General features: G+C 71.3%; 56 protein-coding genes (1 of these 56 only partly in view). 34 read left to right on the top strand and 22 right to left on the bottom strand.

Annotated elements, in window-relative coordinates; translation table 11 throughout:
- The 3 genes from ADL03_RS27780 to ADL03_RS27770 form a co-directional block, all read right to left on the bottom strand.
- Positions 1–436, bottom strand: the 5' portion of a protein-coding gene (locus ADL03_RS27780) for a hypothetical protein (RefSeq protein WP_053736505.1). The gene continues 131 nt to the left of window position 1, outside the view; the window shows 436 of its 567 coding nt (coding positions 1–436); it begins with the start codon at positions 434–436; its stop codon lies off the left edge, out of view.
- A gap of 313 nt (positions 437–749) precedes the next feature.
- Positions 750–2312, bottom strand: coding sequence for a penicillin-binding transpeptidase domain-containing protein (locus tag ADL03_RS27775; protein ID WP_082373528.1), 1563 nt, complete (start codon positions 2310–2312; stop codon positions 750–752).
- A 106-nt stretch (positions 2313–2418) separates the two neighbouring features.
- Positions 2419–3159 carry an SIS domain-containing protein gene (locus ADL03_RS27770; RefSeq protein WP_082373527.1) on the bottom strand — a complete coding sequence of 247 codons (741 nt, stop codon included), beginning with the start codon at positions 3157–3159 and terminating at the stop codon, positions 2419–2421.
- Between the two features lie 99 nt (positions 3160–3258).
- Between ADL03_RS27770 and ADL03_RS27765 the strand changes: the two genes are divergently transcribed.
- Positions 3259–3438 (top strand): hypothetical protein, encoded by a 180-nt coding sequence (locus ADL03_RS27765; protein ID WP_053736504.1) that lies wholly within the window; start codon positions 3259–3261, stop codon positions 3436–3438.
- A 6-nt stretch (positions 3439–3444) separates the two neighbouring features.
- Here ADL03_RS27765 and ADL03_RS27760 read toward each other — a convergent pair whose 3' ends face one another.
- From ADL03_RS27760 to ADL03_RS27730, 8 genes are all read right to left on the bottom strand, one after another.
- Positions 3445–4008: an NTP transferase domain-containing protein gene (locus tag ADL03_RS27760; RefSeq protein ID WP_231642318.1), complete on the bottom strand. Its 564-nt coding sequence runs from the start codon at positions 4006–4008 to the stop codon at positions 3445–3447.
- Positions 4009–4137: 129 nt separating this feature from the next.
- The gene (locus ADL03_RS27755; RefSeq protein WP_053736502.1) at positions 4138–4773 is read right to left on the bottom strand and encodes a helix-turn-helix transcriptional regulator; all 636 of its coding nucleotides are present in this window, start codon (positions 4771–4773) and stop codon (positions 4138–4140) included.
- 62 nt (positions 4774–4835) lie between these two features.
- Positions 4836–6572: an ABC transporter ATP-binding protein gene (locus tag ADL03_RS27750; protein ID WP_053736501.1), complete on the bottom strand. Its 1737-nt coding sequence runs from the start codon at positions 6570–6572 to the stop codon at positions 4836–4838.
- Positions 6569–6979, bottom strand: coding sequence for a lasso peptide biosynthesis B2 protein (locus ADL03_RS27745; RefSeq protein ID WP_053736500.1), 411 nt, complete (start codon positions 6977–6979; stop codon positions 6569–6571). The genes ADL03_RS27750 and ADL03_RS27745 overlap by 4 nt, the downstream gene beginning before the upstream one ends.
- Positions 6976–7227, bottom strand: coding sequence for a lasso peptide biosynthesis PqqD family chaperone (locus tag ADL03_RS27740; protein WP_053736499.1), 252 nt, complete (start codon positions 7225–7227; stop codon positions 6976–6978). Before ADL03_RS27740 ends, ADL03_RS27745 begins: the two co-directional genes overlap by 4 nt.
- Complete coding sequence (locus ADL03_RS27735; RefSeq protein WP_053736498.1) at positions 7211–9040, bottom strand: lasso peptide isopeptide bond-forming cyclase; 1830 nt, start codon at positions 9038–9040, stop codon at positions 7211–7213. Before ADL03_RS27735 ends, ADL03_RS27740 begins: the two co-directional genes overlap by 17 nt.
- A 15-nt stretch (positions 9041–9055) precedes the next feature.
- Positions 9056–9157 carry a keywimysin-related RiPP gene (locus tag ADL03_RS47485; protein ID WP_197288700.1) on the bottom strand — a complete coding sequence of 34 codons (102 nt, stop codon included), beginning with the start codon at positions 9155–9157 and terminating at the stop codon, positions 9056–9058.
- A gap of 127 nt (positions 9158–9284) precedes the next feature.
- On the bottom strand, positions 9285–10109 hold the full coding sequence (locus tag ADL03_RS27730) for an alpha/beta fold hydrolase (protein WP_053736497.1): 825 nt from the start codon (positions 10107–10109) through the stop codon (positions 9285–9287).
- An 18-nt stretch (positions 10110–10127) separates the two neighbouring features.
- Between ADL03_RS27730 and ADL03_RS27725 the strand changes: the two genes are divergently transcribed.
- The 5 genes from ADL03_RS27725 (at position 10128) to shbA (ending at position 14852) form a co-directional block, all read left to right on the top strand.
- Complete coding sequence (locus ADL03_RS27725) at positions 10128–10871, top strand: alpha/beta hydrolase (RefSeq protein ID WP_197288699.1); 744 nt, start codon at positions 10128–10130, stop codon at positions 10869–10871.
- Positions 10864–12102 (top strand): NAD(P)/FAD-dependent oxidoreductase, encoded by a 1239-nt coding sequence (locus tag ADL03_RS27720; protein WP_053736496.1) that lies wholly within the window; start codon positions 10864–10866, stop codon positions 12100–12102. The genes ADL03_RS27725 and ADL03_RS27720 overlap by 8 nt, the downstream gene beginning before the upstream one ends.
- The gene (locus tag ADL03_RS27715; protein ID WP_197288698.1) at positions 12099–12788 is read left to right on the top strand and encodes a DUF1365 domain-containing protein; all 690 of its coding nucleotides are present in this window, start codon (positions 12099–12101) and stop codon (positions 12786–12788) included. Before ADL03_RS27720 ends, ADL03_RS27715 begins: the two co-directional genes overlap by 4 nt.
- Positions 12789–14018: a cyclopropane-fatty-acyl-phospholipid synthase family protein gene (locus ADL03_RS27710; RefSeq protein WP_053736495.1), complete on the top strand. Its 1230-nt coding sequence runs from the start codon at positions 12789–12791 to the stop codon at positions 14016–14018.
- Positions 14019–14165: 147 nt separating this feature from the next.
- Positions 14166–14852, top strand: a complete 687-nt coding sequence (gene shbA, locus ADL03_RS27705; protein ID WP_082373532.1) for an RNA polymerase sigma factor ShbA — start codon at positions 14166–14168, stop codon at positions 14850–14852.
- 26 nt (positions 14853–14878) lie between these two features.
- On the opposite strand, the gene ADL03_RS27700 is transcribed toward shbA, so the two are convergent.
- The gene (locus ADL03_RS27700; RefSeq protein ID WP_053736494.1) at positions 14879–16117 is read right to left on the bottom strand and encodes an MFS transporter; all 1239 of its coding nucleotides are present in this window, start codon (positions 16115–16117) and stop codon (positions 14879–14881) included.
- Positions 16118–16169: 52 nt separating this feature from the next.
- Between ADL03_RS27700 and ADL03_RS27695 the strand changes: the two genes are divergently transcribed.
- The 11 genes from ADL03_RS27695 to ADL03_RS27645 all read left to right on the top strand — a co-directional run bounded on the left by ADL03_RS27695 (position 16170) and on the right by ADL03_RS27645 (position 29340).
- Positions 16170–17198, top strand: coding sequence for a carbohydrate kinase family protein (locus ADL03_RS27695; RefSeq protein ID WP_053736493.1), 1029 nt, complete (start codon positions 16170–16172; stop codon positions 17196–17198).
- Between the two features lie 134 nt (positions 17199–17332).
- Complete coding sequence (locus ADL03_RS27690; protein WP_053736492.1) at positions 17333–19417, top strand: transglycosylase domain-containing protein; 2085 nt, start codon at positions 17333–17335, stop codon at positions 19415–19417.
- A gap of 1449 nt (positions 19418–20866) precedes the next feature.
- Positions 20867–21667: a M23 family metallopeptidase gene (locus tag ADL03_RS27685; RefSeq protein WP_231642316.1), complete on the top strand. Its 801-nt coding sequence runs from the start codon at positions 20867–20869 to the stop codon at positions 21665–21667.
- A 93-nt stretch (positions 21668–21760) separates the two neighbouring features.
- Positions 21761–23197 carry an AMP-binding protein gene (locus tag ADL03_RS27680; protein ID WP_053736491.1) on the top strand — a complete coding sequence of 479 codons (1437 nt, stop codon included), beginning with the start codon at positions 21761–21763 and terminating at the stop codon, positions 23195–23197.
- Positions 23197–23919, top strand: a complete 723-nt coding sequence (locus tag ADL03_RS27675; RefSeq protein ID WP_053736490.1) for an SDR family oxidoreductase — start codon at positions 23197–23199, stop codon at positions 23917–23919. The genes ADL03_RS27680 and ADL03_RS27675 overlap by 1 nt, the downstream gene beginning before the upstream one ends.
- A gap of 185 nt (positions 23920–24104) precedes the next feature.
- On the top strand, positions 24105–25790 hold the full coding sequence (gene hutH, locus ADL03_RS27670; protein ID WP_197288697.1) for a histidine ammonia-lyase: 1686 nt from the start codon (positions 24105–24107) through the stop codon (positions 25788–25790).
- Complete coding sequence (locus tag ADL03_RS27665) at positions 25790–26548, top strand: hypothetical protein (protein ID WP_053736489.1); 759 nt, start codon at positions 25790–25792, stop codon at positions 26546–26548. Before hutH ends, ADL03_RS27665 begins: the two co-directional genes overlap by 1 nt.
- 14 nt (positions 26549–26562) lie before the next feature.
- Complete coding sequence (locus ADL03_RS27660; RefSeq protein WP_053736488.1) at positions 26563–27219, top strand: O-methyltransferase; 657 nt, start codon at positions 26563–26565, stop codon at positions 27217–27219.
- A 51-nt stretch (positions 27220–27270) separates the two neighbouring features.
- Positions 27271–28221 carry an LLM class F420-dependent oxidoreductase gene (locus tag ADL03_RS27655; protein WP_053736487.1) on the top strand — a complete coding sequence of 317 codons (951 nt, stop codon included), beginning with the start codon at positions 27271–27273 and terminating at the stop codon, positions 28219–28221.
- A gap of 2 nt (positions 28222–28223) precedes the next feature.
- Complete coding sequence (locus ADL03_RS27650; protein WP_197288696.1) at positions 28224–28793, top strand: TetR/AcrR family transcriptional regulator; 570 nt, start codon at positions 28224–28226, stop codon at positions 28791–28793.
- Positions 28794–28836: 43 nt separating this feature from the next.
- A complete protein-coding gene (locus ADL03_RS27645) occupies positions 28837–29340 on the top strand; it encodes an MmpS family transport accessory protein (protein ID WP_053736486.1) in 504 nt (167 codons plus the stop codon).
- On the opposite strand, the gene ADL03_RS27640 is transcribed toward ADL03_RS27645, so the two are convergent.
- Positions 29337–29786, bottom strand: coding sequence for a peroxiredoxin (locus ADL03_RS27640; RefSeq protein ID WP_053736485.1), 450 nt, complete (start codon positions 29784–29786; stop codon positions 29337–29339). The genes ADL03_RS27645 and ADL03_RS27640 overlap by 4 nt on opposite strands.
- 32 nt (positions 29787–29818) lie before the next feature.
- On the opposite strand from ADL03_RS27640, the gene ADL03_RS27635 reads away from it, so the two are divergent.
- The 7 genes from ADL03_RS27635 (at position 29819) to treZ (ending at position 39557) form a co-directional block, all read left to right on the top strand.
- Complete coding sequence (locus ADL03_RS27635) at positions 29819–30730, top strand: LacI family DNA-binding transcriptional regulator (protein WP_082373530.1); 912 nt, start codon at positions 29819–29821, stop codon at positions 30728–30730.
- 59 nt (positions 30731–30789) lie between these two features.
- Complete coding sequence (locus ADL03_RS27630) at positions 30790–31215, top strand: RidA family protein (RefSeq protein WP_053736483.1); 426 nt, start codon at positions 30790–30792, stop codon at positions 31213–31215.
- A 94-nt stretch (positions 31216–31309) separates the two neighbouring features.
- Positions 31310–33133, top strand: a complete 1824-nt coding sequence (locus ADL03_RS27625) for a 4-alpha-glucanotransferase (RefSeq protein WP_053736482.1) — start codon at positions 31310–31312, stop codon at positions 33131–33133.
- A gap of 90 nt (positions 33134–33223) precedes the next feature.
- Positions 33224–33526 carry a hypothetical protein gene (locus tag ADL03_RS27620; RefSeq protein ID WP_053736481.1) on the top strand — a complete coding sequence of 101 codons (303 nt, stop codon included), beginning with the start codon at positions 33224–33226 and terminating at the stop codon, positions 33524–33526.
- 162 nt (positions 33527–33688) lie between these two features.
- On the top strand, positions 33689–35794 hold the full coding sequence (gene glgX, locus ADL03_RS27615; protein ID WP_053736480.1) for a glycogen debranching protein GlgX: 2106 nt from the start codon (positions 33689–33691) through the stop codon (positions 35792–35794).
- Positions 35794–37887: a malto-oligosyltrehalose synthase gene (treY, locus tag ADL03_RS27610; RefSeq protein WP_053736479.1), complete on the top strand. Its 2094-nt coding sequence runs from the start codon at positions 35794–35796 to the stop codon at positions 37885–37887. The genes glgX and treY overlap by 1 nt, the downstream gene beginning before the upstream one ends.
- Positions 37881–39557, top strand: a complete 1677-nt coding sequence (treZ, locus tag ADL03_RS27605; RefSeq protein WP_197288704.1) for a malto-oligosyltrehalose trehalohydrolase — start codon at positions 37881–37883, stop codon at positions 39555–39557. Before treY ends, treZ begins: the two co-directional genes overlap by 7 nt.
- Here the strand turns inward: treZ and ADL03_RS27600 are convergent.
- A complete protein-coding gene (locus ADL03_RS27600; RefSeq protein ID WP_053736477.1) occupies positions 39476–39820 on the bottom strand; it encodes an ANTAR domain-containing protein in 345 nt (114 codons plus the stop codon). The two genes, treZ and ADL03_RS27600, sit on opposite strands and share 82 nt — an antisense overlap.
- Positions 39821–40040: 220 nt before the next feature.
- Here ADL03_RS27600 and ADL03_RS27595 point away from each other — a divergent pair, with 220 nt between their 5' ends.
- The 4 genes from ADL03_RS27595 to ADL03_RS27580 all read left to right on the top strand — a co-directional run bounded on the left by ADL03_RS27595 (position 40041) and on the right by ADL03_RS27580 (position 42053).
- Positions 40041–40220, top strand: a complete 180-nt coding sequence (locus tag ADL03_RS27595; RefSeq protein WP_053736476.1) for a CsbD family protein — start codon at positions 40041–40043, stop codon at positions 40218–40220.
- Complete coding sequence (locus ADL03_RS27590) at positions 40198–40827, top strand: UdgX family uracil-DNA binding protein (protein ID WP_082373525.1); 630 nt, start codon at positions 40198–40200, stop codon at positions 40825–40827. Before ADL03_RS27595 ends, ADL03_RS27590 begins: the two co-directional genes overlap by 23 nt.
- A 272-nt stretch (positions 40828–41099) precedes the next feature.
- On the top strand, positions 41100–41354 hold the full coding sequence (locus ADL03_RS27585) for a helix-turn-helix domain-containing protein (RefSeq protein ID WP_053736474.1): 255 nt from the start codon (positions 41100–41102) through the stop codon (positions 41352–41354).
- A 156-nt stretch (positions 41355–41510) separates the two neighbouring features.
- Complete coding sequence (locus ADL03_RS27580; protein ID WP_053736473.1) at positions 41511–42053, top strand: hypothetical protein; 543 nt, start codon at positions 41511–41513, stop codon at positions 42051–42053.
- A gap of 88 nt (positions 42054–42141) precedes the next feature.
- Here ADL03_RS27580 and ADL03_RS27575 read toward each other — a convergent pair whose 3' ends face one another.
- On the bottom strand, positions 42142–43434 hold the full coding sequence (locus tag ADL03_RS27575) for an amino acid permease (RefSeq protein WP_082373524.1): 1293 nt from the start codon (positions 43432–43434) through the stop codon (positions 42142–42144).
- A 142-nt stretch (positions 43435–43576) separates the two neighbouring features.
- Between ADL03_RS27575 and ADL03_RS27570 the strand changes: the two genes are divergently transcribed.
- The gene (locus ADL03_RS27570) at positions 43577–44044 is read left to right on the top strand and encodes a hypothetical protein (RefSeq protein WP_053736471.1); all 468 of its coding nucleotides are present in this window, start codon (positions 43577–43579) and stop codon (positions 44042–44044) included.
- Positions 44045–44062: 18 nt separating this feature from the next.
- Here the strand turns inward: ADL03_RS27570 and ADL03_RS27565 are convergent, their stop codons facing one another.
- The 4 genes from ADL03_RS27565 to gabT form a co-directional block, all read right to left on the bottom strand.
- Positions 44063–45022 carry a zinc-binding dehydrogenase gene (locus ADL03_RS27565; RefSeq protein ID WP_053736519.1) on the bottom strand — a complete coding sequence of 320 codons (960 nt, stop codon included), beginning with the start codon at positions 45020–45022 and terminating at the stop codon, positions 44063–44065.
- A gap of 63 nt (positions 45023–45085) precedes the next feature.
- Positions 45086–45796 (bottom strand): bifunctional 2-polyprenyl-6-hydroxyphenol methylase/3-demethylubiquinol 3-O-methyltransferase UbiG, encoded by a 711-nt coding sequence (locus tag ADL03_RS27560; protein ID WP_082373523.1) that lies wholly within the window; start codon positions 45794–45796, stop codon positions 45086–45088.
- 304 nt (positions 45797–46100) lie between these two features.
- Positions 46101–47411 (bottom strand): aldehyde dehydrogenase family protein, encoded by a 1311-nt coding sequence (locus ADL03_RS27555; RefSeq protein WP_082373522.1) that lies wholly within the window; start codon positions 47409–47411, stop codon positions 46101–46103.
- A complete protein-coding gene (gene gabT / locus ADL03_RS27550) occupies positions 47408–48691 on the bottom strand; it encodes a 4-aminobutyrate--2-oxoglutarate transaminase (RefSeq protein ID WP_157529364.1) in 1284 nt (427 codons plus the stop codon). The genes ADL03_RS27555 and gabT overlap by 4 nt, the downstream gene beginning before the upstream one ends.
- 81 nt (positions 48692–48772) lie before the next feature.
- Between gabT and ADL03_RS27545 the strand changes: the two genes are divergently transcribed.
- Complete coding sequence (locus ADL03_RS27545) at positions 48773–50035, top strand: PucR family transcriptional regulator (protein ID WP_053736468.1); 1263 nt, start codon at positions 48773–48775, stop codon at positions 50033–50035.
- Here ADL03_RS27545 and ADL03_RS27540 read toward each other — a convergent pair.
- Together ADL03_RS27540 and ADL03_RS27535 are read right to left on the bottom strand one after the other, a co-directional pair.
- On the bottom strand, positions 50009–50800 hold the full coding sequence (locus ADL03_RS27540) for an intradiol ring-cleavage dioxygenase (RefSeq protein ID WP_053736467.1): 792 nt from the start codon (positions 50798–50800) through the stop codon (positions 50009–50011). The two genes, ADL03_RS27545 and ADL03_RS27540, sit on opposite strands and share 27 nt — an antisense overlap.
- A 52-nt stretch (positions 50801–50852) precedes the next feature.
- The gene (locus ADL03_RS27535; RefSeq protein ID WP_053736466.1) at positions 50853–52025 is read right to left on the bottom strand and encodes an FAD-dependent monooxygenase; all 1173 of its coding nucleotides are present in this window, start codon (positions 52023–52025) and stop codon (positions 50853–50855) included.
- Positions 52026–52134: 109 nt separating this feature from the next.
- On the opposite strand from ADL03_RS27535, the gene ADL03_RS27530 reads away from it, so the two are divergent.
- Positions 52135–52602 carry a MarR family winged helix-turn-helix transcriptional regulator gene (locus ADL03_RS27530; RefSeq protein ID WP_053736465.1) on the top strand — a complete coding sequence of 156 codons (468 nt, stop codon included), beginning with the start codon at positions 52135–52137 and terminating at the stop codon, positions 52600–52602.
- 510 nt (positions 52603–53112) lie between these two features.
- Here ADL03_RS27530 and ADL03_RS27525 read toward each other — a convergent pair.
- Positions 53113–53427: a helix-turn-helix transcriptional regulator gene (locus ADL03_RS27525; RefSeq protein WP_063798729.1), complete on the bottom strand. Its 315-nt coding sequence runs from the start codon at positions 53425–53427 to the stop codon at positions 53113–53115.
- A gap of 253 nt (positions 53428–53680) precedes the next feature.
- On the opposite strand from ADL03_RS27525, the gene ADL03_RS27520 reads away from it, so the two are divergent.
- The 3 genes from ADL03_RS27520 to ADL03_RS27510 all read left to right on the top strand — a co-directional run.
- Positions 53681–54091, top strand: a complete 411-nt coding sequence (locus ADL03_RS27520; protein ID WP_053736464.1) for a nuclear transport factor 2 family protein — start codon at positions 53681–53683, stop codon at positions 54089–54091.
- Positions 54088–54705 (top strand): ScbR family autoregulator-binding transcription factor, encoded by a 618-nt coding sequence (locus tag ADL03_RS27515; RefSeq protein WP_053736463.1) that lies wholly within the window; start codon positions 54088–54090, stop codon positions 54703–54705. The genes ADL03_RS27520 and ADL03_RS27515 overlap by 4 nt, the downstream gene beginning before the upstream one ends.
- Positions 54706–54965: 260 nt before the next feature.
- A partial coding sequence (locus tag ADL03_RS27510) for a serine/threonine-protein kinase (protein ID WP_053736462.1) occupies positions 54966–55788 on the top strand: 823 nt, incomplete at its 3' end.

Raw genomic sequence — 55788 nt, 5'->3', positions numbered from 1 at the left:
GGCCCGGGTGCTTGGCTGCCACCAGCGGCACCGCGGCCGTGTACACCGCCGTCCCCGTCAACCCCGCCAGCAACGACACGGTGAACGACGGTGTGAGCATGTCCGCAGTCGCCACCACGGCGCGGAACAGCAGGAACGGCGCCGCGCCCGGCACGATCGCCTCCAGCGTCGAGCCCGTTCCCGCGGGGGTCGCCACGACCGAGCCGACCGTGGCGGCGAGGAGCAGTCCTGAGGTGAGGCCGGCGACGAACCGCGCTGAGGCGCCGGGGATGGTGTTCACGCCGAAGCTGATCAGCAGCGTGCTCACGGTCGCCACGCCGGTGCACAGCAGCGGTGACAGCCACCAGGCGGAGCCGGGAATCAGCGGGTCGGCGAGCAGCAGGACGGTGATGCCGAGCAGAACACCGGTGAACGGGACGTTCCACGTACCCCTCATGACGGCGACCGTATCGATCGCCGAAGCGTCGCGCGGCCGAAGAGGCGCGTCTGGCCGCAAGCTGCCGCCCCGTCAGCCATAGGGCGGACATCAGGGTCAGTGGGCGATCGGTTGACGTGGTGGGTGCGCGTCGCAGGACGGTGCACACCGGACCGGCACGGACGCCGGGCGTCCGTCGCACCGGGGGAGCCGGCGGGCGGTCGCGGTCACCGCGGCACTCCGCCCGAGGTGTCTCGCCCGAGGTGTCTCGCCCGAGGTGTTTCACCTGGGGCGTTCCGCCGGGGACGGCGCGTCCCCGGCGGACACCGCGGGATCAGCCCTTGAGGAACGCGGCGGTCGCGTTCAGGGCGCTCTGCGACGAACCGGCGTTCTCCACGAACACCGCGAACGCCACGTTGCCCTGGTAGCCGACGAACCAGCCGTGCGCGGTGCCGCCACCGGCCTCGGCGGTGCCGGTCTTGCCCGCCAGGCCGCGGAACCCGGCGAGCTGCTTCGCCGTGCCGCTGGTCACGACCTCGGTCATCATCTGCCGCAACGCGGGCAGTGCCGCGCGGGGTGGCGCCGCGCCGACGTCGCCGGGTGTGCCGACCCGGCCGCGCAGCAGGGTCGGGGTCGGCGTGCGGCCGGACGCGACGGTCGCGGCGACCAGGGCCATGCCGAACGGGCTGGCCTGGACGTTGCCCTGGCCGAAGCTGTTCTCCACCTGCTGGTCACCGGTCGCGGGCGGCACCTTGCCGGTGTTGGTGGACGCACCGGCCATGTCCCAGTCGGCGCCGAGACCGAAGCGCTTGGCCATGTCCGGCAACGCCGTGGCGGGCAGCTTCAGGCCGAGCTCGCCGAAGGTCGTGTTGCAGGACAGGGCGAACGCGGTGTGGAACGGCAGCGACTCGTGACCGAAACCGGCGTTGTTCACCGTGCGCGTGCCGATGGTGGCGCGGGCGGGGCAGGGCACCGCGGTGCCGGACTGGACCAGTCCGGCCTCCATCGCCGCGGCGGCGGTCACGATCTTCATCGTCGAACCGGGCGCGTAGCGGCCGACGAACGGGTTGGTGCCGGCCAGCGCCTTGTTCTGGGCCACCGCGAGGACCTCGGTCGTGGCCGGGTCGACGGCGACGATCGCGGCACCCTGCGGCAGCGCGTCGACGGCGGCCTGCGCGGCGGCCTGGCGGGCCGGGTCGATCGTGACGGTGAGCTTCTCGCCCATCTCCGGCTTCTTGCCGTCGAGCGCCACGAATGCGGTGCCGTTCGAGAGACCGACCTCCCAGCCGTCGGTGCCCTTCAGGTCACCCGCCGCGCCCGTGATCGTCGTGTAGAGGCCTTCCGGCAGCGAGCCCTGCACCAGCGGCTTGCCGTCCCGGCCGAGCAGGGCGCCGTCCGCGAGGGCCTTGCGGTAGACGAGCGAGCCGCCCTCGGTGAGCTGCGGGTGCACCAGCGCGGGCGTCCAGTGGACCTTCCACGTCGTGCCCGAGAGCTGCAGGCCGATCTTCACGTCGTACTTCAGCGCGGCCGAGTTCGGCATCGTCCACGTCACCGAGGCCGGGATCTCGGTCGTGGTCGCGCCCTCCGCGAGGGTCGGCACGACGAGCAGCCGGGCCTGGTAGGCCGAGGTGCCCATGCCCGACCGCGTCGCGGCGAACGCCTTGGCGGCCGGCTCCGGCGCGTCGGTCAGCGCTGCCGCGGCCGTGGCGTCGGCGCTGAACAGCTTGTTCACGAACGACTGCGCCACCGAGCTCGGCGAGTCCACCACCGGCTCGACCGGCTGCTCGGTGGAGCCGGCCGCGCCGCCGCCCCACACCAGCACGCCCGCCACGCCCACGATGGTGGCCGTGACGAGCGCCCCGCCGATCAGCACGAATCTGCGTGTCTTCCGTTCCACGGGTGAAGCTCCCCCCAGGTAGGTCATTCCCCGGTGGGAGGTTAACCACAAGATGTGGAGGTGCTGTGTACATCTCCAGCAGATCCGGGCAGTCCGGCCCGAAGGACTAGCCCAGCTGCGGGATGCGCGTCTGGTAGTGCCGGAGCATCTCGGCGTTGGCCGCGTCGCCGCCCTCGACGTTCGCGCTGCGCCACAACGGCAGCGGCACGCCCGTCTCGGTCGCCTTGTCGAACAGCCGCACCATCAGCAGGTTCCACAGGAACGTCGTCGCGAGCGTCGAGACGGCCGCGGTCACCGGTGCCTGCACCGGGTAGGTGGCGTCGCCGGGCGGCACGAGGTTGTCCAGCACGACGGTCGCGACCTCGGCCAGCGTGGTGCCGGCCCGGCGCGGTGCCTGCGCGCTCGCGGACACCGACGTGACGGCGACGACCGGGCAGCCCGCTTCGGCCGCCTGGAGGGCGAGCTCCACCGGGTAGTGGTTGACGCCGGAGGTGGAGAACACGAACAGCACGTCGTGCGGGGCGAGACCGGCGTCGCGCAGCACCTCGCCCGCGAGACCGGAGCGGCGTTCGGCGGACGTGCTGCTGATCGCGCCGTGCATCGGCAGCAGCTCGGGGTGGTAGATCGGGCGCACGCAGGCCAGGCCGCCCGCGCGGTAGAAGGTCTCGGCGACGGCCGCCAGCGAGTGGCCCGCGCCCGCGGTGAGGATCATGCCGTCGGCCTGCACCGCGGCGAGCACGAGCTCGGCCACGTCGTCCAGCGCGCTGGCGTTGTGCTGCTCGACGCGGGTCAGGTGCGAGCGCACGAGGTTGCCGTAGTCGGACCCGGTCACGGTGTCGGTCGTCATGCGGCCCAGTAGTACCGGATTGCCGATGGCACCACCAGTAACCCGCACGCCACAAACCCCGATACGCGCGTTGACGGCAGTGGCTGTGGACGGGGGTGGGTGGGCATCAGGCGGTACTTCTACATCTGGGTCGTGCTGACGGTGGTCTTCGCCGCCGCGGCCGCCACCCACATCGCGCTGGCGGTCACCTACTCCGAGCTCTGGCCGGTGTGGGTGGCGCTGGCGCAGCTCGTCGTGGCCGGCGGCTGCGCGCGGGCGGCGGTTTTCGCACGTCCCTAGCGACCGTCAGCCGCTGCGCGGCCGGAGATCGGCCGGCCGGTCCACGTCCGCGCCGTCCGCCACGTCCGAGCACTCGACGTGGCGCACGGTGCCGGCCCTGAGGTACTCCCGCGCGCCCTGGTCGCCGGCCGCCGACGACATCACGCCCGCGAAGTGGTCGCTGCCGATCAGCACCGGGTGCCCGATCTCACCCTCGTACACCGCCCGTGCCAGCGCTTTCGGCTCGGCCAGCGCCATCAACCGGTGCAGCGCGGCGACCGTGACACCGGGGGTGTCCACCGGCAGCACCACGACGGCGTCGGCGGCGCCGACCGCGCGCAGGCCCGTGCGCAGCGACGAGCCCATCCCGGACTCCCAGTCCGGGTTGTCGACCACGGTCACACCGGTCAGCGCGGCCTTCGCCCGCACCTCGTCCGCCGCGGCGCCCAGGACCACGACCACGGGCGCGCACCCGGCGGCCCGCAGCAGCTCGGCCGCGGAGTCGACGAACAGCTTGCCGTCCAACGGGACGAGCGCCTTCGGGGAGCCGAACCGGCGACCGGCCCCCGCGGCGAGCAACAGACCGGCCACGCGCATACCTCGAATCTAGTGGCGCGACGCGGAACGGTGGCGGGTGATCCACGCTCGGGCACCGCCCCCGTACGGTGCCCGTCCGACCGCGAATCGCCACGGCGCCGTCACGCGCCACACCACCGGGCGCTAGTCGGTGACGCGGGCCAGCCGGAAACCGAGGGCCATGCGCGAGCGGGTGCCGAAGCGCTGCTGCAGCTGCGCCACCACCGCGCGGACCGTCCGGCTGCTCATGCCCAGCCGCGCGGCGACCTGGTGGTCGGTGGCGCCGTCCAGCAGCAGCCCGATGACCAGGACCTCGCGGCTGGTCAGGGTGTGGTCGTGCGGAGCGCACTCGGCCGGTGTGCGGGCGTCGGACCACATGAGCTCGAACAGCTGGCCGTACGGGTCCGACAGCGGGCTGCGCAGCAGGACGGCACCGGCGTTCAGGTCGCCGGTGGCGAGTGGCAGCACGGCGCTGCGGTCGTCGAAGACGAGCATCGGCCGGGCGGGCCCGGAGTGCACGCGGACCTCCACGCGGTGGCGGGTGGCCCGGTCGACGGACTCGGTCCGCAGGGCGAGCGCCGCGTCGAGCAGCAGCCGGCCCCGCTCGGCGGCGCCGACCACGAGGTCGAGCAGGTCGCCGTCGACACCGCCGCTGCTCGTCAGCACGCACCGCACCGAGCCGCTGCGGGCCACCAGGTCGACCAGCGTGCGAATGATCGTGGAGCGGTCGTGCAGAAGCTCGACGAATTCGGTGCGGCTTGCCGGAGAAGGTCGCAACACGACTCGCCTTTCTCCCGGATGCGGATGGGAGTAGCCATGTTGGCACCGCCTGGAGGAATGTCCTACCTCCATCCAGGGGATGTTTCGGTATCGAATGGATTTGCATTCTGCATGAACTCTCCCGCGACGAGGCTGCCATAGAAATCATTGATGGCGAGCAACTCGTCATGTGTGCCCCGCGCGACGACCTCGCCCGCCTGCAGCACCACGATCTGGTCGGCCTCGCGAATTGTGGACAACCGGTGCGCGATCACCAGCAATGCGCACTCCCGCGTGGCCCGCCGGATCGCGCGGTGCAGTGCCCGCTCGTTCACCGGGTCGAGGTGCGCGGTCGGTTCGTCGAGGAGCAGCAGGTCGGGGCGGGTGAGCAGGGCACGGGCCAGTGCGACGCGCTGGCGTTCACCGCCGGACAGCGCACGACCGCGTTCGCCGAGCGGTGTGTCGAGACCGTCGGGCAGACGGCGCACGAGATCGCCGAGATTGGCGAGTTCCAGCACTTCGCGCAGATCGCCGTCCGAGGCGCCGGACACCGCGTAACGGAGATTGTCACGCAGGGTGCCGCTGAGAACCGGGCAGTCCTGGTCGACCAGTGCGATTCGGGACCGCCACCGGTCCAGGGCGAATTCCGCGATGTTCGTGCCGTTCGCGAGCACCGCACCCGAGTCCGGCTCGTAGAATCGTTCGACGAGCGCGAACGTGGTCGACTTGCCGGCGCCGGACAGGCCGACCAGTGCGACGTGCGAGCGCGGGTGAACGGTGAAGGACACGCCGCGCAGCACCGGCCGGTCGCGGTACCGGAACCAGACGTCCCGGAATTCGAGTGCGATTTCGCCCTGCCGTGCGGGTGTAGTCCCTGACGGGTTCTCGACCGGCAGCTCCTGCACCTCGGCGACCCGGCCGAGCGCGCCCATGCCCTTCTGCAGCAGCCCGATGCCCTGCAGGACGGAGGTGAACGGGATGATCAGGTAGGTGGCGTAGAGCAGGAACGCCATGAGGTCGCCGACCGACGCCGCGTCCCTGGCCACGCGCGTGCCGCCGACCAGCAGCACGACGAGCAACGACCCGCGCAACGCCAGCTCGACAGCGGGGCTCATCACGGACGTGATCCGGGCGGCCCGCACCCCCGCGGCACACGCCTGCTCGGCGCGCTGCCCGATCAGCGCCTCCTCGCGTTCCTCGGCACGGCACGCGCGCACGGTCCGCAACGCACCGAGCGCGCGCTCCAGCTCCGCGGTCATCTCACCGACCCCGCGCTGCATCTGCTCACCGGCGGTCCGCAACCTGCCGACCAGCGAGTAGACCACCACGGCCGCGACGACGACGGTCGTCATCACCCACGCGAACAGCACCGGGTCGACCAGCAGCATCAGCACCACGGTGCCCGCGCCGGTCAGCGTGCCGGTGACCAGCTGGACCGACGCGGTGGAGACGACCTCGCGCAGCACCGTCGTGTCGACGCTGACCCTGGACATCAGGTCGCCGACCCGGTGCGCGTCGAACTCCGCCATCCGCAGCCGCAGCAGCCGGGCCACGAGCCGGCGGCGCACCCCGAGCACGACCCGTTCACCGGTGCGTTCCAGCAGGAACAGCCCGAGGCCGTCCACGCACGCCTGCACCACGAACAACGCCGCCATCGCCGCGATCACCGGCCACGGCACGGCCGCCGCCGAGTCGACGGCCGTCCGCAGCAGCTGCGGCTGGAGCAGCCCGAGCCCGGACGCGACCAGCGTCGCCGTCGCGGCCAGGGCGAGCCCGCGCCGGTGACCGCTGGTCAGGCGCAGCAGCCCGAGTGCGTTCATATGGTCATCAACGGCCGGAAGTACCGCGGCGGGAGGTTCTCGTCGACCGGTTCACCTTCCGCCTCGACCCACGCGTGCGCGCCGAACGGCGGTAGCACGCGCACGCCCGCACACCACGTCGGCCAGCTGCCCGACATCCGGCAGAGCAGCGCGACGGCCGCGGACCTCGGCAGGCAGCCCTGCGGACCGAGGCAGCGCAGGCTCACCGCCAGCACGGCGTCCCGCGCCGCCTTGGCCTCCGCGTAGCTCGCCGGCCGGGCGCCGCGGCGGGCGAAGCCGAGCACCCGTCGCAGCCTGTGCGGTCTGAGCCGCGCCAGCGGGGTCGCGACGGCGACCGCGCACCGGGCGGCGATCCGCAGCCGCAGGGGTACACCGGTGGGGCGGCTCAGCGAGCCCGGCGTGGTCACGCCGTCACCAGGCCCGCGGTCCGCAGCCCCGCGACCAGCACCGACACGTCCTGACGCGCCTGGTCCTCGGTCACCTCGTAGCTCGACGTGAGCGCGGCGACCGCCGCGTCCTCGTCGGCGCCGTCGAGCAACGCCCGCACCACGACCACTCCGGTCGGGTTGAGCTGCCAGTAGTGGCCGGTCCGCTCGTCCAGCAGCACCTGGCCGTAGTCGGTGTCCGCGACGGAGATGTCAGCGCGCAGTCGCATGGGTCGCTCCCCGGTTGGTGTCCTGGCCGCGCAGCCACACCTCGCAGCCGATGGTCGAGTACAAGATCGCCGAGCGGAGCTCGGGGGTGTCCGGGCGCAGTGCCAGCTCGGTCAGCCTGCGCCGGTCGACGAGACCGAGGTCGGCCAGCCGCGAGGACTCCCACAGCTCGACGAGGTCACCGCGGTGCCGGCGCAGCCCCGCGGAGGCCTCCAAAGCTGCCTGCGCCTTGTTCGTGCGGGCCAGGCAGTCGTCCGGCACGATCCCGCGCATCGCCTCGGTGAGCACGGGTTTGTAGCGCCACGGCGTCACGCGGTCCTCCGGCCGCACCGAGAAGCACGCCTCGATCACGCGGTCGTCGAGGAACGGCGACTGGACGGGCAGTCCCGCGCGCGCACTCATCTGCTCCCACTGCCGGATGATGCGCGCGCAGGACAGGATCGGTTCCAGGTCGGCGTGCTCGCCCCTGGTGGGCCCCAGCGGTTCCGCGTCCGCCGCCAGCAGCGCGTCGCGGGCCAGCGCGTGCGCCTCCGGCGTCACCCAGTCGAACAGCCGCGGCGGCGTGCCCCAGCCCAGCGCGCCCACCACCGTCGGCCCCCGGTCCGCACGCAGCCGATCGGCCTGGCCGGTGAGCCACGCCCGGTACGACCGGGAGTCGGCCAGCGTCCTGACCATCGGCCCCAGCGGCCAGTGGAACAACGCGCGGAACGCGCGCAGCTGCCTGATCGCGAACAGCGGCCGCCGGCGCAGCAGCGAGTGGAAGTGCGCCTCGGAGCACCAGGCGACGTGGTCGCCGCCGATCCCGGTGAGCCGGACCCGGCACCCCTTCTCCGCCAAGCCCTTCAGGTCTTCGAGCAGGCGCTGGCGGTCCATCACGCCGATGGTCGGCTCGTCCATCGGGTCGTCGATGCCGAGCAGGTTCTCGTACACCAGCGGGATGCGGTCGCGCGGCCACACGACGTGCTCGACGGCGGGCAGGTGCCCCGCCGCCCTCCTGGCCCAGGCCACGTCCTCGTCGAGCGGGTCGAGCGACGGCCAGGTGCTGGCGACGACCCGCGCGTCCGACCGGGCGGCCAGGAACGTGATCGACGTGGAGTCCAGACCGCCGGACAGGTCGCACGCCACGGTGCCACCCGCCCGCGTGCGCACGTCGACGGCCGCGGCGAGCGCCTCCCTGACCACGGGCGCGGACTCGGCGAGTCCGCGCACCGGTTCCGGGGCGCGCCACCACCTCCTGAGCCGGGCGCCCGCACCGTCCAGCACCAGCGCGCTGCCGGGCGGTACGCACTCGACGCCGCGCCACATCGTCTTGTCCAGCAACGGGTGCGGCGTGGGGAACAGCAGCCGGACGGCGAGGCTCTGCTCGTCGACCGGTGCGTCACCGGCGAGGACGTCGGCCCGGTCGGACGCGACCACCACACCGTCGATCCGGCGGTGGAACACCAGCCGCAGGCCCGAGGCCGTGCCCTGGACCCGGCACCGGCCGCCCAGCGACGCGACGAGGTGGAAGCTGCCCGGCAGGCCGAGCGCGAGCTCGTCGAGACGGGCGGGGTCGCGCAGGGTGGAGGCGGCGCGCTGCAGCGCCGCGGCGCCGACCGGGCACCAGCCGATCACCGCCAGCCGGACGTCGCCCGCCGTGGCGACGGTGATCTCGCCGTCGGACCACCTCCCGGCGAGCCACGGACGTCCCGACGCGTGCCGCAGCGTGCGGGACCCCGGCGCGCAAGTGCGACGGGCCACGGCGGGCGCGGCCTCGTGGTCCGGGAAGACCACGAAGTGCGACCCGCCGTGACCCCGCGAGCCCTGGTCAGGCATTCGCGCTGGGTCGCGTCAGTTCTTGCTGAGGATCAGCCGGTCGTTGCCGGAGAACCCGAGCAGGCCGGTCTGCTCGTCGAAGGTGCCGAGGTCGATCAGCTGCGGAGTCTCGTACATGGTTCGCACCTCTCTCGTGGGGATCTTCGTTCAGCGCGCGCAGAACTGAACGTAACGAGAGACTTGAGCCGTTGACCAGGCAAAACGGCTTCCGCTTCCGGCAACTGCCGCTAGCGGCAACTAAGGTTTAGCCGAGGTTCTCCAGCAGCAGGGAGCTCGCGGCCTCGGGGACCTCCTCCGGGATCCAGTGGCTGACGTCCTCGACCATCTCGAACCGGTAGGCGCCCGTGCACCACTTCTCCGTCTCGAACGCGGCCACCGAGCCGAACGCCACGTCCTCGGTGCTCCACACGTACATGGTCTTGACCGAGACCTTGTCCGCGGCACCGTCCGCCTTGCCCGCGCGGTACCAGTTGAGCGCGGCCGTCAGCGCGCCCGGCTCCGAGAGCCGCTGGACGTACTCGTCCACGTGCGACGGACGCACGCGGTGCTCGAACATCTGCCGCAGCGCGTGGGCGTTGTTGTCCAGCATCCGCCGCTCGGTGCTGCGCTCGCGCCAGTCCAGCATGTACTGCGACCGCATCCGCTGTTCCTCGTCGGTCTGCAGCGCGGTCCTCAGCGCACCGGGGTGCGGCGTGGAGAACACGGTGAGCGTGCGCAGTCGGTCCGCGTGCTCGATGGCGGTCCACCACGCGACCGCGCCGCCCCAGTCGTGGCCGGCGAGGTCGAACGTGCCCCAGCCGAGCGCGTCCGCGAGCGCGACCACGTCACCGACCAGGTGCGTCATCGTGTACTCCTGGTAGCGCTCCGGCCGCACGCCGGGGGAGTAGCCGCGCTGGTCCGGTGCGACGGCGCGGAAGCCGTTCACGCCGAGGACCGCGACCTGGTGCTCCCACTCGATGGCGGCCTCCGGGAAACCGTGCAGGAGCAGCACCGGGCGGCCGTCCTCCGGACCTGCCGCGATGGCGTCGAAGGTGCCGGCCTCGGTGGGGATGCTCAGGTGCTCGATCACGGCGCCGAATCTACCGGTGTGACCTGGCTCTCACGCTCCGAGCCGAACGGCGGCGTGGTCCGAAGACCCGGTGTGCATCCGCATGTCGACGTGCTGCAACCGCCTGGCCGCACCGATGCCGTCGTGCTCGTCCTGCACGGCGGCCGGGAACACGGCCAAGAACCGGTCCGGCGCCACAACCTCGCCTACCTCAGGATGGTCCCCCTGGCCCGTGCGCTGCGCGCGCCCGGTGTCGAGGTGTGGCTGCTGCGCTACCGCAAGCGCGGCTGGAACCCGCCGGACCTCGACCCGGTCAAGGACGCCGAGTGGGCGCTCGACCGGATCACCGAGCGGCACCCCGGCCGGCCGGTCGTGCTCGTCGGTCACTCCATGGGTGCCAGGGCCGCGATCAGGGTCGCCGGGCACCCCGCGGTGCTGGCGGTGTGCGCGCTGGCGCCGTGGATCGAGCCGGGCGACCCGTTCGAGCAGCTCAGGGGCCGATCGCTGCTGATCGCGCACGGCGACCGGGAGCGGATGACGGACCCGCGCAGGTCGCTGTGGTTCGCGCGGAGGGTCAAGACCGTCACCGCCGACGTGGCGCGGTTCAGCGTCGTGGGCGACGGGCACGCGATGCTGCGGCGGGCCAGGGACTGGACGCGGCTGGTCGTCGACTTCGTGCGCGGCACGCTCGGGCTCGAACCGATGGCGCCGGACATCGCGAACGCCCTGCGCGAAGCCTCGCCGGGTGGGCTCGACGTCCCCTTGGGAGGGTCACGTGGCTGAGGTCGCCGTCATCGGAGCCGGAGTCGCCGGGCTCACGGCCGCGTACGTGTTGCAGCGCAAGCACAGTGTCACGTTGTTCGAGGCCGACGACCGGCTCGGCGGGCACGCGCACACCCACGACCTGGACGGCGTCCGCGTCGACAGCGGGTTCATCGTCCACAACGAGCGGACGTACCCGAACCTGATCCGGCTCTTCCGCGAGCTCGGCGTGTCCACCCAGGACTCCGAGATGTCGATGAGCGTGCGCTGCGACGGCTGCGGCCTGGAGTACGCCGGGGCGAAGAAGCTGCCGGGGCTGTTCGCGCGGCGGGCCAACGCCGGCAACCGCCGGTACGTGCGGATGCTGGCCGAGATCACCCGGTTCTACCGGCACGCGCGGCGCGTCCTGGACCACGAGGAGGCGCACGACGTCACGCTCGGCGCGTTCCTCGTGATCGGCGGCTACTCCCGCTACTTCGTCGACCACTTCATCATCCCGCTGGTGAGCGCGGTGTGGTCGGCGGGCGCGGCGCTGAGCATGAGGTACCCGGCCTGGTACCTGTTCGAGTTCCTCGCCAACCACGGCATGCTGTCGGTCGGGGGCACTCCGCGGTGGAAGACCGTGACCGGTGGCTCCCGCACCTATGTGGACCGTGCCGTGCGGGGCTTGAGCGCCGTCCACGTGAACACCCCCGTCCGCGCGGTCACCAGGACCGGCGGCGACGTGGAGATCCGCGACGAGCGCGACGTCGCGCACACCGCGGACCACGTCGTCATCGCCACCCACCCGGACCAGGCGCTCGGCCTGCTCGCCGACCCGACGCGCGAGGAGAAGGAGGTACTCGGAGCCTTCCGGTACGCGCGCAACGAGACGTGGCTGCACACCGACGCGTCGATCCTGCCGCGCACGAACGGCGCGAAGGCGTCGTGGAACCTCTACAAGCGCGCGTGCCGCGAGGACGGCGACCAGGTGCTCGTCAGCTACCACCTGAACCGGCTGATGCGGCTGCGGGAACCACGCGACTACGTGGTCACGCTCAACCCGCACGACGTGGACGAGCGGCAGGTGCTCGCGCGGATGACCTACGAGCACCCGGTCTACACGCCGGAGTCCGTTGCCGCGCAACGACGTCTGCCCGAGCTGAACACCGGCACCACCGCCTACGCCGGCGCCTACCACGGCTGGGGCTTCCACGAGGACGGCTGCGCGGCCGGGGTGCGCGCGGCCCGGCACCTCGGGGTGGACTGGTGATCTACGACGTCGTCATCGCGCACCAGCGCCGTGACCGCGTCGACCGGGCGTTCCGCCACCGCGCGTACCTGTGGCTCGTCGACCTCGACGACCTGCCGCGCCTGCCGTGGTGGGCGCGGCCGTTCGCCCGCTTCGAATCGCGCGACCACTCGTTCGGCGCCGGTGACGCGCCGGACCGGTCCATCCGGCAGAACCTCGACGGGTGGCTGGCCGGTCAGGGCGTCGAGCTGGGCGGCGGACAGGTCCTGATGCTCGCGGGCGCCCGTGTGCTCGGGTACGTCTTCAACCCGCTGTCCGTGTACTGGTGCCACAACGCCGCCGGGGAGCTCGCGTGCGTGGTCGCGGAGGTCCACAACACGTACGGCGGACGGCACAGCTACCTGTTGCGCACCGACGACCGGGGCAGGGCGTCGGTGGACAAGGAGTTCTACGTCTCCCCGTTCCTGGAGGTCGGCGGTCACTACGTGATGCGGCTGCCGACGCCGGAGGAGCAGCTGTCCGTGACCATCGCGTTGCGGCAGAACGGGAAGACCACCTTCAGCGCCACCATGCGCGGGACCCGCAGCTCCGGGCTGCGGATGCTCCTGCGCCGGCCGCTGATGCCCCAGCGCGTCTCCGCGCTGATCCGCCGCCACGGCATCGCCCTGTACCTGCGGCGCCTGCCGATCGTTCCCAGGAGTGAGTAGATGAGCACGCTGTCACTGCCCCGTCCGAACCAGGGCATCTGGCCGGGCCTGTTCACCGCGCCGCGCTCGCCCCTGCGCGCGCGGATCGCCGAGTCGCTGTTCCGCAACGCGGTGAGCGCGCTGCCCGTGACCGTGCGGCTGCCCGACGGCCGGACGTGGGGCGCGGGCGGTCCGGTCATGCGGCTCGTGCGGCCCGCCGAGTTCTTCCACCGGCTCGGCGCCGACGCCAAGATCGGCTTCGGCGAGGCGTACATGGTCGGCGACTGGGACTGCGACGAGCTCGCCGACGTGCTGTCGGCGTTCGCCGCGCGGCTGTCCACGCTGGTGCCGCCCGGCCTGCAGCGGATGCGCCGGTGGGCGGAGCGGCGGCAGACCGAGGTCAACGACATCGCGGGCTCGCGGCAGAACATCCACCGCCACTACGACCTGTCGAACGACCTGTTCGAGCGGTTCCTGGACGAGACGATGACGTACTCGTCGGCGTTGTTCGACGGCGACCGCGGCGTCGACCTGCACACGGCGCAGCTGCGCAAGATCGACGGCGTGCTCGACTACGCGGGCGTGCGCGCCGGTGCACGGGTGCTGGAGATCGGCACGGGCTGGGGTGCGCTGGCGATCAGGGCCGCCCGCAGGGGTGCCACCGTCACCTCGCTGACCATCTCCGCCGAACAGCGCACGCTCGCGCTGGACCGGGTGAGGGACGCGGGCCTGCAGGATCGAGTGGCGGTGCACCTGCGTGACTACCGGGAGGAGCACGGCAGCTACGACGCCGTCGTGAGCGTGGAGATGATCGAGGCCGTCGGTGCCGAGTTCTGGCCCGACTACTTCTCGGTGCTCGACCGGGTGCTCGCGCCGGGAGGCCGGGTGGGGCTACAGGCGATCACCATGCCGCACGACCGGATGATCGCCAGCAGGGCCAGCTACACCTGGATCCACAAGTACATCTTCCCCGGCGGGCTCATCCCGTCCGTGCGGTCGATCGAGGAGTCGGTGCGCGACCACACCCGCCTGCGGATCACCCAGACCCGTTCGTTCGGCGACGACTACGCCGAGACGCTGCGGCGGTGGCGCGAGACGTTCCTGGGGCGCTGGGACGAGATCGCGCGGCTCGGGTTCGACGACACGTTCCGCCGGATGTGGGAGTTCTACCTGGCCTACTCGGAGGCCGGCTTCCGGGTCGGCTACCTCGGCGTGCAGCAGTTCGCCATGGCCGAACGACTGGGCCATTAGGACCACGTTCTACCCCAAAGGGGTGCTGCTTGCCCCACCTGAGCGGACTTCGTGGTCCTCTTGGACGCAGGCGGTATCAAACGGCTCGCTGCGTTCTCTTCTTCAGTGAAGCCCCCAAGTGTCGCTGTAGTGGAGGAGGTCGCCGGGATGGTCCAGCCCACAGCCGTGCGGTCCGGTGGCGGAGTCGGCGTCCTCTCCGAGGAAGAGGTCTGGAACCCGCCGGTGGTGCCCGTGCGCCGCAGGGCGCGCCAGGAACCGGTCTCCAACCAGTGGCTCGCCGAAGCCGAGTTCACGGACCTCGTCGACGCCGCGCTGGAGGGCGACAGACGGGCGGTCGAGCACCTGCTCGGCCGCATCCAGCCGCTGGTCCTGCGCTACTGCCGGGCCCGCGTCGGCGGCCGCGAACGCACCCTCGTCTCGGCGGAGGACATCGCGCAGGAGGTCTGCGTGGCCGTCCTCGGTGCCCTCTCGAAGTACCGGTACGAGCCGGGGTCGTTCCTCGCGTTCGTCTACGGCATCGCCGCCCACAAGGTCGCGGACGCCCGCCGCCGCGCCGTGCGCAACCGCGCGGAGGTCGTGCCGGAGCTGCCCGACTGCGCGTCCGACGAGGCCGGACCCGAACAGCACGCCGTCAACGGCGAGCTGATGGCCCAGGTGGCCCGGCTGCTGCACAGGCTGCCGCCGCGCCAGCGCGAGATCCTCGTGCTGCGGGTGGCCGTCGGCCTGTCCGCCGAGGAGGTCGCGCTGGCGGTCGAGTCGACGCCGGGCGCGGTCCGGGTGGCCCAGCACCGCGCGCTCACCCGGATGCGGGAGATGATCGCCGAGGAGCAGTAACGGCCACGACCGCCGGGTGCCCGGCCTCAGCCGGCCGGGTGCCGGTCGTCCTGCTGCGCGGCGTTGTCCCGTTCAGCGGAGGCCGGTTCCGTGCGCAGGTCGGCCAGCCCCGCCACCACGGCGGTGACCAGCAGCAACGACCCGAACACCAGCAGCGCCACCGCGCCGCCCACGGCATCGGCCGCGAACGCGCCGAGCACCGGCGCGACCGGCGTGAACACCCGTGCGGCCGTCGTCGTCACGGCGTCCATGCGGCCCATCAGGTGCTCCGGCACCAACGCGGTGATGAGCGCGCCGACCGACACGTTGATCAACGGCGTGCCGAGTGCGAAGACCGTCAACGGCACGACGGGCCACCACGCGCCGAAGGGGAGCGTCATGGCCAGGTCCGACAGGCCGAACAACGCGGTCACCGCGACGAGCAGCCGGCCGGGCGTGACGGTGACCCTCGGCGCGACCAGCGAGCCGAGCACGCCGCCGATGCCCATGCCCGCGAGCACCAGGCCGACCAGCGCGTCACTGCCGCCGCGTTCCTTGACCAGCGCCACGGTCGGCAGCATCGCGCCGCCGCCGAGCAGGTTGAGCACGAGGAAGACCCCGACGACGTTGCGCAGACCGCGCTGGTGCCACAGCCACAGCCACGCCTCCTTCATGTCCTCGTGCATCCGCTGACGGGGGCTTTGCCCGGTGCGTGCCGGGATTCGGGCGAACGCGGCGCACACCGCGGCGACGAGGTAGGTCACCGCGTCCGCGACGAACGGGACCGAGCGGCCCAGGCCGTAGAGCAGCGCGCCCAGCGGCGGACCGGCCAGCCGTGCGGCGTGACCGCGGGCCTCCTCCTGCGCGAACGCGACCGGCAGCTGCCCCGCGGGGACGACGGCCTTGATCGCGGTGGTCCTGGCCGGACCGGCGAACGCCGTGCCCGCGCCCTCGACGGCGGCCATCGCGACGAACACCGCGACGTCGTTGTGGCCGGAGACCACGTTGACCGCCATCACCGCGAGCGCGACCGCCTGCGCGGCCTGGCTGAACAACAGGACGCGGCCGCGGTCCCAGCGGTCCACCCACACCCCGGCGGGCAGCTGCGCGAGCAGCAGCGCGGCCGCGCGCGCACCGGTGACCACGCCGGCCCAGAAGTACGACCCGGTGACCGCGAAGATCAGCAACGGGAACGCGTACGTGGTGAGCTGCGTGCCCAGCTGCGAGACGGCGCCGCCGACCCACAGCAGCTGGAACTGGACGTTTTTCCTCAGCGGAACCCCCATGGGGGACGTTCCTAGCGCAAAACTGTCGGTGCCGGGTGGCAGAGTTGCCCGCATGGCGGAACCCGACTTCGACGTGCTCCTCACCGGGACGGTCTTCCTCGACATCATCTTCACCGGCCTGCCCCGCCCGCCGGCGGCGGGCACCGAGGTGTGGGCCGACGGGCTCGGCTCGTGCCCCGGCGGGATCGCGAACCTGGCCGTCGCGTTGCGCAGGCTGGAGCTGAGGACGGCGCTCGCCGCGGCGTTCGGCGAGGACGCGTACGGCGACTTCTGCTGGGACGTGCTGGCGGACCAGGAGGGCGTCGACCTCTCCTACTGCCGCCGGTTCTACGGGTGGCACTCGCCCGTGACGGTGTCGATGGCGATGGAGCACGACCGGTCGATGGTGACGCACGGGCACAAAGCGCCCGTCGGTGCGGACGACCTGTTTTCGCCGCCACCGTCGGCAAAAGCGTGTTTTGTGCACATACAGGCGGAAGACGAGCAATGGGTGCGCACGGCGAAGGAGAACGGCGCGAAGCTGTTCGCCGACATCGGCTGGGACCGCACCGGGGCGTGGTCGCCGGAGCTGTTGCGCCGCCTTGACGGATATGACGTGTTCCTGCCGAATCACGTGGAGGCGCAGGGGTACACGCGCACCGACACGCCGGAGGCCGCGGCACGCCGGTTGGCCGAACACGTGCCCGTGGTTGTCGTCACACGCGGGGGCGGTGGCGCGGTCGCCGTGGACAGCGCGACCGGCGAGGTCGTGGACGTGCCGGGGCTCAACGTGGCACCGCTGGACGCGACCGGTGCCGGAGACGTGTTTGGGGCGGGGTTCGTGATGGGCACACTCGCGGGGTGGCCGCTGGAGCACCGCGTCCGGTTCGCGAACCTGTGTGCCGCGTTGTCGGTGCAGCACTTCGGCGGCTCGCTGTCGTCACCGGGCTGGGGAGACATCGCGGTCTGGTGGCGGACGGTGAGCCGGCGGCCGGACGAAGAGCTCTCGCGCTACGGGTTCCTCGACGACCTGCTGCCCGACCACTCGGGCGTGGAGGTCCGGCGTGCCAGCCCGACGATCGGTCTGCGGTTGCTCCGGTAGGTTGAAATCAGTCGATCAGCGGACGCAACCTCACCGGTCTCCCGCGCGACTTACAAGGTAGAGATCTCTGGGGTTCGGGTTCGGAAGGAGTTGCGGGTTTGTTCGCCGCACGCGCGTCAGGCTTGGGTAAGTTGATGGGGTTGTGCCTGACGGCGGGCGTGCTCCTGGCAGCGATGGTGTTCCCGTTCGTGGGAGGGCTGGGGCTCGCGTCGAACCGCGCCGCCGACCAGGTCGACCAGACGTCGGGTGACCTCGCCAAGGGGGAGCTGCCGCTCGTCACGACGATCACCGACATGAACGGCGAGCCGATCGCCTACCTGTACGACCAGTACCGGGTGCCGCTGGAGTCGGGTCAGATCGCCGACACCATGAAGGCCGCGATCCTCGCGATCGAGGACAAGCGGTTCTACGACCACCGCGGCGTCGACTGGCAGGGCATCGCCCGCGCCGCCGCCAAGGCCGGTGTGGACGGTGGTGCGACGCAGGGCGCGTCGACGCTCACGCAGCAGTACGTCAAGAACTACATGGCGTTCGTGCTCGGCGCCGACAACGAGCAGCAGGCCTGGGAGAAGGCCACCGAGGCCACCGTCGGCCGCAAGCTGCGCGAGGCCCGCGTGGCGTTGCAGCTCGAACAGCAGATGACGAAGGACGAGATCCTCGCCGGCTACCTGAACATCGTGCCGCTGGGCAACCAGACCTACGGCGTCGGCGCGGCCGCCAAGGCGTACTTCAAGACGACCGCCGACAAGCTGACCGTCCCGCAGGCGGCGCTGCTCGCCGCGATCGCGAACCGCCCGTCGTCGCTGAACCCCGGTGCGAACCCGGAGAAGGCGCTCGAACGCCGCAACACCGTCATCGACAAGATGCGGGAGAACGGCGCGTTCGGCAGCGACGAGACCGAGGCGAAGAAGAAGGCCGACGAGTACAAGGCCGAGCCGCTGGGCGTGACCGACGACCTGCAGATCCTGCCGAAGGGCTGCGTCGGCGCCGGTGACGGCCCGATCTACGGCTTCTTCTGCTCCTACCTGCTCGACTACCTGCAGGACGCGGGCATCACGAAGGCGCAGCTGCAGCGCGGCGGCCTCACCATCAAGACCACGATGGACCCGAAGGCCACGAAGGCGGCCAAGCAGTCCGCCGAGCAGCAGGTGCCGAAGATGCAGAACGGCATCGCGAACGTCATGTCCGTCGTCGAGCCCGGCAAGGACAAGCACCGCGTCCGCGCCCTGGTCGCCTCCCGCGACTACGGCAACAGCGCCGACCTGGGCCAGGTCGCCCGCCCCGTGCCCGCCGAGGTGCTCCCGTTCGGCCCCGGCTCGGTGAACAAGGTCTTCACCGCCGCCGCCGCCCTGGAGAAGGGCGTCACCGGCATCGACCGCGAGATCCCGGTCCCCAAGGTCCACTACTCGCGCGTCTACCCCAACGGCGGTTCGCCGTGGAAGGTCGAGAACGCGGGCTCCGGCTACGCGGAGAAGATGTCGCTGACCCAGGCGCTGGCGACCTCCCCGAACACCGGCTTCGTGATCCTGGAGGAGAAGACCGGCCTGAACGAGGTCGTCGACATGGGCTACCGCCTCGGCATGCGCGAAACCCTCGCGACCCACAACCGCGGCGCCGAGCCCCTGAACTCCGACGGCTCGAACGGCCCCTCCCAGGGCGACTGGACCAAGCAGAACAACGCGGGCTCCTACACCCTCGGCCCCGGCGCGACGAGCGTCCTGGAACTGGCCAACGTGGCGGCCACGATCGTCTCGAACGGCACCTGGTGCCCCCCGAGCCCGGTGGAACAGGTCCTCGACCGCCACGGCCAGCCGATGCCGTTGAAGGAAAAGCCCTGCGAGCAGGCCGTGGCCCCGGACCTCGCCAACTCCCTGGCCCAGGGCCTCTCCCACGACACCGTCGGCTCCGGCACCGCAGCCGACGCGGCCCGCGCCACCGGCTGGACCCGCCCCACGATCGGCAAGACCGGCACCACCGAAGAGCACAAGTCCGTCGCCTTCATGGCCGCCACCCCGCAGTACGCGGGCGCCGTCATGACCTACGCCGACGGCAACCGCCCCGAGGTGATCTGCGCCAACCCGATCCGCTTCTGCCCAGGCTCCTCCCAGGGCGTCTACGGCGGCCAGGTAGCCGCCCCGACGTGGTTCAACGCCATGAAGGTGATCCACGAGGGCCTGCCCACCGTCCCCCTCCCACCCGCAGCGCCGCGCTACAGGTAACCGTTCCGCTTCGCCGCTAGCTCCGGGCCGCCAGACGCTCACGCGTCCGGCGGCCCTTTGCTTTTCCCGCTGACGCACCGCCCATCCCGCGCTTCGCGGGGCCCACGCCGCGCCGTGCGGCGCCCACGCCGTGCCTTGCGGCGCTCATCCCGCGCTTCGCGGCGTCCACGCCGTGCCTTGCGGCGCTCGTCACGGGCCGCGCACCCGCCGGGGCGGCGGTTGGTGGGCGCTGTGGCGGGTGGACGGGGGCCGCCGGGTTGGCGATGGGTCCGTGCACACCGCTGGGGTGGCGGTGAGGTGCGCGGTGGCGGGTGCACGGCTGTCGGCTGGAGGTGGTGGCGGGGGTTGGGGCGCGCTTCGCCGGGGTCATCGGTGGGCGGGCCCGGTGGTGGGCGGAGGAAGTCGAACGGGCCGGTGGCGCGTGGGTGCGGACTGCGCGCCCGCCAGGGCGGCGGTCGGCGAGCGTCGTACCGGGGCGCGGGCAAGCTGCTGGCCTCGGAGAGGCGGGCGTCGCCGGGACGCGCACCCGTCCCGGCGACGGTAGTCAGGCCTCGTGGCGGGTGCGTTGGAGTCGGCCGCGCCTTGCGGCGGGCTCGGCGTGGCGACGCCGGATGCCGGACGGCGTGGGGCTCGGCTGCATGAGGCTCGGCGCAGTTGGGCCGGGCGCGGCCCAGCTGGGCGAGGTCGGGCTCGGCGGAGCCGGACCGCGAGCAGTCCTCGGGGACTGGCGCGGGCGAGCGCAACCCGTCGGATCTGACGCGAAGCCGAAGGCGAGCCCGCAAGGCCCCAACGCCAGGCAGGCAAGCCCTAATCGAGCGAAGCGAGACGTCCCCACCTCAATCGACGGGTAGCGGTGACAACCCCCTTGACCTGCGATTGGGGCTTGACTTTGAGGGCGGGGCGATACCCTGGCAGGGATCGGCCGGGCTCCTTATGCCCGGCCTTTTAAGGCCGACTCATCGCCCCGCAAGAGGCTCGAAGTCAAGCCCCAATCGCGATCGTCGCGAAGCGGCGATGAACCCCGAACGTCGTCCCTGCCTGATCAACCACGCACCCAAGGCGACAGACGAACGGACGGCCCCAGCCCCGGCACCAAGCCGAGCAGCCGCGCACCCCGCCTCAAAGCCGACCAAACCCACCGGTCGACCTTTCTCGATAAAGCGACTGACCAGTACAAACACTGAAAACGGGCATTGGTCTAAAGGCCGTTACCAGCCCACACCACCACTCAACTACCCAAAGTAACCGCCAGTGGGCTCCATCACCCAAACACCCACATCGCTTGCCCCAGCCGGTGACGCGAGGTTACGTTTCCGGCCGCATGTCACGGTTCGATAACCGCCAGGACACGGATCTCCCCCCGAAACGGTCCAGTCCGCCCACGTCAAGGCCCCCGAAGCCGGACGTGACCAACGCGGCTCGAACTCCCCCGAGTGCATGGAGGCAGGTTTGGCACGGCATCGAGCGAAGGGCCCGCTGGTCGACGTGATCGGCAGAGTGGACCTGGACCGCAAGAAGGCCGTCGCGGCGGTGGTCGCCGCAGGTGCTTTGGCCGGTGCGGGTTTCGCCCAGGCGATGACCACGGTCACGCCCGTCGACCGGATCGTTCCCGTTGCGGCGACGTCCGAGCTCGCCGCGGCGATGACGCACCAGCAGCGGCCCGCGGAGCTCAAGACCGTTCACGCGGTCGACACCGGTGTGGAGACGCGGAACCTGTTGCAGGCCGAGCAGATCCAGGTGCAGCACCACGTTCGTGAGGCGCTGAGGACCGCGGAAGGCGCGTACGCGCAGCGGCAGGAGGCGGCCAAGGTCGAGGCGGCCCGCGAGGCGGCCCGCAAGGCGGCTGAGGAAGAGGCGAAGCGGCCCAAGGCCGTCAAGCCGGCGGAGGGGACGTTCACCTCTGGTTTCGGTGCCCGGTGGGGTACCAGCCACAACGGTGTCGACATCGCCAACGCCATCGGCACGCCGATCGTGTCCGTCATGGACGGCACGGTGGTCGAGGCCGGGCCCGCCAGCGGGTTCGGGTTGTGGGTGCGGGTGCAGCACGACGACGGCACCATCACCGTCTACGGGCACGTCAACACGATCGACGTCGCCCAGGGCGCGAAGGTCAGGGCCGGGCAGCAGATCGCGACCATCGGCAACCGCGGTCAGTCGACCGGGCCGCACCTGCACTTCGAGGTGTGGGTCGGCGGGTCCGAGAAGATCAACCCGGTGGGCTGGCTGGCGGCACGCGGCATCTCGCTCTGAGCGGGTGCCGACTGGCCCCCGAGCGGTGCTGAACAACCGATAGCCTCCGCTGCACGCCCCCTGGTCCCCGGTGGCGTGGAGCCTGGAGCCGAAGTGATCTACCGCAGCCCCCTGCCTGCCGTGGACTTCCCCGCCGCAACGGTGCACGAGCACGTTCTCGCCGGTGCCCGCCGGCACGGTGAGCGCGTCGCGCTGGTGGACGCCGTCAGCGCGGAGCGGCTGACGTACGCCGAGCTGGCCGGCGCCGTCGAGCGAACGGCCAAAGGGCTCGTCGCCGACGGTGTCCGGCCCGGTGACGTCGTCGCCATCAGCAGCATGAACCGGCCGCACTACGCCGTCGCACTGCACGCCGTCATGGCGGCCGGTGCGACGGCGGCGTTGCTCAACCCGGTGCTCACGGACGGGGAAGCGCGCCGGCTCCACGCGCTCGCGCACGTCACCAGGACGCTCGACCTCGACGACCTCCCCGTGAGCGATGACGGCGAGCTGCCGGTCACATCGCCGGACGATTCCGCCGTCATCCTCTTCTCCAGCGGCACCACCGGTGTCACCAAGGCGGTCCGGCACCGCCACCGGGCGCTCGTGGCCAACCTGGAGCAGCAGCGGCAAGGCTGGCGCATCGGCCACACCGACGTGCTCGCCGCGAACCTGCCGTTCTTCCACGTCTACGGCTTCGCGATCATCCTCGAGTCCGGTCTGCTCGGCGGCGCCACGATCGTCACGTCACCGCGCTGCGACGCCGCGACCTACCTGCGCAGGCTCCGTGAGCACCGGGTCACCCGCGCGTTCCTCGTCCCGCCGCTCGCCGCCGCCATCGCGGCCGAGACCGGCGCGCCGGAGCAGCCGTCGCTCAGGCTCGTGCTGTGCGGGGCCGCTCCGCTCGACGAGAACGTCCGCCGGGCCGCCGAACGCGTCCTGCACGCGCCCATCCGCCAGGGTTACGGGCTGACCGAGGCGGGCGGCACGCACCAGACGTTCGACGACGACCTCGACGCCGACCCCGCGAGCGTCGGCGTGCTCAGTCCCGGCACCGAGGCCAGGATCGTCCGTCCTGGCACCACCGAGGACGTCGCCGAGGGCGAAGCGGGGGAGATGCTCGTCCGCGGCCCCCAGGTCATGGACGGCTACGTGGACGACGAGGAGGCCACGCGCGCCGCCTTCGCCGACGGCTGGCTGCGCACCGGTGACCTCGTGCGCGTCGTGAACGGCCGGTTCCACGTGGTCGACCGGATCAAGGAGATGATCAAGTACCGCGGCTACCAGGTCGCGCCGGCCGAGCTGGAGGCCGTGCTGCGCGGCCATCCGCGGGTCAGCGACGCCGCGGTGGTCGGTACGCCCGATCGGATCAACGGCGAGGTGCCGAAGGCGTTCGTCGTCACGCAAGGCGACGTCACGGCGGAGGAGCTGCTGGCGTTCGTGGCGGCGGAGGTGGCGCCGTACAAGAAGGTGCGCCAGGTTGTGTTCGTGAACGAGATTCCCAGGTCCGTGTCCGGCAAGATCCTCCGCCGCCTGCTGGGGGACCACCCCTGATGCGCGTGCTCATCACCGGCGGGGCGAAGGAGCTCGGCCGGGCGTTCAGCGAAGCCGTTGGCGCACAGGGCCACCGGCTCGTCATCACCGGCCGCGACGAACGGGCGCTCGCCTGCGCCGGGCGGGAGCTCACGGCGCGGGGCATCGACGTCGAGACGCACGTCGCCGACCTCGGCGACCCGCACGCGACACCGAAGCTGATCGAGAGCCTCGGGCCGGTCGACGTGCTGGTCAACAACGGTGCGCTCGGCGGTCCGGTCGGCCCGACGTGGGAGGTCGACGAGAACGAGTGGTGGCGGACGTTCGAGGTCAACCTCCGCGGCCTCGCCTTCGCCACCAACGCGGCGATCCGCACGATGACCAGCGGCCGGATCGTCAACGTCGTCAGCAACGCGGGCGTGCACCGGTGGCCGTTGCTGTCGGCGTACTCGGTGTCCAAGGCCGCGGTGCTCAAGCTGGGGGAGAACCTCGCGGTCGAGCTCAAGCACCGGCCGATCGCCGTGCTGAGCTACGACCCCGGCATGGTCGACGTCGGCCTGATGGGCCGCGGCTGCCGGACCACGCCGGCCGACGACCACGGCCAGCGCGTTGCCCGGTGGGCGAAGTCTCAGCGGGAGCAAGGCAGGTTCACCCCGGTGGAGCAGTCGGCGCGGGTGCTGGCCCGCATCGTCGACGGAGAGTTCGACGACCGGTCCGGCGGGCTCGTCACGGCGGACGACTGACCGCGACCGGGGACTGAGGACGCTTTCAGCCGGGAGTGCCGACAAACGGTCTGATCATTTGGTACGGAAGGCCCTTCCTCACCGGCCGGTCAACCGGGATCGTCGCGGGTGTTGCTGAAGTCGTTGGCGCGGCCAGGAAAACCGTGTCGCGCCGAACGAGCTGCGCCGAATCCCCTGGAGGCGTCGTGCCCGTCGGAACATCCTCCGCTGCCCTGAGCCTGGCGGCGGCACTGTCACCCGCGCATCTGGAGCAGGCGAGAGGGCCGTTGGCCGTCGAGCTGCCCGGCGACGTGCGGGCGCGGATCGCCCGCTGCCGCGAGTTCGTGCTGGAGATCAGCGGCTCCGGCCGTGCGATCTACGGTGTGACAACGGGTTTCGGGCCGCTCGTCGCCTTCGAGGGGCGCGCGGACGGCGCCGGGCAGAGTGACAACACGATCCTGCACCACATCGTCGGGCACGGCGAGCTGCTGCCGCCCGAGGTCGTCAGGGCCGCGGTGCTGGCGCGGTTGTTCTCGTTGGCGCACGGGCGTTCCGGCGTCTCGGAACACGTCGTCGACGCGCTGGTCGCGATGCTGGCGACCGACTTCGCCCCCGCGGTGCCGCGGCTCGGGTCGGTCGGCGCGAGCGGTGACCTCCAGCCGCTGGCGTACGTGGCGCATGCGTTGCGCGGCAACGGGAACGCGTTCCTGAGCGGGCGGCTGCTGCCGGCCGCCGACGCGCTGGGGCAGGCGGGGCTGCGCGTGCTGGAGCTCGACGGGCGCGACGCCCTCGCCGTGGTGAACGGCACCTCGGTCACCTCGGCCGCACTCGGTCTCGCGGTCGCGCAGGCCACGAGGTCGTGCCGCGTCGCGGAACTGCTGTCGGCGCTGATGACCGACGTCCTCGGCTGTGGCACGGAGTTCGCGTCGCCCGCGCTGCTGGCCGCGTTCGGCCATCCGGACGTCGCGGACGCCGGTGCCGGGCTGCGGACCTGGTTGCGGGGCAGCACGCCCTCCGGCGAACGCCCGCTGCAGGAGGCGTACAGCATCCGGTGCGTGCCGCAGCTGCTGGGCGCGGCCCGCACCAGCGTGCGGCACGCGGACGAGGTGGTGCGCCGCGACCTCAACGGCGTGAGCGACAACCCGTTGTTCTTCCCGGAGACCGGGGAGGTCGTGCACGGCGGCAACTTCTTCGGCCAGCCCGGCGCGTTCGCCGCCGACGCGCTCAACGTCGCGCTGGTGCAGGTCGGCAACCTGGCCGAACGGCAGCTCGACCTGCTCGTGGACCCGCACCGCACCGGCGGCCTGCCGCCGATGCTCAGCCCGGCGCCGGGACAGCAGCACGCCGTGCAGGGCATCCAGATCTCCGCCACCGCCACCGTGGCCGCGATGCGCAGGGCCGCGGCGCCCGCCTCGGCGCAGAGCCTGCCGACCAACCTGCACAACCAGGACGTCGTCCCGTTCGGCACGCAGGCCGCGCTGACCGCGCTCGACCAGGCGAAGCTGCTGCGCTACCTGCACGGCGGGCTCGCCGTCGCGCTGCGCCAGGCCGTGCACGTCGGTGCGCGCCGCCCGCTGGCCCCGAGGCTCGCGGCGGTCTTCGACCGGATCGCCGCCGAGGTGCCCGCGATCGTCCAGGACCGGCCGCTGGACGTGGCGATCGGCCGGGTCGCCGACCTGCTCGACCGGATCGTCACCGAGGAAGCCGAGAGAGCCGGGAACGCCGAGCACGCCGGCGCCGAGGGGGTCACCGCCCACGGGTTCGACGCCCGGAAGTTCAAGGTCCGGGAGTTCGGCGCCGAAGAGTCCAGAGTCGAAGAGTCCAAAGCCGGAGAGTTCAACGCCCGAGAGCGCGTCGCCGCTGACAACGCGGCGGAAATGGACGGTTTGTGATGAGTGCGCCCGTTTGCAGTCCCCTGTGGGGTCACGCGGTCGTCGACCTGCCGGTGCTGCGGCTGCCGATGCCGGGTGCGGAACTGATCCCGTGCGCGGACGACTGCTACCAGCTCCCGATCGTGATCAGGACCCCCGGTGACGAGGCCGGGCTGGCCGTCCACCGCTGGTTCCTCGGCCACCACGCCGCGTTCCTGGTCTGGAGGTTTCTTTCGGCTTCACTCGATCGGCTGATACGCGAGCCTGATTCGCAACTAGTCCGCCTCACTGCGCTTGGATACGACGCGTACTCGGCGCTGCTGGCGTATTCGGGCAGCTGTTCCCGTGAGGTGTACGAGGACGTCATCCGGCCGTTGATGACGTCGTTCGACCCGGCGTTCAGCGGGCGCTGGGCCCGTGACTACGAGCCCGTGCCCGGTCTGCTGCGCAGGGCCCGCGCCGCACTGGGGTCCGCGGCGGCAGCGCCGCTGGCCGCTGCGAGCAAGGCGAACCTGTTGGCACACATGGAGGTCATGCGCAAACTCGTGCCCGACGGCAACTCGTTGCTGCGCGAGTCGGGGCGTGCGCGCCTGTCCACCACCGACGCCGAACGAGACAGGTTCGACGAGTTCTTCCTGGTCAGCCGCGAAAACGTCTGCACCAGCCGCTACCGTGCACACCGCGCCGCCGTCTTCGCCGCCATCGGCCGTGACCTCGCGAAACACCCGGTGCGACCCGAGTACCGCGACACCCTCAGGACGTTCATCACCCGACTATGAGAGAAGGGCCGCGCGTGAACGACTTCAAGACCGTGGTCATGACCCCGCAGATCTACCACTACGTGCGCGAGCAGGCGGGCCGGCCCAGCGCCGTGCAGGAGAAGCTGATCGCGCGGACGCTGGAGCTCGGCGACTCGGCGGAGATGCAGATCCCGCACGAGCAGGCGGCCCTGCTGTCCCTGCTGGTGAAGATCACCGGCGCGCAGACCGTGGTCGAGGTCGGCACCTACACCGGGTACTCCACGCTCGCGTTCGCGCAGGCGCTTCCACCCTCCGGAAAGGTCATCACCTGCGACGTCTCGGCGGAGTGGACGCGGATCGCCGAGGAGGCCTGGCAGGCGGCCGGTGTGCGCGACCGCATCGAGCTGCGCCTGGGCCCCGCCGGGCAGACGATCGCCGAGCTGCCGGAGGAGCCGACGATCGACCTGGTGTTCATCGACGCGGACAAGGTCGGGTACGCGCACTACTGGGACCTGCTGGTGCCACGGGTGCGGCAGGGCGGTCTGCTGCTCGCGGACAACACGCTCTACTACGGCGAGGCCGCCGGCGAGCGGCCCGAGGGCAACGCGGCGGCGATCGACGCGTTCAACCGGTTCGTGCTGGCCGACCCGCGGGTGGAGTCGGTGCTCGTGCCCATCGCCGACGGCCTGACCTTCGCGCGGAAGTTGTAGGCATACCGACCGGTCGGTAGGGTGTTGCCCAAGTGGACTTGGGAGGCGCTCATGGCTCGTTGGGGAATCACGCTGCCGCTGATCGGCGTGCCGGTGCTCGACCACCGCGCGCTGGTCAGCGAGCTGGCCGACCTCGGCTACACCGACGTGTGGTCGGCCGAGACGACCGGGACGGACGCCTTCACGCCGCTGGCGCTGGCCGCCCAGTGGTCGTCGGAGCTGCGCTTCGGCCCCGCGATCGCGCCCGTCTACACGCGTGGTCCCGCGACGCTCGCGATGACGGCGGCGACGCTCGCCGAGGTGACCGGCGGCCGGTTCGTGCTCGGCATCGGCTCGTCGTCGCCCGCGATCGTGCAGCGCTGGAACGCCATCCCGTTCGAGGAGCCGTTCAAGCGCACCCGCGACACGCTGCGGTTCCTCAAGGCCGCGCTGGCGGGGGAGAAGGTCACCGCCCAGTACGACACGTTCGCCGTCTCCGGGTTCAAGCTGGAGCGCCCGCCCGCCGCGAAGGTGCCGATCATGCTCGCCGCGCTGCGCCCGAACATGCTGCGGCTGGCCGGTCGCGAGGCCGACGGCGCGATCACGAACTGGCTCGCCGCGCAGGACGTGCCGCAGGTGCGGGCGGAGCTGGGCGAGGCGGAGCTGGCCGCGCGGATCTTCGTGTGCCCGACCGAGGACGCCGACGCGGCACGGGCGCTGGGCCGGATGCTGATCAGCACCTACCTGACCGTGCCCGCCTACGCGGCCTTCCACGACTGGCTGGGCCGCGGTGAGGTGCTGCGCCCGATGCACGAGGCGTGGGCCGCCGGCGACCGCAAGGCCGCCTCGAAGGCGATCCCCGACGAGGTCGTCGACGCGCTGGTCGTGCACGGGTCGGTGGACCGGTGCCGTGAGCGGGTCGCCGAGTACCAGGCCGCCGGTGTGGACACGCCGATCATCGCCCTGCTCCCGACCGGTGGCGACCAGGTCGAGCAGGTACGCGCGCTGGCCCCAGGGCGATAGCCGTGCCGGGCACCACCGAGCAGCGGATCATGGACGCGGCCGTCCGCCTGTTCGCGTCGAAGGGCTACGACGCGACGTCGGTGCAGGAGGTCGTGGCGGCCGCCGAGGTGACCAAAGGCGCGCTGTACCACTACTTCCGCTCCAAGGACGACCTGCTCTTCGAGATCTACCGGCTGCTCATCACGGCGCAGTCCGCCGACATGGACCGGATCATCGGCCTCGGCCTGCCCGCGGCCGAGACGGTGCGCGAGATCCTGTCCTCGCTCGTCGTCTCGACCGCCGAACGGGTCGACGAGACCGCGGTGTTCGTCCGCGAGATGCCGCGGCTGGGCGAGGACCGGATGGCCGACTTCCGCGCCGAACGCCGCCGCTACCACGAGACGTTCCTCGCGGTGGTCGAGAAGGGGCAGGCGGACGGCGACTTCAGCTCCGCCGTGCCCGCGGACACGGTCGTGCGGATCGCGCTGGGCGTCGTGAACCAGCTGCCCATGTGGTACCGGCCGGACGGTCCGAAGTCACCGGCCGTGCTGGCCGGTGAGATCGCCGACTTCGTGCTGGCCGGACTGCGGTAACGGCGGGCCGGGGGAGATCGACTTCCTCAGCGAGGGGGTCACCATGTCTGCGCAGCCACCGGAGTACGGCGTCGCGCCGCCCATGCACGAGGTCCCGCGGTCACCGAGGTGGCCGTGGGTGCTGCTGCTCGTGTTCGCCCTGCTGCTCACCGGCGGGGCGCTGTACGGCGGCCGGCTCGTCAACGCGGTGAAGGAAGCGGTCCAGGAGGCGACCGCGGAGACCACCACCGCCGCCGTGGCACCACCGGCGCCCGAGACCACCGGCCCCGCGAAGCGCGTGGTGGTGTTCGAGGTGACCGGCACCGGCACGGCGTTCAACATCACCGCGACCGTCGGCGCGTCCATCCAGAACGAGGGCAGCGTGCCGCTGCCGTGGACGCGCACCATCGAGGTGCCCGACGGCGCCGCGTCCGCCACCGTGATGCTCGTGGTGGTCGCGGGCCCGGACGGCGGCGAGGTGCACGGCAGGTACACGATCGACGGCAGGACCGTCCGCGAGGGCAAGGCGTCCGGGCCCTACGGCGTCCTGACCATCACCGACAGCTAACCCTTCCGCAGGGCCGCCAGCGCCTTGTCGGCGTGCGCGGTCATCGAGAACTCGCTCTTGACCACCTCGACCACCCGGCGGTCGGTGCCGATGACGAACGTGTGCCGCTTGACCGGGATCGGCCCGAACCGGCGCCGCACGCCGAACCGCTCGGCGACCTCACCCTCGACATCGGACAGCAGCGGGTAGTCGAAGCCGTTGCGCTCCGCGAACTCCTTCTGCCTGGCCACCTCGTCGCGCGAGATCCCCACCCGCTGCGCACCCGCCTGCGCGAACTCCGCGGCGAGGTCGCGGAAGTGGCAGCTCTGCGCGGTGCAGCCGGACGTCATCGCGGCCGGGTAGAAGAACAGCACGACCGGGCCGTTCCCGAGCAGTTCGGAGAGGCTGCGGTCGGTGCCGTCCTGGTCGGGCAGCGTGAAGTCGGGGGCGAGGTCGCCGGGCTTCATGGATCTCCAATACGCTCGGGGCCGTGACCAGCATGTCCGACGTGGCCAAGGCCGCAGGGGTGTCCGCTGCGACCGTATCGCGCGCGCTGCGCGGCGAACCCGGCGTGTCGGAGGCGACGCGACAGCACGTCAGCGAGGTCGCCCGGCGCATGAGGTACGCCATCGCGCGCGACGCGTCCTCGCTGGCCGGTGGCCGCCGGTACGCGATCGCGGTGGTGACGGCCGAGGTGAACCCGGTGCTCGCGGGCGCCGAAGGCGCGCTGCGGGCGGCCGGCTACGACGTGCTGCTGTACGTGCTGGGCACCGAGGACGCGCGCGCCAAGTTCTTCGGCGAGATGCCGCTGGGCCGCCGCGTCGACGGAGTGCTGCTGCTGTCGATGACCCTGGACGACGCGGAACGGGCCGCGCTCACGGCGCTGGAGATCCCGTACCTGACCGTCGACGACACCGACCTGCGGCACGCGCTGCAGACCGCCGTCGAGCACCTGCTGCTGCTCGGCCACGAGGACGTCGCGCTGGTGCTGGCCGACGGCGTGGACGAGTCCTACGACGAGATCCTGGTCGCGGCCGGGCTGACCGTGCGTCCTGAGTGGACGGTGTGGTGCTCGCCCACGGTCGACGGCGGCGAGCAGGTCGTGGACGTGCTGCTGGACGGCGAACGCCTGCCCACGGCGGTGATCAGCTCCAACGGCGCCGCCGCGGTCGGGATCTACCTGCGCATGCAGCGCGACGGGCGCGCGGTGCCCGACGAGCTGTCGATCGTGTCACTGGACGGCCAGGAGCTCACCCGCGTGGTCGGCCTGACCGCGGTCGAGGGAGCGGCGAAACAGCAGGGCGAACGCGCGGTCGCGGACCTGTTCACGCTGATCAGGGGCGAGCGGGTCGAGCCGGCGGAGCACGCGGTCACGCTCGTCGTGCGCAACTCCAGCGGCCCGGTCGGCTGACCCGGAGGCCGGTCCGGCGAGCGGCACCGCGCCCGCACCCCGGTCAGTACTGTGACGGCATGCCCGCCGAAGAGCGCCTGACCCGGTTGCCCGCGCTGCCGGACACCCCCGGCTACGCCCACGCCGTGACGGTCAGCGGGAGGCTGCTGTTCGTCTCCGGTCAGGTGGCCGTGGACGAGACCGGCTGCGTGGTCGGCGTGGACGACCTGGCGGCGCAGACCCGTCAGGCGCTGAGCAATCTTCATCACGTCATGTCGAGGTTTGGCGCTGACTGGTCGGATGTCGTGAAGTTCACCTGGTACGTGGTCGACGTGTCCGACGTGCAGACGTTGCGGGCCGTGCGCGACGAGGTCCTGCGGCCCGCGTTGGGAGAGCTGCACAACCCGGCCAGCACGCTGGTTCAGGTCGCGGCGTTGTTCGGTCCGGAATTTCTGGTCGAGGTGGAGGCCGTGGTCGCCGTTCCCGATCAGCGGTCCGATGTTTGATCAAGAAGGCCGTCCCGACCGGCGTGCACCCTTCGGGTGACCGGGGTCCATTTGCTCTGGTAATGGAAGCGAACCTGTGACATAGCTTGTAGCTGTGGAGGAGTTGGCACGGTTGGCGGACGCCTGGGGCGTCGCCACGAGGTACGAGAACTCCGATCAGCAAGAGGTCACCGTCGAGACGGATGTCGTCGTCAAGGTCCTCGCCCAGTTCGGTGTCGACGCGTCCACTCCGGACTCCGTCGCACGGGAGCTGGCACTGGTCGAACGCAGGCGCGCGGAACAGGCGCTGCCGCAGACGATCGTGCTCCGCGAACAGGAGACGTACGACCTGCGCGGCCCGGCGACCGTCGAGCTGGAGGACGGCGGGACGGTCGAGGTGCGTCGGCACCTGCCGGACACGCTGCCGCTCGGCTGGCACCGCATCCGCACCGCCACCCAGACCGTCACCCTGGCCGTCGCGCCGCGGACGCTCCCGGACGTGCCGAGCACGTGGGGCTGGATGCTGCAGCTCTACGCCGCGCGCTCGAAGGACTCGTGGGGGATGGGCGACTTCGCCGACCTCGCGACCGTGGCCAGGCGCAGCAGCCAGGAGCTCGACGCGGGCGTGGTGCTGGTCAACCCGGTGCAGGCGCCGAGCCTGACCCACCCGGTCGAGCGCTCGCCCTACTCGCCGACCAGCCGCCGGTTCGCGAACCCGCTGTACCTGCGCGTCACCGACACCGCCGAGTTCCTGCAGGCCTGCCCGCGCACCCGGCAGCTCATCCGCGACCTCCGGCCCGCCGACGAGGACCTGATCGACTACGACGCGATCTGGTCGGCGAAGAAGCAGGCGCTGGAGCTGCTGTTCCCCGGCGGCGAGATCGAGATGGACGCCGACCTGGAGAGCTTCGCGACGTACTGCGCGCTCGCCGAGATCCACGGCAGCGACTGGCGCACGTGGCCCGCCGACCGCGCGGAGCCGCCGGCCGACCGGGTCGCGTTCCACGCGTGGGTGCAGCACCTGTGCACCCGCCAGCTGCAGGACGTGCGGCTGGCCGCGCACGAGGCCGGCATGACCATCGGCGTCATCCACGACCTGCCGGTGGGCGTGCACCCCGGCGGCGCGGACACCTTCAGCGACCCGGACTCGTTCGCCATCGACGTCACGGTCGGCGCGCCGCCGGACGCGTTCAGCGCCGACGGTCAGGGCTGGGGCCTGCCGCCGTGGCGGCCGGACAAGCTGGTCGAGAGCGGCTACCGGCCGTTCCGCCAGGTGCTGCGCAGCGTCCTCAAGCACGCCGACGGCATCCGCATCGACCACGTCGCCGGCCTGTGGCGGCTGTGGTGGATCCCGCCGGGCGAGCCGCCGTCACGCGGCACCTACGTCTACTACGACGCCGACGCGATGCTCGGCGTGCTGGCGCTGGAGGCGTACCGCGCGGGCGCCGTTGTCGTCGGCGAGGACCTCGGCACGGTCGAGCCGGTCGTCACGAAGACGCTGCAGGAGAACGGCATGCTGACCAGCGCCGTGCTCTACTTCCAGCGCGACTACTACGCCGACGGGCACCCGCTCATCCCGCCGTCGCGGTGGAACCCGAAGGCGATGGCCAGCATCTCCACCCACGACCTGCCGACGGCCGCCACGTTCTTCGCGGGCGAGGACGGCCCCGACTTCGACGAGCTGATGCGCGCCGAGGGCATCGACCCGCGCGACCGCGTGGCCGGCGCCCACGAGCTGCTCGCCCAGGCGCCGTGCGCGCTGGTCCTGACCTCACCCCAGGACGCTCTGCGGGAGACCCGGCAGCCCAACGTGCCGGGCACGATCGACGAGCACCCGAACTGGCGGATCCCCCTGCCCGTGCCGCTGGAGGAGTTCTTCCCGCTGGTGCGCGACATCACCCGCCCCCTGCGTCAGCGCAAACCCGAAACAACCGCTTAACGGCAGGTCATCGACCTGCGGAGTACCCTTGGGCCGTCACCAGACGGCGGACGACGAATCCCCCCGGACTTCTTGGAGGTGGCGTATCAGATGAGCTCAGCCGTGAGCACGCGGACACCGACCGACGTGCTGGAACTGGCCGTGGAGCAGGTCCTCGCCTCGGTGCGGCCGACCGCCCTCGGCGACCCGGTGGCCGGGGCACGGCACGCGGAGGAATCACTGCGTGACGCGCTGCGGGACGCGGGTCCCGTGCAGGACAACGAGGCCCTCGCGCACGCGCTGGCGTGTGCGGAGGCGGCCGTGGAGCACCTGAAGTACTGCGAGATCCAGGAGGCCCGCACGTTGCTGACGGCGGCCCGTGGACAGCTGGTGCTGGCGCACGACAGGGTGTGACCGCTCGACGTCGCCGGGGTTGGTGCGCTCGCTGTTCGCCGCACGCCGGACCCCGGCACGAGCATGCACGTGCGACACCGGAGTACAACGGTTTGTGCATAATGCCGCAACGCGGTTAGACGGATAGGGTCGTGTGGGTATCGCTACCGCGTGAGGAGCATCGTGCGACCCTGGCCCGGCAGGCCGTATCCGCTTGGCGCTGGTTACGACGGCGTAGGAACGAATTTCGCCCTGTTCTCCGAAGTTGCTGAATATGTGGAGCTCTGTCTTTTCGACGACGATGGCACCGAGACACGCGTTCGGTTGCCGGAGGTGGACGGCTTCGTCCACCACGGTTACCTGCTCGGCGTCGGCCCCGGCCAGCGGTACGGGTACCGCGTGCACGGGCCGTACGACCCGGAGCGGGGCCTGCGCTGCAACCCCAACAAGCTGCTGATCGACCCGTACGCGAAGGCCATCTCCGACGGCCTGGTGTGGGACGAGGCGCTGTACGGCTACAAGTTCGGCAGCCCGGACGAGCGCAACGACGCGGACTCGGCGCAGTTCGTGCCGAAGTCGGTCGTGGTCAACCCGTTCTTCGACTGGACGAGCGACCGCGCACCCAGGACGCCGTACAACGAGACCGTCATCTACGAGGCGCACGTCCGCGGCCTGACGATCGACCACCCGGAGATCCCGCCGAAGCTGCGCGGCACGTACGCCGGCCTGGCCCACCCGGTGATGATCGACCACCTCCTCAAGCTGGGTGTCACGGCGGTCGAGCTGATGCCCGTGCACCAGTTCGTGAGCGACCACACGCTGCAGGAGCGCCGGCTCAGCAACTACTGGGGCTACAACACCATCGGGTTCTTCGCTCCGCACGACGGCTACGCGGCGCTGCCGCTGAACCAGGTGCAGGAGTTCAAGGGCATGGTGCGGGCGCTGCACCAGGCGGGCATCGAGGTCATCCTCGACGTCGTCTACAACCACACCGCGGAGGGCAACCACCTCGGGCCGACGCTGTCGATGAAGGGCATCGACAACCTGGCCTACTACCGGGTGATGGACGACGAGCCCAAGTTCTACATGGACTACACGGGCACCGGTAACTCGCTGAACGTGCGGACGCCGCACACCCTGCAGCTGATCATGGACTCGCTGCGGTACTGGGTGACCGAGATGCACGTCGACGGCTTCCGGTTCGACCTCGCGGCCACGCTGGCGCGCGAGTTCTACGACGTCGACCGGCTGGCGACGTTCTTCGAGGTCGTGCAGCAGGACCCGGTGGTCTCGCAGGTCAAGCTGATCGCGGAGCCGTGGGACGTCGGTCCCGGTGGCTACCAGGTCGGCAACTTCCCTCCGCTGTGGACGGAGTGGAACGGCAAGTTCCGCGACACCGTGCGCGACTTCTGGCGCGGTGAGCCGGCGACGCTGGGCGAGTTCGCCTCGCGCATCACCGGTTCGTCGGACCTCTACCAGGACGACGGCCGCCGGCCGTACGCGTCGATCAACTTCGTCACCGCCCACGACGGCTTCACGATGAACGACCTGGTGTCGTACAACGACAAGCACAACGAGGCCAACGGCGAGGACAACAACGACGGCGAGAGCCACAACCGCTCGTGGAACTGCGGCGTCGAGGGCGCGACCGACGACGAGCAGGTCCTGGAGCTGCGGGCCCGCCAGCGGCGCAACCTGATGGCCACCCTGGTGCTGTCGCAGGGCGTGCCGATGATCCTGCACGGCGACGAGTTCGCGCGCACGCAGAACGGCAACAACAACGCGTACTGCCAGGACAACGAGGTCTCGTGGGTCGACTGGTCGTTGCTGGAGCCGCACTCCGAGCTGGTCGAGTTCACCGCGGCGCTGACCAGGTTCCGCAAGCAGCACCCGGTGTTCCGGCGCAAGCGGTTCTTCGCGGGCCGGCCGATCCGCAAGGGCGACGAGCTGCGCGACATCGCGTGGTTCACCCCGGCCGGCGAAGAGATGACCGAGCAGAACTGGGAGGACGACTTCGGCAAGTGCATCGTCGTCTTCCTCAACGGTGAGGGCATGCCGGACCTCGACTCGCGTGGCCAGCGGGTGGTCGACGACTCGTTCCTGATGGCGTTCAACGCACACCACGAGGACATCCAGGTGACGCTGCCGGACAGCTCCTACGGTCCTGAGTGGACGGTCGTGGTCGACACGGCGACCGGCCAGGTCGGCGACGCGCAGAAACCGATCGTCGCCGGCGGCAGCCTCGCGCTGACCGCGCGGTCGCTGGTCGTGCTGCAGAGGACCGGCTGATGGGGGCGCCGTACTCCACCTACCGCCTCCAGTTCACCCCGGACTTCACCTTCGCCGACGCCGAGGCCATCGCGGACTACCTCGCACGCCTGGGCGTGCACGGGCTCTACGCCTCGCCGCTGCTCGAAGCGAGCGAGGGGTCCACGCACGGCTACGACGTCACCGACCCGACGCAGACCCGGCGGGAGCTCGGCGGCAAGCAGGCCCGCGAGGCGTTGCAGGACAAGCTGACCGAGCTCGGCATCGGCCTGTACGTCGACATCGTGCCCAACCACATGGCGGTGCCGAACCCGTGGTGGGAGGACGTGCTGGAGAAGGGCCAGGAGTCGCCGTACGCCCGGTACTTCGACATCGACTGGTCCTCCGGCCGCGTCCTGCTGCCCGTGCTGGCCGAGGACGCCGCCGACGAGGAGCACGACCATTACGTCAAGGTCAACTGGCGGCGTGGCAACGAGGAGCTCAACTACCGCAGGTTCTTCGACATCACCGAGCTGGCGGCGGTGCGGGTCGAGGACCCCGAGGTCTTCCACGCGACCCACGGCGAGGTGCTGCGGTGGGGTGCCGAGGGCCTGCGGATCGACCACCCGGACGGTCTCGCCGACCCCGGCGGCTACTTCCGGCAGCTGCGGGAGAGGTTCGACGGCTGGATCGTCGTCGAGAAGATCCTCGGGCCGGACGAGACGCTGCCGCAGAGCTGGCCGGTCGACGGCACGACGGGCTACGACGCGTTGCGCGAGATCTGCGGCGTGTTCATCGCGCCCGCGGACGCGTTCGGGCCCCGGAACGGGGAGCCGAGCTTCCACGACGTCGAGCACGCGTCACGCCGGCAGGTCGCGGACTCGATCCTGGTCGCCGAGGTGCGGCGGATCGCGCGGCTGGTCCAGGGCGTGCCGTTCGAGGACGCGTGCGCGGCCGTCGCCGAGGTGATGGTCAACTTCCCGGTCTACCGGTCGTACCTGCCGGAGGGCCTGGAGCACTGGGACACCGCGGTGCGGCTGTCGTCCTCGCCGGCGGTGAAGGCGCTGGACGAGCAGGTCCGCGCCGACCCGCACGGCGAGCTGGCCACCCGGATCCAGCAGACCTCGGGCATGGTCGTCGCGAAGGGCACCGAGGACACCGCGTTCTACCGGTACACGAACTTCGTGGCGCTCAACGAGGTCGGCGGCTCACCGGACCGGTTCGGCATGCCGGTGGAGGAGTTCCACCAGCGCGCCGCCGCCCGTGAGGCCAGCTGGCCGCGGTCGATGACGACGCTGACCACCCACGACACCAAGCGGTCGGAGGACGTGCGGGCCCGGCTCGCGGTCCTGGCGGAGATCCCGGACGAGTACCTGGCGTTCGAGGAGGACATGACCGCGCGGTACGGGCTGCCGGAGCCGTCGCTCAACCGGCTGGCCTGGCAGTCACTGGTCGGCGCGTGGCCGCTCACCGAGGAACGCCTGGCGCAGTACCTGGAGAAGGCCTCGCGCGAGGCCAAGATCGCCACGTCGTGGGTCGACCGCAACGCGGACTTCGACGCCGAGGTGGCCGCGTGGCCCGCGAAGGTTCTCGGGCTGCCCGAGGTCGCCGCGTTCGCCGAGCGGATCAAGGTGCCGGGCTGGTCGAACTCGCTGGGGCAGAAGCTGGTGCAGCTCACCGCGCCCGGCGTGCCGGACATCTACCAGGGCACCGAGCTGTGGGACTACTCGCTGGTCGACCCGGACAACCGCAGGCCGGTCGACTACGAGCTGCGCAGGGAGCTGCTCGCCCGCATCGAGGACGGCTGGCTGCCGGAGGTCGACGACACGGGCGCGGCGAAGATGCTGGTGGTGCACCGGGCGTTGCAGGCGAAGGCCCGCGGTTTCCACGGCTACCGGCCGTTGCGCGCGGAAGGCCCCGCCGCCGAGCACGTGCTGGCGTTCCAGCGCGGGAACGTCATCACGGTCGCGACCCGGTTGCCGGTGACGCTGGCGCGCAAGGGCTGGCAGGGCACGGTCCTGCCGCTGCCGGGTCCGGAGTGGACGGACGTGCTGAGCGGCCGGCCCGCGACGGAGGACCTGGCCGCGCTGCTCGACCGCTATCCGGTGGCTCTGCTCGTGCGAGGGGAATCGTGAGCTTTTCCGTGTGGGCACCGACGCCCGAGTCGGTGCACGTCCGCGTCGACGGTGTCGACCACGAGATGAAGCGCGACGGCGACTGGTGGCACAGCGACGCCGAGGGCACGGACTACGCGTTCGTGGTCGGCGGCGACGCGCTGCCGGATCCACGGTCGCTGTGGCAGCCCCACGGCGTGCACGAGGCGTCCCGCGTCTACCGGCACACCTACGAGTGGAGCGACGAGGCGTGGACCGGGCGCGCGTTGCCCGGCGGTGTGATCTACGAGCTGCACATCGGCACGTTCACGCCGGAGGGCACGTTCGACTCGGCGATCGGGAAGCTCGACCACCTGGTGGACCTGGGCGTCACGTTCGTCGAGGTCATGCCGGTCAACAGCTTCGACGGGACCGAGGGCTGGGGCTACGACGGCGTGCTGTGGGGCGCGGTGCACGAGCCCTACGGCGGCCCGGACGGGTTCAAGCGGTTCGTCGACGCCTGCCACGCACGCGGCCTGGCCGTGCTGCTGGACGTCGTCTACAACCACCTCGGCCCGTCCGGGGCGTACCTCGACCGGTTCGGCCCGTACTTCGCGGGCAGCAACGACTGGGGTCCCGGCCTCAACCTCGACGGGCCCGGCTCGGACGAGGTGCGCCGGTACGTGATCGACAACGCCCTGCAGTGGCTGCGCGACTTCCACGTGGACGGCCTGCGGCTCGACGCGGTGCACGCGCTGGCCGACCACCGGGCCGTGCACGTGCTGGAGGAGCTCGCGGTCGAGGTGGACGCGCTGTCGGCCGCTCTCGGCCGGCCGCTGACGCTGATCGCCGAGTCCGACCTGAACGACGCACGGCTCGTGACCGCACGCGAAGGCGGCGGCACCGGCCTGCACGCGCAGTGGTCGGACGACCTGCACCACGCCCTGCACGTCGCACTGACGGGTGAGACCTTCGGGTACTACGCGGACTTCGCGGCACCGGGAGCGTTGAAGAACACGCTGGAGAAGGTGTTCTTCCACGCCGGCACGTGGTCGTCGTTCCGGGAGAAGCACCACGGCAAGCCGGTCGACACGGCGCTGATCCCGGGTCACCGGTTCCTCGCCTACACGCAGAACCACGACCAGGTCGGCAACCGCGCGGCCGGTGACCGGTTGCCCGCATCCGTGTCCACCGGGAAGTTGTTGTGCGCGGCGGCGATCGTGCTGTGCTCGCCCTACACGCCCATGCTCTTCATGGGGGAGGAGTGGGCGGCTTCCACGCCGTGGCAGTTCTTCGCGTCCTTCCCCGACCCGCAGCTCGCGGAGGCGGTCAGGACCGGGCGGCGCAGGGAGTTCGCGCGGCACGGCTGGGGTGAGTCCGAGGTCCCCGACCCGATGTCGCCGCAGACGGTGGAGAACTCGCGCCTGAAGTGGGACGAACTGGGAGAAAGCGACCACGCGAAGGTGTACGAGACCTATCGTGCGCTGATCGGGTTGCGCCGCTCCCGCCCTGAGCTGGCCGACCCGCGGTTGGACAGGTTCCTGGTGGAGCAGGACGGGGAGTGCTTCGTGCTGCACCGCGGCGGAACCCGCGTGGTGGTGAACCTCGGCACGATCCCCGTCCCGCTACCTCAGGGGGACGTGCTGCTGACCTCCTCGGCGAACCCGTCGTCGCTCTCCCCCGACTCGTTCGCCGTGGTCGCGCTGACGTGATCCCACAACGCCTGGTCGGCCGGGTTCACCGGCCGACCCAGGTGGGCGTGCACGAACGCCGCGACCAGGCGGTCGGCGGCGACGTGCAGCTTGATGTTGTGGTGCTGCGAAATGTGCACCAGCAGCTGGAACGCCTGCTGGGGTGTGCAGGGTTTGCGTGCGGCGATCAGGCCCGTGGCCTGCCCGATGACGGTCCTCGATGCCAGAGCCTTGCGCAGCCCTGCCACCTCGGCCTCGAGGGCGGTGATTCTCGCGGACGACACCGCCGACTCCTTTCACGTCGTCATGGTCACAGCGGCATGCCGGTGGACGACGTCGCTCGGAGTAGCTCATCTTGCGAAGGGCGGGCACACCCAGAGCAAGCCGTCTCATCGGCTTGCGGCTGGGTTCTCAACCGCGAGTGATCACCTTATCAACTGTTTCGGACGGTGCTCGCCGGGTAACCGATCAACGTAGCTGACGGCTAACGAAGGAGCCTGATCCATGGGTGCCGACGACAAGATCGAGAACAAGGCCGAAGAGCTCAAGGGCCGTGCCAAGGAAGCCATCGGCGACGCCACGGACAACGAGCAGTGGCAGGCCGAGGGCCGTGCCGAGCGCGCCAAGGGCTCTCTGAAGCAGGCCGGCGAGAAGGTCAAGGATGCCTTCCGCTCGGCCGAGTAACACCACCGCTTCCGCCGCCCAGTTCGTCCCCGAGGGGAAGGGCTGGGCGGCGTTGCGTTCCGCCGCCGCCGGCTGCCGCGGCTGCGAGCTGTACCGCGACGCCCACCAGACGGTGTTCGGCGAGGGCCCGGTGAAGGCCCGGCTGATGATGGTGGGGGAGCAGCCCGGCGACCACGAGGACGTCGAGGGGCACGTGTTCGTCGGCCCGGCCGGCCGGTTGCTGGACAAGGCGCTGGACGCCGCCGGCATCTCCCGGCCCGAGGTCTACCTGACGAACGCGGTCAAGCACTTCAAGTTCACCGAGCGCGGCAAGCGCAGGATCCACCAGCAGCCCCGCCGCTCCGAGGTGGTCGCGTGCTTCCCGTGGCTGCGCGAGGAGCTGCGCGTGGTCAAGCCGGAGCTGGTCGTGTGCCTGGGGGCCGTGGCGGCGAAGGCGTTGCTCGGGCCCTCGTTCAAGCTCACCGAGCACCGCGGCGAGGTCGTGGAGCACGACGGGCTGCGGGTCGGGGTGACCGTGCACCCCTCGTCCGTGCTGCGGGCCGAGGACTACACCACCGCGTACGACGCGTTCGTGGCCGACCTCAAGGCGTTGAAGAAGGTCCTGTAGCCCGGAAATGGGACAACCCCCGGACGACTCCCGCGTGAGCGGGCCGAGCAGGACCAGTGCTCGAAGTCCGGGGGCCGGGTGGCTGCCTGGTATTCGCTTAGGCGTCACCGAGGGCTGGTCCTAGCGGACAGCCACCTCACGAGTCCGATAGCTATACAACTTTGGACCACCTCCTCTCTTGTGTACTTCGAACTTATGCGGTGGTCGGCTCGCGTCGCAATGGACTTTTCTCACGCCGACCGCGGGCCGAAGTAGGCGTAGAATCCGCGGGCATGGTGCGCATCCCCTTGAGTTCGCTGCAGCGGGAGCGGGGCAGGCGGCTCGGGCAGTTGCTGCGCGACGCGCGCGGTCAGGCGAGCATGGTCGAGATCGCGGCCAGGGCCGGTCTGTCCGCCGAGACGGTGCGCAAGATCGAGACCGGTCGCGCTCCCACGCCGTCGTTCTTCACCATCGCCGCGCTCGCGGGTGCGCTGGGCATCTCGCTGGACGCGATCAACGAGCTGCTGACGCCTCAGAAGTCGGCCTAGGACACCGCGTTCACACGGTCGTGGGGTGGTCGCGCTCGACCGGGTTAACCGCAGGCCGGCCTACCCGGCTGTTGTGCGGGTAAACCTTTGACTTCGCCACCTGCCGCTGCTGTCGTGGAAAGCGAGATCGGGCTCCACTCGCAGCAGGGGTGAAAGATGAAGTTCGTTTCATCGGTGCTCGCCGCAGTTCTGAGCCTGGCGCTCGTGACCGCGCCCGCGGTCCACGCGGAGCCGTCCGCACCGGTGACACCGCAGGTCACGAGGGCCGAGATGCTGCAGCGCGCGGCCGGTTGGCTGACGGCGGACAACGGCGCGCAGGTGCCGTACAGCATGGAGCAGTTCTGGGTGGACGGATACCGGCAGGACTGCTCCGGATATGTGTCCATGGCGGCGAAGCTGGGAAATGTGTACCCCAGGGGCGGGCCGGACACCGTCGCGCTGGTGTCGCCGAGGTACACGGTTCCGGTGCCCGTCGCGGAGCTGAAGCCGGGTGACCTGTTCATCGACGCCGTGGACGAGCCCGGGCCCGCCGACTTCCGGCACGTGGTGATCTTCGAGAGGTGGACCACGACCGACCGGACCGAATACCTGGCGTACGAGCAGCGCGGTGGGCACGGCACCGACCACCGGGTGCTGCGGTACGGGCTCGAGCCGGACAGCAAGTACCACGCGGTGCGGCTCAGGAACATCGTCGACTAGGCAACGAGCGGCTGCCGCGGACTGGATCCGCGGCAGCCGTGTGTCACCTGGGCGACCGGAGTCGTTGCGGGGCGCGGAGTTCCCGCCGTCAGGTCCGGTCGGCGCCGCGCCGGCGCAGCGCCGACCTGCCCACCCCGGCGGCCGCGATGACGGCGACCAGCACGCCCGTGGACAGGATCTGCCCGCGGGCCCGGTCGTCGGCCAGCATCAGCCCGATGATCGCCACGATCCCGGCCAGCGCGAGCCAGGACAGGTAGGGGTGGCCCCACATCGGCACGGCCGGCCGGGCGATCGTCCGGCGCAGCCGCAGCTGGGACACCGCGATGAACCCCCACACCACCAGCAGCGCCGAGCCCACGGCGTTGAGCAGCAGCAGGAACACCGTGTCCGGCCACAGGTAGTTCAGCAGCACCGAGACGAACCCGAACGCGACCGACGCCAGCACGGCGTTGCGCGGCACGCCGTTGCGGCGGTCCAGCAACGACTTCGGCGCCTCGCCGCGCTCGGCGAGCGAGGACAGCATGCGGGCGGCGCCGTAGAGGGTGGCGTTGACGGCGCTGAGCAGCGCCACGAAGATGACGACGTTCATGATCTGCGCGGCGCCGGGGATGCCGATCCTGTTCAGCACCGCCACGTACGGGCTGGCGCCGACCTCGGAGTCGTTCCACGGCAACAGGGTCACGACGACCGCCATCGAGCCCAGGTAGAACACCAGCAGCCGGGTGATGGACGTGCGCACGGCCTTCCCGATGGCCCGCTCGGGGTTCTCGGCGTCGGCGGCGGCGATCGTGACGACCTCCAGGCCGCCGAACGCGAACACCACCGCCATCAGGCCGGCGACGACGGCACCCCAGCCGTTGGGTGCGAAGTCGCGCAGGTTCGCGAGACCCGGCGAGTCGACGCCGGGCAGCAGGCCGAGGATCGCGGCGCCACCGAGCAGCAGGAACAGCACGATCGCGGCGACCTTGAGGCCCGCGAACCAGAACTCGAACTCGCCGAAGTTGCGCACGTTCGCGAGGTTCACGGCGGTCAGGACCGACATGAAGATCAGCACCCACGCCCACTGCGGCACGGCCGGCAGCCAGCCGGACGCGATCTTCGCCGCCCCGGTCGCCTCGACGGCCAGCACCACGACGACCGCGCACCAGTAGGTCCAGCCGACGGTGAAACCGGCCCACGGCCCGATCGCCTTTTCCGCGTGCACGGAGAACGCGCCGCCACTGGGGTGTTCGGCCGCCATTTCGGCGAGCATGCGCATCACGAGCAGGGCCAGAATTCCGGCCAATGCGAACGAGATGAGGATGGCCGGGCCCGCGACGGCGATGCCCGCGCCGGTTCCGACGAACAGACCGGCGCCGATCACGCCACCCAGCGCGATCATGGTCAAATGGCGTTCACGCAGGTGAGTCACGCTCTCCAGCCCCGTTCAAGTGTGCCGATGGCGGCCCGATAGTGAGTTCATGGCGGCGAAGAGTCAAATCGTGTGATCGGAGTTACACCTCAATGAAGTGAGGGTGAGATCCATGAACTCGCCTAAGGGAGTACTACCGCAACTCGACACGTTCTCCAGCGCGATCGAACGTTACTCGGACTGGGGCTGGCTGGTGCTGCGCTCGGAGAACAGGCTGCTGCTGACGACGGACCACCAGGTCTCCGCCGTCGAGCTCGGCTCCGGCATCGGCGGCCAGGTGCGGCACTACCTGTCCGTGCGGATGCTCGGCGGCCCGGTGGTCGCGCTGCCGGGGCCTCCCGGGCGGTGGCTCATCCTCACCGAGTCCGCCGACGAGGCCTCGCAGGTCAACCTGATCCGCCTGCGTGCCCGCGGCGCGCTGACGCACCGGCTGGGCACGCTCGTGCCGTTGCCGCCGTCGCGGATCGACCGCGGTGGCGTCGGGTGGCTGGGGGAGACCCCGGTCGGCAAGCCGTTCCTGCCGCCGTTCTCGGCCGTGGTGGCGGCGCTGAGGGCGGTCACCGAGACCGCCGTGCGCTAGAACGCCGCTGGAACGCCGTCAGGCCAGCAGGAGCGACTTGCCGAGCGTCGTGCGTTCTTCGAGCGCCCGGTGTGCCTTCTCGGCCTGTGCCAACGGGTACGTCGCACCGATGACCGGGCGCATACGGCCCTGCGCCGTGAGCGCGAGCGCTTCCGTGAGCAGCGCACGCACGGTCGCCGGGGCAGGCGGTCCGTCCGCCAACGCGTTGTCCACGCGCACCTGGCGCTCCGCGGCCACGTCCGGGTCGATGTCGGCGAACCCGTCCGATGTGCCGTAGGTGACGAACCGCCCGCCACGCGCCACGGTCTCGAACACCGCCCTGCCCAGCGGCCCGCCCGCGCCGTCGAACGCCACGGCCACCCCGCCGGTTGCCGCCACGACCTGCTCCTGCCACCCGTCGAGCGAGTAGTCGACCGCCAGCTCCGCCCCCAGCTCACGGGCCAGCGCGAGCTTGTGCTCACCGCGCGCGGCCGCGACGACCCGCGCACCGGCGCCCCGAGCCAGCTGCACCAGCAGCGAGCCCGCCCCACCGGTCGCCGCCGCGACGAGGACCCAGTCGCCCGCCGCGATCTCGGCCCGGCCCAGGAGCATCACGGCGGTGGCGCCGTCGTGCAGCACCGCGGCGGCCTCCCGCGAGCCCAGGCCGTCCGGCACCGCGACGACGTCCTCGACCGCGCAGACCACCTGCTCGGCGTACCCACCGGGCCCGCGGGCGATGACGTGCCTGCCGACCCAGGCCGGGTCCACGCCGTCGCCGACCGACAGCACGTGCCCCGCGCCGCCACCACCGGGTACGTACGGCGGGTGCGTGGGGAAGATGTCGACGCCCCAGCCGCGCCGCAGCAGCGTGTCGAGGAAGATCACGTCGGCGGCCTCGACGCCGACCACGACCTGTCCGGGCCCGGCGACCGGGTCGGGCACCTCCTCCGCGCGGAGCACCTCGGGCCCGCCGAACTCATGCACTCGAACCGCACGCATCACAACCCCCACGTCGGAAGAACCAGTCGGAAGAACCCGTCGGGGCGACCCTAGGAGCTCCAGCTAGGTGGAGATCAAGGCGCTGGCGGCGATGCCCACGTGCGGGAGGGTGCCCGCGGCGAGACGGCGTTCCTCGCCCGCACGCAGGGCGGCGAGGACGTCGGGAGCGCGGTCCGCGTCGCGCCACCGGCCACCGCGGCCGTCGACCATGCGCCACAGCATCGGGGTGTCCACAGTGGTCAGTGCACCGAACCGGCCGAGCGCGGCGAGCATCGCGCTGCCCCGGTGCAGGTGCTCGTGCCGCTCGACCCACGCGCCGAGCAGGTCCGTCGCGGGCGTCTCCGTGTCGAGCACGCCGGCCGCGCGGAGCAGCGCGCCGGAGTCGAGGACAAACTCCGCGGCGGCCTGGTCGACGCGTTCCCAGCCGAACTCCTCGACCACGAGCCGCCCACCCGGCGCGAGCAGGGTCACGGCGTGGGTGAGGAGGGCGTCCAGGTCTTCCGCGTGGTGCAGCGAGCGCGTGAACAGCACGACGTCGTACTCGCCCGACACGTCGAGCAGGTCGGCGTGGAGGACGTCGACGCCGCGTTCCCGTGCCGCGGCGGCCATCTCGGCGTTGCGGTCGACGCCGGTGACGTCGTGGCCCAGCTCCGCCAGCGCGGCGGCCAGTGCGCCGCGGCCGCAACCGGCCTCCAGGACGCGTGCCGGGGCCGGTGGCAGCAGCGGTGTCAGGTGGGCCAGGGTGTGCGGCACGGCGAGGGAGGAAAGATCCATTCGGTGGACCGTAGAACGTTGCCGGGGCGCGGGCGACCCGTTTACCGGCGACACGTGGTGGCGCGGCGGCTCCCTCGCTAATCCGTGACTAGCCCGATCGGCGCACAAATTCGCTCCCCAAGACGACGGCGGAGCCTTAGCTTGGTAGGGGTCAGCCACGACGTAAGGAGCGTGACATGGACCGCCACGACATTCTCGCCGACGAAGACGGGCACATCCGCGGGTACGACTAGCGGCTGGACGCAATGCCTGTGCCCCAACGATTCCAGGCACGCGACGTCCAGCCGCTACCGCACCTCGGCCGTCACAGCTCCAGGCCGGTCAGCACGAGCACCCGCTGCTCGGTGAGGTCGTCCATCGCCGCGCGCAGGCCCTCCCGCCCGATGCCGGACTCCTTCACGCCGCCGTAGGGCATCTGGTCCGCGCGGTAGCTCGGCACGTCGCCGACGATCACGCCGCCGACCTGGAGTCGTTGCGCCGCGCGGAAAGCGAGCCGCACGTCGGTGGTGAACAGCCCCGCCTGCAGGCCGTACCGCGACGAGTTGACCCGGTCGAACGCCTCCTCGACGCTGTCCACGCGGGTGAGCGTGACCACCGGGCCGAACACCTCCTCGGCGTTCACCTTCGCGGCCTCGGGCACGTCGGTCAGCACGGTCGGCGCGTAGGTGCGGCCGTCGCGGGTGCCGCCGGTGAGCACGGTGGCGCCGGCCTCCCGCACCCACGCCTCGACCCGTTCCGCCGCGGCGTCGTTGACCAGCGGCCCGACGTCACCGGCGACGTCGAGCTTGGTCACGTGCCGCACAACGGCTTCCGCGACCGCGTCGTAGACGTCGGTGTGCACGTACACGCGCTGCACCGAGATGCACGACTGCCCGGCCTGGTACATAGCGAACGTGGCGATGCGCTGGGCGGCGAACTCGACGTCCGGCCAGTCGGGTGCGACGATCGCGGCCGCGTTGCCACCGAGCTCCAGCGTCACGTGCTTGCGCGGCACCCGGTCCTTGATGCCCCAGCCGACCGGGCCGGACCCGGTGAACGACACCACCGGCAGCCGCGGGTCCTCCACCAGCCGCGCGGTGTCCTCGTTGGCCAGGTGCAGCACCGCCCACGCGCCGTCCGGCAGGTCCGTCTCGGCCAGCAGCTCGCCGAGCAGGAACGCCGCCTTCGGCGTGGCCGGCGCGGGCTTGAGCACGATCGGCGCGCCGACCGCGAGCGCCGGAGCCACCTTGTGCGCCACGAGGTTCAGCGGAAAGTTGAACGGCGCGATGCCCAGCACCGGTCCGCGCGGCACCCGGCGCACCAGCGCGAGCCGTCCCTCGGCGGCCGGGTCGGTGTCGAGGCGCTGCAGCTCGCCGGAGAACCGGCGGGCCTCCTCCGCGGCCCAGCGGAACGTGGAGATCGCGCGGGTCACCTCGACCCGCGCCCACTTCAGCGGCTTGCCCGAGTCGTCGTTGATGGCCTGCGCGAACTCCTCCGCGCGCTCGGCCAGCCGCCGCGACACGTGGTCCAGCGCGGCGGCCCTGCGGTGAGCGGGCAGCGCGGCGAGCTCCGGTGCGACAGCGGCGGCCTTGGCGACCGCGTTCTCGACGTCTTCCGGGGTGTGGAAAGGGGTCATGAAAGCAATGCTCCTTCGAGAACGTCCAGGCCTTCGGCGAGCAGGTCGTCCGGGATGACCAGCGGGGGCAGCAGACGGATCACGTTGCCGTAAGTGCCGCACGTCAGCACGACGACCCCCTGTTCGTGGCACGCCTTGGCCACGCGCGCGGCCACCTCGGGCGTGCGTTCGGAGAACTCGATGGCGAGCATCGCGCCCCGGCCGCGGATCTCGGCGATGACGTCGGTCTTCTCCGCGACCGCCCGCAGCCTGGCCAGGACCGTCTCCTCGATGCGGCGCGCGGCGGCGTTCAGGTCGCGCTCGCGCATCGTGCGGATGGCGCCCAGCGCGGCCGCGCACGCCACCGGGTTGCCGCCGTAGGTGCCACCGAGGCCACCGACGTGCACGGCGTCCATGATCTCGGCGCGACCGGTGACGGCGGCGAGCGGCAGGCCGCCCGCGATGCCCTTGGCCGTGGTGACCAGGTCCGGCACGACGTCCTCGTGGTCGCAGGCGAACCACGCACCGGTGCGGCAGAACCCCGTCTGGATCTCGTCGGCCACGAACAGCACGCCGCGCTCACGGCACCACTCGGCGACCGCGGGCAGGAAGCCGGGGGCCGGTGCGATGAACCCGCCCTCACCCTGGACCGGTTCGACCACGACGGCGGCGGTGTTGTCGCCGCCGACCTGCTTCTCGATCGCGGCGATCGCGCGTGCGGCGGCCTCGGCGCCGGTCAGGCCGTCGTGCAGCGGGTAGGACCCCGGCACCCGGTAGACCTCCGGCGCGAACGGCCCGAACCGGTGCTTGTACGGCATGTTCTTGGCGGTCAGCGCCATCGTGAGGTTCGTGCGGCCGTGGTAGCCGTGGTCGAACACCACGACCGCCTGCCTGCCCGTGACGTGCCGGGCGATCTTGACCGCGTTCTCCACGGCCTCCGCGCCCGAGTTGAACAGCACCGAGCGCTTGGCGTGCGTGCCGGGTGTGAGCGCGTTGAGCTCCTCGCACACCTCGACGTACCCCTCGTAGGGCGTGATCATGAAGCAGGTGTGGCTGAACCGGTCGATCTGCGCGTGCACCGCCTCGGCCACCGCGGGTGCCGGGTTGCCGACGGTCGTCACGGCGATGCCGGAGCCGAGGTCGATCAGCTGGTTGCCGTCGACGTCGACCAGCAGGCCGTCGTCGGCGGAGTCGATGTAGAGCGGCAGTGTCGAGCCGACCCCCGCGGCGACGGCGTCCTTCCGCCGCGCCTGGAGCTCCAGCGACTTCGGGCCGGGCAGTGAGGTGCGCAGTCGGGTCATGTGCTCAGCATGGTCCCGGTCCGCACGGTCTGCAGTGCCTGAAATGGCCATCAAGGCGACTCAGCATGTACAAACTGGCACATGCCCATCACGCTGCACGAGCTCGCGACGACGTTGCGGCTGCCGGTGCTCGCCGGGGACGTGTCGCGGCCGGTCGGGTGGGTGCACGGCACCGAGCTCGCGGACCCGGCGCCGTTCCTGGAGGGCGGCGAGCTGCTGCTGACCACCGGGCTCGGCGAGCCGGGGGAGGACTACGTCGAACGGCTGGTCCGCGCGGGCGTGGTGGGACTCGGGTTCGGCACCGGCCTCAGCCACGCCGTGGTGCCGCCCGCGCTGGTCGGCGCCGCCCGCCGCACCGGGCTCGGCCTGGTGGAGGTGCCGCGCGAGGTGCCGTTCATCGCCATCAGCAAGGCTGTGTCGAAGGCGCTGGCCGCCGACGAGTACGCCGCGCTGGCCCGCACCAGCGAGGCCCAGCGCGCCCTCACCCGTGCCGCGGTCCGGTCGGGGGTCGGGGCGGTGGTGCGCAGGCTCGGGCAGTGGATCGACGGCTGGGCCGTGCTCCTCGACGGCGCCGGTCAGCCCGTCCACGCACACAACCCGCGGCTCGTGCCGGACCTCACCGCCGAGGTCACGCGGCTGCGGACCGCGGGCGGCCTGGCCAGCGCGGCGTTCGAGCTCGACGGCACCCACGTCTTCCTCCAGGTGCTCGGCAGCCGGGCCCGCGGCGTGCTCGCGGTCGGCTCCGCCCGGCCCGACCCCGGCATCGTGAACACCGCCGCCTCCCTGCTCGTCCTCGCCCTCGCGCAGAACGACGCCGTCGACGCGGCGCGCAGGGAGCTGCGCGCGGGCCAGCTCCGCATGCTGCTCGCGGGGGTGCCGGTCGACGGCCTGCCCGGCCGGTTCCGCGTCCACCTCGTCGGCGAACCACCCGACGCCGACGTCTTCTGGGCCGAGCACGACGGTGACACGGTCGTGCTGGCACAACGGTTCGACGGCTTCGCGTCGTCCGAAGTGGACGCCACGCAGGTCGCCCGCGGTCTCCGGGAAGCCCGGCAGGCGCGCAAGGCGGGCGTCCGCACGTTCGAGGAGCTCGCCGGACGCCTCCCGCTCCCGGACGGGTTCGCCGACGCCCTGCTCGCCCCACTCGACGCGCAGACCCGCGAGACCATCCGGGTCTGGTTGAGCCACCACGGCGCGTGGGACCCGGCCGCCACCCAGCTCGGCGTCCACCGGCACACGCTCAAGAACCGCGTGCGCAGAGCCGAGCAGGCGCTGGGCCGCTCGCTCGACTCACCCGGACTGCGCGCCGAGCTGTGGCTAGCCCTGCACGGCGAAGGTCAGTGAGGCCGTGTAGCCGGAGGACACGTCACCGGACATGGTCGCCAGCTGCTGGTCGACGCCGTCGCGGAACACCATGTCCTGCTGCAACGAGGACCGTGCCATGTTCCGCACCGACTGGGTGTAGCCGGTCGTGCCGTAGACCTCCTTGCAGGTCGACTCGGGCAGCGCGAGCTGAGAGGTGGTGACCTCGTTGCCGGCCTTGGTCGCCTCGGTCAGGCTTGGGTAGACCTCGAAGTGGATGTGCGGCCAGCGCCCCGCGTACGCGCCGGGGAAGACGCTCACGAACCTCAGCTTCCCCGCGGCGTCGGCTTCCTGGACCCCGCGCAGGAAGTTCTCGTCCTTCACGCGGTCGGAGTACATCGAGTAGTCGCCGTTGATGTCGCAGTGCCACAGGTACACGGCGGCGCCCGCATACGGCTTGCCGTCCTCGTGCCGCACGGTCAGCTCGATGGTCAGCGGCACGCCCTCGGCCGTGCGCGTCGACGACCCGAAGCTCGACCGGATGTCGGAGCGCACGATGCCGCTCTGCGTCAGCGCGTTCGGGCCGTTGGAGCCGTCACCGGGGTACGGCCCGGCGGTCTCCTCGGGGATCGCCGCCAGCGCGCCGCCCTCCGCCGCTGTGGACGTGCTGGTCGTGGCGGGTGTCGTGGTCGGCGGGGCGCAGGCCACGAGGGTGAGGCCCGCGCCGCCGAACAACGTCAACGCCCGCCTGCGCCCGACGAGCGTGGCGAGGTCGTACCGCAGGCCGCGGTCGTGGTTGTCCGTCATGCCAACCAGACTGGGCCCGTTCCCTGTGAACGGCCTGTGCGCGGCCTGTCCGCTACCTGGCGAACTCCGGGAGCGTCATGGCGGAGTGCTCCGGCCGCCCGGTGCCGGCGGGCATGGTCTCGCGTTCGCGCAGCGCGGCGTTGCGGGCGGCCAGCGACTCGGCCGTGGCGGGGAACAGCTCGGCGTCACCCTCGTCGACCAGGTTCTGGTTGGCCTCGACGAACGGCCGGGTCTGGCGTTCGTAGGCCGCGAACGCCGCCGCGTGGTCCGGTGCCGTGGCCAGCTGACCGGCCAGCACGTACGCGCCGACCAGCGCGAGGCTGGAACCCTGCCCGGTCAGGAACGACGGGGCGTGCGCGGCGTCACCGGCCAGCGCGACCCGGCCGGACGACCAGCGCGGCATGCGGATCTGGCTGACCGTGTCGAAGAACAGGTCGTCGGCCGCCCGCATCGCCGTGACGAGCCCCGGCACCTCCCAGCCGTCGCCGGCGAACACCGACGCCACCAGCTCGCGCTGAGCGTGCGGGTCCTGGAACGCGCCGAACGGCGCCTCGGCGCGGGTGAAGCTCAGGAAGCCGTGCACGGTCTCGGCCTCGCCGACCGCGTACAGGGCGGCGGCGCGGCCGGGTTCGTTCCACAGCAGGGCCTCCTGCTTCAGGCCGAGGTGGTTGGGCAGCGTGAAGCCCGCGAAGCAGTAGCCGAGGTAGCGGTGGAACTGCTCCTCCGGCCCGAACGTCAGCGCGCGCACCCCGGAGTGCAGCCCGTCGGCGCCGATGACGTGGTCGTACGTGCGCTGCAAACCGCTGCGGAACGTCACGTCCACACCGCCGGGGTGGCCGTCCATAGCGACGATGGTGTTGTCGAAGAGGAACTCGACGTCGTCGCGCACGGTGTCGTAGAGGATCTCGGCGAGGTCGCCGCGGCGCACCTCCAGGTCGTGCTGGTCGCCGTGGGCGAGCGTTTCGGGGCGGACCGACGCCACCTGGCTGCCGTCGGCGGAGAGGAACGTGATCCGCTGCGTGTCCACGTGGGCCTCGCGCAGGCGGGGGAGCAGACCCATCCGCTCGACCACGCCGAGCGCGGTGCCGCGGATGTCGATGGGGTAGCCGCCGCCGCGCAGGGTGTGCGACCGCTCCACGACGGTGACGTCGAAGCCGTGCCGCCGCAACCAGAACGCGAGTGCGGGCCCGGCGATGCTGGCGCCGGAGATCAGGACGGTGCTCATGCGCTACTCCAGATAACTAAGTTAGGTATCATTTTTCGAGCCGCGATGATCGCTACGGTTCAGGCGATCAGGGCAAGCATATACCTAAGTTAGGTAAGTAAGGTGTGAGATGAGCGAGTCAGGGCTGGATCCGGCGGAGTTGCTGCCGCACCTGATGCGGCTGGGCACCGTGCTCAACCGCAGCCGGCTGGTGGAGCGGGCGATGGAGAACGTCGGGATCGCGATCGACCGCCCCGGCCTGACGGTGCTCATCACCCTGCGCATGGCCGGGCGGCCGTTGCGGGTGGGGGAGATCGCCGGGCGGATGGAGGTCGCCGGGCCACACGTCACGAGGCACCTGCACGACCTGGAACGCGCCGGACTGGTCCGCCGCGTCACCGACCCGGACGACCAGCGCGCACGCCTGGTCGAGCTGACCGACGACGGCGCCGCGGCGGCCGGCCGCTACCTGGAGGCCGTCCTCGGCCGGTTCACCGCCGCGGTGGCCGACTGGTCCGGCGACGACCAGCGCACGTTCGGCCGCCTGCTCAGCCGGTTCGTGGACGACCTCCAGTCCCAGTTGGCCGACATCGACTGAGAGGCTGCCGAAGGGTTGCGACACCATCGAGCGTCGAGATGTCCACTTTGTCGAAGAATCACACCGGAGAACGTTCGGCCTCGTCTCGGTGTCGACGCTCGGCAGTCGACGCATTGTCCGGGTCCCATGAGGAACTGAATTCGAGGTATTTCTCCTGGCGGCCGCCCGGAACGGGCTGCGTGGCGCGGAGTCGGAGATTGTTCGCCGACAGGAGGAATGCGGCGGTGGAAGTCGGCCGAGTTGTGATCCCGGCGCTGTCGGCGCCCTTGTGGTCAGGATTCGTGCCGAGTCGGTGTAACAGGTCTGGACCGTCAATCCTCCGACGTCTGTGGCCGGTGGAGCCGCTGTTGCGGGGATCGGCTGATCGAGCAGTCCCGAGCGCGCTCTCATTCACTTTTCACCGCGGAAACCTCCCGCGCCGTGAGTCTTGAGCCTGTGCGAGGACGGCGCCCGGTTGAGGGGGCCGGGCACCGTCCTCCGCGGGCGGGTGAACCCCTGCCGTTCACCCGCTCACCGCTGGTGGTGGTGGTCTTCTGCCTTCGACCTGCGGCATTCGCGTTCGATCACCGCGGCGCGGTCGACCTCGGCGTGCGGCACGTCGAGCGCGGCGCTGATCCAGGCACGCCAGTAGGGTCCGGGAATGCGTTTCCCGCGTTCCCACCTCGACACTTCTTCACGGGTCACGCTGTCGTTCTGTGAGATCTCGCACAACAGGTCCGCCAGTTCGCGCTGGGTGAGGCCCTGCTCTCGCCGCGCCTGGGGAATCAAGGCGGTTATCGGCGGGGTGTCCTGGTGCTCGTGGGCTTCACGGACTGCCTTGAGCACGGTTCTGCTCCGTTTCGGTGAGACGGCGGGTGCGTCATCAACCATGCCGCAAAGCCGGGAACTTCGAGCCGGGCAATGCGGTGATACCGCCGGTCGTTGAACTTTCGCGTACCGCCGGAATCAGTCGATCGGATGTTCGGCGGAACTGAGCTGGGCCGATGGGGGGTGCGCCCTCACATTGTGCGGCCTTCAGTAGTGTGATCGTCATGGGCGTCGTTGCCACCGCAATGAGTTGGCTGACAAGGTAGGAAAAATGCTCTCGACGGTCGAAGTGGTCCAGGTGTTCCTCGCGCGGCTGGCGGCACAGGACGCTACTGGTATCGCGCGGCTGTGCGCACCCGCCGTGGAATGGGAGGCGCCCACCCCGAACGGCGCCCGGTGGGCACTCGGACCGCGCACCCGCCGGGAGGTCGAGTCGCAGTTCCTGACCCTGTTCGCCACGTTCGACCTGGAGCAGCTCGCCGTGCGGCAGGTCGTCGTCGACGGGGGCGACGCGGCCGTGTTCGGGAGGGCGCGCTGGCGGGTGCTCGCGAACGGCGAGCAGGTGACGGCGCGGTTCGCGGCGGTGCTCTCCGTGCACCTGGGGGAGATAGAGCAGTACTGGCACCTGCCGGACACGTTCGCCGTCGCGGCCGCGACCGGCGCCGTGCGGGCCGGGGCATGAACGTCAGACGCGAGCAGTCCGCACGAACCCGCTCGAAGCTGCTCCAGGCCGCGACCGAGGTGTTCGACCGCAACGGCTTCGCCCGCTCCAGCCTCACCGACGTGTGCGCCCGCGCCGACGTGTCGAAAGGCGCTCTTTATTGCCACTTCCGCTCCAAGGAGGCGCTCGGCGTCGCGATCGTCGAGGAGCAGTCGGCGCTGTGGCACCGGCTGCGCGACGAGTACCTGGACGCGGAGAAGTCACCGGTGCAGGCGCTGGTCGCGATGTCGTTCGAGTTCGTCCGCAGGCTGGACACCGATCCCGGTGTGCGGGTGAGCGCGAGCCTGTTGCGTGACGCGGCGTTCTTCGACATCGCGGCGGCCGGGCAGGTGGTCGGCTGGATCGCGATCCTGCGGGAGGTGCTGGCGCTGGCGAGGGAACGCGGCGAGCTCAAGCCCGAGGTCAACATCCGGCACGCGGCCGAGCAGATGGTGGCGGAGCTGCTCGGCGTGCAGTTCGTCGCCCAGGCCCTGAGCGGCGGCAGCGACCTGCGGGCGCGGGTCGCCCGGCTCTGGCGCGGCACCTCCGGCTGCCTGGTGACGGCCGAGGTCTACCACCGGCTGCGCTTCGAGTGACGACCTGGGCGGATCTTGATCACCCGGATGGTCCGCCACCGCGTGGATGGCGGTCCATCGTTCTACGCGCGTGTGCCGTGCAGGATTTCCGGTTACGTCATGCCGGTCCGCACCGATGAGGAGCAGTAGGACGTGCGGGAACCCGGCCCGGTGCGATCGCGCGACCGTTCGATCGGCCGCCGATCGTTTGATCTTCAGACCGGCCGGGTAGCCGGAATTCCACGCGACCGGTTAGGTTGCTTGCCGATGACTGGAGGCGCATGAGCGAGCCGTGGGACGGGGACCTGACCGGGGCGGTGATCGACGACCGGTTCGTCGTCGGCTCGCTGCTCGGTTCCGGCGGCATGGCCGAGGTCTACCGCGCCTACGACCGTTCGACCACCACCTCGGTCGCCATCAAGGTCTTCACCGGTCCCGGCCTGCCCGACGACGAGCTCCGCCTGCAACGCGAGGCGGCGATGCTCTCGGAGGTCGCCTGCCCCGGCATCATCCCCGTGTACACGTCCGGGACGGTGGCGCGGCGCCCGTACTTCGTGATGCGCGAGATCTCCGGCGGCACCCTGCGCCAACGCATGCGCGAGCCGCTGCCCCCGCGCTTCGTCGCCCGCATCGGCGGCCAGATCGCCGCGGTCCTCGACCACGTGCACGGCCTCGGCGTCGTGCACCGCGACGTGAAGCCGTCGAACATCCTGCTGGACGACGAGGAGAAGCAGGCCTACCTCGCCGACTTCGGCCTGGCACTGGTGCCCGAGCTCACGAGGGTCACCTCGTCCGGCATCCTGGTCGGCACCGCCGGCTACCTGGCCCCCGAACAGGTCCGCGGCTCGGACGTGGGCCCCCCGGCCGACATCTACTCGCTGGGCCTGGTCCTCCTCGAATGCCTGACCGGCCGCTCCGAGTACCCCGGCGGCGACGCGGAAGCCGCACTGGCCCGCCTGGCCCGCCCGCCCCGCATCCCCATCGACCTCCCGGTGGCCTGGATCTCGCTGCTGACGGCGATGACCGCCTCCGATCCGTACCGCCGCCCGACCGCGGCCGAGTGCGCCCGTTCCCTGCAAGCCGCCCACGAGGCCAGCCGCGGCC

The organism is Nocardia sp. NRRL S-836, from assembly GCF_001279525.1.
In the GTDB taxonomy this organism is placed as follows: domain Bacteria; phylum Actinomycetota; class Actinomycetes; order Mycobacteriales; family Pseudonocardiaceae; genus Lentzea.
This window is presented reverse-complemented; position numbering and strand designations above follow the sequence as displayed.

What these genes read in the sequence shown, in the direction of transcription:
- ADL03_RS27770 (WP_082373527.1), bottom strand. Translation starts at nt 3,159, where the DNA reads ATGACGACCGACACCGTGACCGGGTCCGACTACGGCAACCTCGTGCGC.
- ADL03_RS27750 (WP_053736501.1), bottom strand. Translation starts at nt 6,572, where the DNA reads ATGAACGCACTCGGGCTGCTGCGCCTGACCAGCGGTCACCGGCGCGGG.
- ADL03_RS27740 (WP_053736499.1), bottom strand. Translation starts at nt 7,227, where the DNA reads ATGCGACTGCGCGCTGACATCTCCGTCGCGGACACCGACTACGGCCAG.
- ADL03_RS27735 (WP_053736498.1), bottom strand. Translation starts at nt 9,040, where the DNA reads ATGCCTGACCAGGGCTCGCGGGGTCACGGCGGGTCGCACTTCGTGGTC.
- ADL03_RS47485 (WP_197288700.1), bottom strand. Translation starts at nt 9,157, where the DNA reads ATGTACGAGACTCCGCAGCTGATCGACCTCGGCACCTTCGACGAGCAG.
- ADL03_RS27710 (WP_053736495.1), top strand. Translation starts at nt 12,789, where the DNA reads ATGAGCACGCTGTCACTGCCCCGTCCGAACCAGGGCATCTGGCCGGGC.
- shbA (WP_082373532.1), top strand. Translation starts at nt 14,166, where the DNA reads ATGGTCCAGCCCACAGCCGTGCGGTCCGGTGGCGGAGTCGGCGTCCTC.
- ADL03_RS27700 (WP_053736494.1), bottom strand. Translation starts at nt 16,117, where the DNA reads ATGGGGGTTCCGCTGAGGAAAAACGTCCAGTTCCAGCTGCTGTGGGTC.
- ADL03_RS27695 (WP_053736493.1), top strand. Translation starts at nt 16,170, where the DNA reads ATGGCGGAACCCGACTTCGACGTGCTCCTCACCGGGACGGTCTTCCTC.
- ADL03_RS27690 (WP_053736492.1), top strand. Translation starts at nt 17,333, where the DNA reads ATGGGGTTGTGCCTGACGGCGGGCGTGCTCCTGGCAGCGATGGTGTTC.
- ADL03_RS27675 (WP_053736490.1), top strand. Translation starts at nt 23,197, where the DNA reads ATGCGCGTGCTCATCACCGGCGGGGCGAAGGAGCTCGGCCGGGCGTTC.
- ADL03_RS27665 (WP_053736489.1), top strand. Translation starts at nt 25,790, where the DNA reads ATGAGTGCGCCCGTTTGCAGTCCCCTGTGGGGTCACGCGGTCGTCGAC.
- ADL03_RS27655 (WP_053736487.1), top strand. Translation starts at nt 27,271, where the DNA reads ATGGCTCGTTGGGGAATCACGCTGCCGCTGATCGGCGTGCCGGTGCTC.
- ADL03_RS27645 (WP_053736486.1), top strand. Translation starts at nt 28,837, where the DNA reads ATGTCTGCGCAGCCACCGGAGTACGGCGTCGCGCCGCCCATGCACGAG.
- ADL03_RS27640 (WP_053736485.1), bottom strand. Translation starts at nt 29,786, where the DNA reads ATGAAGCCCGGCGACCTCGCCCCCGACTTCACGCTGCCCGACCAGGAC.
- ADL03_RS27635 (WP_082373530.1), top strand. Translation starts at nt 29,819, where the DNA reads ATGTCCGACGTGGCCAAGGCCGCAGGGGTGTCCGCTGCGACCGTATCG.
- ADL03_RS27630 (WP_053736483.1), top strand. Translation starts at nt 30,790, where the DNA reads ATGCCCGCCGAAGAGCGCCTGACCCGGTTGCCCGCGCTGCCGGACACC.
- ADL03_RS27620 (WP_053736481.1), top strand. Translation starts at nt 33,224, where the DNA reads ATGAGCTCAGCCGTGAGCACGCGGACACCGACCGACGTGCTGGAACTG.
- treY (WP_053736479.1), top strand. Translation starts at nt 35,794, where the DNA reads ATGGGGGCGCCGTACTCCACCTACCGCCTCCAGTTCACCCCGGACTTC.
- ADL03_RS27595 (WP_053736476.1), top strand. Translation starts at nt 40,041, where the DNA reads ATGGGTGCCGACGACAAGATCGAGAACAAGGCCGAAGAGCTCAAGGGC.
- ADL03_RS27590 (WP_082373525.1), top strand. Translation starts at nt 40,198, where the DNA reads ATGCCTTCCGCTCGGCCGAGTAACACCACCGCTTCCGCCGCCCAGTTC.
- ADL03_RS27585 (WP_053736474.1), top strand. Translation starts at nt 41,100, where the DNA reads ATGGTGCGCATCCCCTTGAGTTCGCTGCAGCGGGAGCGGGGCAGGCGG.
- ADL03_RS27580 (WP_053736473.1), top strand. Translation starts at nt 41,511, where the DNA reads ATGAAGTTCGTTTCATCGGTGCTCGCCGCAGTTCTGAGCCTGGCGCTC.
- ADL03_RS27575 (WP_082373524.1), bottom strand. Translation starts at nt 43,434, where the DNA reads ATGATCGCGCTGGGTGGCGTGATCGGCGCCGGTCTGTTCGTCGGAACC.
- ADL03_RS27570 (WP_053736471.1), top strand. Translation starts at nt 43,577, where the DNA reads ATGAACTCGCCTAAGGGAGTACTACCGCAACTCGACACGTTCTCCAGC.
- ADL03_RS27565 (WP_053736519.1), bottom strand. Translation starts at nt 45,022, where the DNA reads ATGCGTGCGGTTCGAGTGCATGAGTTCGGCGGGCCCGAGGTGCTCCGC.
- ADL03_RS27560 (WP_082373523.1), bottom strand. Translation starts at nt 45,796, where the DNA reads ATGGATCTTTCCTCCCTCGCCGTGCCGCACACCCTGGCCCACCTGACA.
- ADL03_RS27555 (WP_082373522.1), bottom strand. Translation starts at nt 47,411, where the DNA reads ATGACCCCTTTCCACACCCCGGAAGACGTCGAGAACGCGGTCGCCAAG.
- gabT (WP_157529364.1), bottom strand. Translation starts at nt 48,691, where the DNA reads ATGACCCGACTGCGCACCTCACTGCCCGGCCCGAAGTCGCTGGAGCTC.
- ADL03_RS27545 (WP_053736468.1), top strand. Translation starts at nt 48,773, where the DNA reads ATGCCCATCACGCTGCACGAGCTCGCGACGACGTTGCGGCTGCCGGTG.
- ADL03_RS27540 (WP_053736467.1), bottom strand. Translation starts at nt 50,800, where the DNA reads ATGACGGACAACCACGACCGCGGCCTGCGGTACGACCTCGCCACGCTC.
- ADL03_RS27535 (WP_053736466.1), bottom strand. Translation starts at nt 52,025, where the DNA reads ATGAGCACCGTCCTGATCTCCGGCGCCAGCATCGCCGGGCCCGCACTC.
- ADL03_RS27530 (WP_053736465.1), top strand. Translation starts at nt 52,135, where the DNA reads ATGAGCGAGTCAGGGCTGGATCCGGCGGAGTTGCTGCCGCACCTGATG.
- ADL03_RS27520 (WP_053736464.1), top strand. Translation starts at nt 53,681, where the DNA reads ATGCTCTCGACGGTCGAAGTGGTCCAGGTGTTCCTCGCGCGGCTGGCG.
- ADL03_RS27515 (WP_053736463.1), top strand. Translation starts at nt 54,088, where the DNA reads ATGAACGTCAGACGCGAGCAGTCCGCACGAACCCGCTCGAAGCTGCTC.